General features: G+C 67.6%; 49 protein-coding genes and 2 riboswitches (2 of these 51 cut by a window edge). Of the genes, 12 read left to right on the top strand and 37 right to left on the bottom strand.

Translation table 11 applies throughout. The features are described from left to right. The 6 genes from J2X98_RS00970 to dusB all read right to left on the bottom strand — a co-directional run. Positions 1–720: the 5' portion of an NADH-ubiquinone oxidoreductase-F iron-sulfur binding region domain-containing protein gene (locus J2X98_RS00970; RefSeq protein WP_307303515.1), read on the bottom strand. It extends 612 nt beyond the left edge of the window; 720 of the gene's 1,332 nt are visible here — the first part of the coding sequence; its start codon is at positions 718–720; the stop codon falls past the left edge of the window. Continuing rightward, positions 717–1,274 carry a ferric reductase-like transmembrane domain-containing protein gene (locus J2X98_RS00965; RefSeq protein WP_307303513.1) on the bottom strand — a complete coding sequence of 186 codons (558 nt, stop codon included), beginning with the start codon at positions 1,272–1,274 and terminating at the stop codon, positions 717–719. The genes J2X98_RS00970 and J2X98_RS00965 overlap by 4 nt, the downstream gene beginning before the upstream one ends. Beyond that, positions 1,267–2,367, bottom strand: a complete 1,101-nt coding sequence (locus tag J2X98_RS00960) for an FAD:protein FMN transferase (protein WP_307303511.1) — start codon at positions 2,365–2,367, stop codon at positions 1,267–1,269. The genes J2X98_RS00965 and J2X98_RS00960 overlap by 8 nt, the downstream gene beginning before the upstream one ends. A gap of 1 nt (position 2,368) precedes the next feature. Then, on the bottom strand, positions 2,369–2,683 hold the full coding sequence (locus J2X98_RS00955; protein WP_307303509.1) for a hypothetical protein: 315 nt from the start codon (positions 2,681–2,683) through the stop codon (positions 2,369–2,371). A 116-nt stretch (positions 2,684–2,799) separates the two neighbouring features. Then, positions 2,800–4,119, bottom strand: coding sequence for a deoxyguanosinetriphosphate triphosphohydrolase (locus tag J2X98_RS00950; protein ID WP_307303507.1), 1,320 nt, complete (start codon positions 4,117–4,119; stop codon positions 2,800–2,802). Next, positions 4,112–5,290 carry a tRNA dihydrouridine synthase DusB gene (gene dusB, locus J2X98_RS00945; protein ID WP_141940708.1) on the bottom strand — a complete coding sequence of 393 codons (1,179 nt, stop codon included), beginning with the start codon at positions 5,288–5,290 and terminating at the stop codon, positions 4,112–4,114. Before dusB ends, J2X98_RS00950 begins: the two co-directional genes overlap by 8 nt. 128 nt (positions 5,291–5,418) lie before the next feature. Between dusB and J2X98_RS00940 the strand changes: the two genes are divergently transcribed. Then, positions 5,419–6,639, top strand: a complete 1,221-nt coding sequence (locus J2X98_RS00940) for a globin domain-containing protein (protein ID WP_307303503.1) — start codon at positions 5,419–5,421, stop codon at positions 6,637–6,639. A gap of 24 nt (positions 6,640–6,663) precedes the next feature. On the opposite strand, the gene J2X98_RS00935 is transcribed toward J2X98_RS00940, so the two are convergent. Then, positions 6,664–8,109, bottom strand: a complete 1,446-nt coding sequence (locus J2X98_RS00935) for a YibE/F family protein (protein ID WP_307303502.1) — start codon at positions 8,107–8,109, stop codon at positions 6,664–6,666. A 141-nt stretch (positions 8,110–8,250) separates the two neighbouring features. Between J2X98_RS00935 and J2X98_RS00930 the strand changes: the two genes are divergently transcribed. Next, complete coding sequence (locus tag J2X98_RS00930) at positions 8,251–9,033, top strand: alpha/beta hydrolase (protein ID WP_141946198.1); 783 nt, start codon at positions 8,251–8,253, stop codon at positions 9,031–9,033. 11 nt (positions 9,034–9,044) lie between these two features. Then, on the top strand, positions 9,045–9,869 hold the full coding sequence (locus J2X98_RS00925; protein WP_307303497.1) for a lysophospholipid acyltransferase family protein: 825 nt from the start codon (positions 9,045–9,047) through the stop codon (positions 9,867–9,869). 88 nt (positions 9,870–9,957) lie between these two features. Here the strand turns inward: J2X98_RS00925 and J2X98_RS00920 are convergent, their stop codons facing one another. The 3 genes from J2X98_RS00920 to J2X98_RS00910 all read right to left on the bottom strand — a co-directional run bounded on the left by J2X98_RS00920 (position 9,958) and on the right by J2X98_RS00910 (position 13,504). After that, a complete protein-coding gene (locus tag J2X98_RS00920) occupies positions 9,958–11,001 on the bottom strand; it encodes a GNAT family N-acetyltransferase (protein ID WP_141940704.1) in 1,044 nt (347 codons plus the stop codon). Positions 11,002–11,003: 2 nt separating this feature from the next. Then, positions 11,004–12,389: a glycine--tRNA ligase gene (locus tag J2X98_RS00915; protein ID WP_307303495.1), complete on the bottom strand. Its 1,386-nt coding sequence runs from the start codon at positions 12,387–12,389 to the stop codon at positions 11,004–11,006. A gap of 128 nt (positions 12,390–12,517) precedes the next feature. Next, positions 12,518–13,504, bottom strand: a complete 987-nt coding sequence (locus J2X98_RS00910) for a DMT family transporter (protein ID WP_307303492.1) — start codon at positions 13,502–13,504, stop codon at positions 12,518–12,520. Between the two features lie 32 nt (positions 13,505–13,536). On the opposite strand from J2X98_RS00910, the gene J2X98_RS00905 reads away from it, so the two are divergent. After that, positions 13,537–13,770, top strand: coding sequence for an RNA-binding S4 domain-containing protein (locus tag J2X98_RS00905; protein WP_141940701.1), 234 nt, complete (start codon positions 13,537–13,539; stop codon positions 13,768–13,770). 50 nt (positions 13,771–13,820) lie between these two features. Here the strand turns inward: J2X98_RS00905 and J2X98_RS00900 are convergent, their stop codons facing one another. Continuing rightward, positions 13,821–14,471, bottom strand: coding sequence for an alpha/beta hydrolase (locus J2X98_RS00900; protein WP_141940700.1), 651 nt, complete (start codon positions 14,469–14,471; stop codon positions 13,821–13,823). A gap of 78 nt (positions 14,472–14,549) precedes the next feature. On the opposite strand from J2X98_RS00900, the gene J2X98_RS00895 reads away from it, so the two are divergent. Both J2X98_RS00895 and J2X98_RS00890 read left to right on the top strand, forming a co-directional pair. Beyond that, positions 14,550–15,419 (top strand): SGNH/GDSL hydrolase family protein, encoded by an 870-nt coding sequence (locus J2X98_RS00895; RefSeq protein ID WP_307303489.1) that lies wholly within the window; start codon positions 14,550–14,552, stop codon positions 15,417–15,419. Between the two features lie 49 nt (positions 15,420–15,468). Beyond that, positions 15,469–16,065, top strand: coding sequence for a hypothetical protein (locus J2X98_RS00890; RefSeq protein ID WP_307303488.1), 597 nt, complete (start codon positions 15,469–15,471; stop codon positions 16,063–16,065). Between the two features lie 84 nt (positions 16,066–16,149). Here the strand turns inward: J2X98_RS00890 and J2X98_RS00885 are convergent, their stop codons facing one another. After that, positions 16,150–17,634, bottom strand: coding sequence for a CoA-acylating methylmalonate-semialdehyde dehydrogenase (locus J2X98_RS00885; protein ID WP_141940697.1), 1,485 nt, complete (start codon positions 17,632–17,634; stop codon positions 16,150–16,152). Positions 17,635–17,666: 32 nt separating this feature from the next. Further along, entirely contained in the window at positions 17,667–18,641 is a 975-nt protein-coding gene (mmsB, locus tag J2X98_RS00880; RefSeq protein WP_373460811.1) for a 3-hydroxyisobutyrate dehydrogenase, read from the bottom strand. A gap of 58 nt (positions 18,642–18,699) precedes the next feature. On the opposite strand from mmsB, the gene J2X98_RS00875 reads away from it, so the two are divergent. Then, positions 18,700–19,632, top strand: coding sequence for a LysR family transcriptional regulator (locus J2X98_RS00875; protein WP_307303486.1), 933 nt, complete (start codon positions 18,700–18,702; stop codon positions 19,630–19,632). Positions 19,633–19,660: 28 nt separating this feature from the next. On the opposite strand, the gene J2X98_RS00870 is transcribed toward J2X98_RS00875, so the two are convergent. From J2X98_RS00870 to J2X98_RS00855, 4 genes are all read right to left on the bottom strand, one after another. Continuing rightward, positions 19,661–20,797 carry a zinc-dependent alcohol dehydrogenase family protein gene (locus J2X98_RS00870; protein ID WP_307303484.1) on the bottom strand — a complete coding sequence of 379 codons (1,137 nt, stop codon included), beginning with the start codon at positions 20,795–20,797 and terminating at the stop codon, positions 19,661–19,663. An 8-nt stretch (positions 20,798–20,805) separates the two neighbouring features. Beyond that, positions 20,806–22,188, bottom strand: a complete 1,383-nt coding sequence (locus J2X98_RS00865; RefSeq protein ID WP_307303482.1) for an MFS transporter — start codon at positions 22,186–22,188, stop codon at positions 20,806–20,808. Positions 22,189–22,401: 213 nt separating this feature from the next. Further along, positions 22,402–23,517: a homoserine O-acetyltransferase MetX gene (metX, locus tag J2X98_RS00860; RefSeq protein ID WP_307303481.1), complete on the bottom strand. Its 1,116-nt coding sequence runs from the start codon at positions 23,515–23,517 to the stop codon at positions 22,402–22,404. Positions 23,518–23,529: 12 nt separating this feature from the next. After that, a riboswitch (SAM riboswitch) is annotated at positions 23,530–23,645 on the bottom strand. A gap of 150 nt (positions 23,646–23,795) precedes the next feature. Beyond that, complete coding sequence (locus tag J2X98_RS00855; protein ID WP_141940691.1) at positions 23,796–25,130, bottom strand: bifunctional o-acetylhomoserine/o-acetylserine sulfhydrylase; 1,335 nt, start codon at positions 25,128–25,130, stop codon at positions 23,796–23,798. Between the two features lie 25 nt (positions 25,131–25,155). Next, positions 25,156–25,270, bottom strand: a riboswitch (SAM riboswitch). A gap of 161 nt (positions 25,271–25,431) precedes the next feature. Between J2X98_RS00855 and J2X98_RS00850 the strand changes: the two genes are divergently transcribed. Continuing rightward, entirely contained in the window at positions 25,432–26,070 is a 639-nt protein-coding gene (locus J2X98_RS00850; RefSeq protein WP_141940690.1) for a VOC family protein, read from the top strand. A 371-nt stretch (positions 26,071–26,441) separates the two neighbouring features. Continuing rightward, complete coding sequence (locus tag J2X98_RS00845) at positions 26,442–28,058, top strand: HNH endonuclease signature motif containing protein (protein WP_307303478.1); 1,617 nt, start codon at positions 26,442–26,444, stop codon at positions 28,056–28,058. A 42-nt stretch (positions 28,059–28,100) separates the two neighbouring features. Here J2X98_RS00845 and J2X98_RS00840 read toward each other — a convergent pair whose 3' ends face one another. The 6 genes from J2X98_RS00840 to tdh form a co-directional block, all read right to left on the bottom strand. Further along, entirely contained in the window at positions 28,101–28,877 is a 777-nt protein-coding gene (locus tag J2X98_RS00840) for a CPBP family intramembrane glutamic endopeptidase (protein ID WP_141940688.1), read from the bottom strand. 94 nt (positions 28,878–28,971) lie between these two features. Continuing rightward, complete coding sequence (locus J2X98_RS00835; protein WP_307303476.1) at positions 28,972–29,760, bottom strand: DeoR/GlpR family DNA-binding transcription regulator; 789 nt, start codon at positions 29,758–29,760, stop codon at positions 28,972–28,974. Positions 29,761–29,859: 99 nt separating this feature from the next. Continuing rightward, positions 29,860–31,071 (bottom strand): imidazolonepropionase, encoded by a 1,212-nt coding sequence (hutI, locus tag J2X98_RS00830; protein WP_307303474.1) that lies wholly within the window; start codon positions 31,069–31,071, stop codon positions 29,860–29,862. A gap of 11 nt (positions 31,072–31,082) precedes the next feature. Beyond that, the gene (locus tag J2X98_RS00825) at positions 31,083–32,198 is read right to left on the bottom strand and encodes an NAD(P)/FAD-dependent oxidoreductase (protein WP_307303472.1); all 1,116 of its coding nucleotides are present in this window, start codon (positions 32,196–32,198) and stop codon (positions 31,083–31,085) included. A gap of 57 nt (positions 32,199–32,255) precedes the next feature. Next, on the bottom strand, positions 32,256–33,455 hold the full coding sequence (locus tag J2X98_RS00820) for a glycine C-acetyltransferase (RefSeq protein WP_307303470.1): 1,200 nt from the start codon (positions 33,453–33,455) through the stop codon (positions 32,256–32,258). Positions 33,456–33,476: 21 nt separating this feature from the next. Then, entirely contained in the window at positions 33,477–34,523 is a 1,047-nt protein-coding gene (gene tdh / locus J2X98_RS00815; protein WP_141940683.1) for an L-threonine 3-dehydrogenase, read from the bottom strand. A gap of 132 nt (positions 34,524–34,655) precedes the next feature. Between tdh and J2X98_RS00810 the strand changes: the two genes are divergently transcribed. Continuing rightward, the gene (locus J2X98_RS00810) at positions 34,656–35,567 is read left to right on the top strand and encodes a LysR family transcriptional regulator (RefSeq protein WP_141940682.1); all 912 of its coding nucleotides are present in this window, start codon (positions 34,656–34,658) and stop codon (positions 35,565–35,567) included. A 39-nt stretch (positions 35,568–35,606) separates the two neighbouring features. Here the strand turns inward: J2X98_RS00810 and J2X98_RS00805 are convergent, their stop codons facing one another. From J2X98_RS00805 to J2X98_RS00785, 5 genes are all read right to left on the bottom strand, one after another. Next, positions 35,607–36,299, bottom strand: a complete 693-nt coding sequence (locus tag J2X98_RS00805) for a DUF5666 domain-containing protein (protein ID WP_307303704.1) — start codon at positions 36,297–36,299, stop codon at positions 35,607–35,609. A gap of 228 nt (positions 36,300–36,527) precedes the next feature. After that, complete coding sequence (gatB, locus tag J2X98_RS00800) at positions 36,528–38,036, bottom strand: Asp-tRNA(Asn)/Glu-tRNA(Gln) amidotransferase subunit GatB (protein ID WP_307303467.1); 1,509 nt, start codon at positions 38,034–38,036, stop codon at positions 36,528–36,530. After that, positions 38,036–39,598: an Asp-tRNA(Asn)/Glu-tRNA(Gln) amidotransferase subunit GatA gene (gene gatA, locus J2X98_RS00795; protein ID WP_307303465.1), complete on the bottom strand. Its 1,563-nt coding sequence runs from the start codon at positions 39,596–39,598 to the stop codon at positions 38,036–38,038. The genes gatB and gatA overlap by 1 nt, the downstream gene beginning before the upstream one ends. A 2-nt stretch (positions 39,599–39,600) precedes the next feature. Then, positions 39,601–39,897 (bottom strand): Asp-tRNA(Asn)/Glu-tRNA(Gln) amidotransferase subunit GatC, encoded by a 297-nt coding sequence (gene gatC, locus J2X98_RS00790; protein WP_141940678.1) that lies wholly within the window; start codon positions 39,895–39,897, stop codon positions 39,601–39,603. Between the two features lie 147 nt (positions 39,898–40,044). Then, a complete protein-coding gene (locus J2X98_RS00785; RefSeq protein ID WP_141940677.1) occupies positions 40,045–41,532 on the bottom strand; it encodes a CitMHS family transporter in 1,488 nt (495 codons plus the stop codon). A 204-nt stretch (positions 41,533–41,736) separates the two neighbouring features. Here J2X98_RS00785 and J2X98_RS00780 point away from each other — a divergent pair, with 204 nt between their 5' ends. After that, complete coding sequence (locus J2X98_RS00780; RefSeq protein ID WP_307303463.1) at positions 41,737–43,506, top strand: sensor histidine kinase; 1,770 nt, start codon at positions 41,737–41,739, stop codon at positions 43,504–43,506. Then, positions 43,499–44,161 carry a response regulator gene (locus J2X98_RS00775; RefSeq protein WP_307303461.1) on the top strand — a complete coding sequence of 221 codons (663 nt, stop codon included), beginning with the start codon at positions 43,499–43,501 and terminating at the stop codon, positions 44,159–44,161. Before J2X98_RS00780 ends, J2X98_RS00775 begins: the two co-directional genes overlap by 8 nt. A gap of 19 nt (positions 44,162–44,180) precedes the next feature. Here the strand turns inward: J2X98_RS00775 and J2X98_RS00770 are convergent, their stop codons facing one another. From J2X98_RS00770 to J2X98_RS00730, 9 genes are all read right to left on the bottom strand, one after another. Continuing rightward, positions 44,181–44,561 carry a RidA family protein gene (locus J2X98_RS00770; protein WP_141940674.1) on the bottom strand — a complete coding sequence of 127 codons (381 nt, stop codon included), beginning with the start codon at positions 44,559–44,561 and terminating at the stop codon, positions 44,181–44,183. 47 nt (positions 44,562–44,608) lie between these two features. Further along, a complete protein-coding gene (locus tag J2X98_RS00765) occupies positions 44,609–45,112 on the bottom strand; it encodes a GNAT family N-acetyltransferase (protein WP_307303457.1) in 504 nt (167 codons plus the stop codon). Between the two features lie 131 nt (positions 45,113–45,243). After that, positions 45,244–46,053: an inositol monophosphatase family protein gene (locus J2X98_RS00760; RefSeq protein WP_307303456.1), complete on the bottom strand. Its 810-nt coding sequence runs from the start codon at positions 46,051–46,053 to the stop codon at positions 45,244–45,246. Further along, positions 46,050–48,335 (bottom strand): NAD-dependent DNA ligase LigA, encoded by a 2,286-nt coding sequence (ligA, locus tag J2X98_RS00755; RefSeq protein WP_307303702.1) that lies wholly within the window; start codon positions 48,333–48,335, stop codon positions 46,050–46,052. Before ligA ends, J2X98_RS00760 begins: the two co-directional genes overlap by 4 nt. 133 nt (positions 48,336–48,468) lie before the next feature. Further along, a complete protein-coding gene (locus J2X98_RS00750) occupies positions 48,469–49,077 on the bottom strand; it encodes a hypothetical protein (RefSeq protein ID WP_307303454.1) in 609 nt (202 codons plus the stop codon). Between the two features lie 122 nt (positions 49,078–49,199). After that, positions 49,200–53,645 (bottom strand): FtsK/SpoIIIE domain-containing protein, encoded by a 4,446-nt coding sequence (locus tag J2X98_RS00745; protein WP_307303452.1) that lies wholly within the window; start codon positions 53,643–53,645, stop codon positions 49,200–49,202. Next, complete coding sequence (locus tag J2X98_RS00740) at positions 53,642–54,346, bottom strand: hypothetical protein (RefSeq protein WP_141940668.1); 705 nt, start codon at positions 54,344–54,346, stop codon at positions 53,642–53,644. The genes J2X98_RS00745 and J2X98_RS00740 overlap by 4 nt, the downstream gene beginning before the upstream one ends. An 85-nt stretch (positions 54,347–54,431) precedes the next feature. Beyond that, complete coding sequence (locus tag J2X98_RS00735) at positions 54,432–56,216, bottom strand: serine/threonine protein kinase (RefSeq protein WP_307303449.1); 1,785 nt, start codon at positions 56,214–56,216, stop codon at positions 54,432–54,434. Beyond that, on the bottom strand, positions 56,213–57,201 hold the final stretch of the coding sequence (locus J2X98_RS00730) for an FHA domain-containing protein (RefSeq protein ID WP_307303447.1). 1,003 nt of this gene lie beyond the right edge of the window; only the last 989 of its 1,992 coding nucleotides appear in the window; its start codon lies off the right edge, out of view; it ends in the stop codon at positions 56,213–56,215. The genes J2X98_RS00735 and J2X98_RS00730 overlap by 4 nt, the downstream gene beginning before the upstream one ends.

The following is a 57,201-nucleotide window of genomic DNA, read 5'->3' as shown; positions in this document are numbered from 1 at the left end:
CAGGGCAACCTGGGCGAGGGTTTCGACATTGACCACCAGCGTGGGACGGCCGTGGAGGCCCGACTCGCTGAGGCGGCGGCGCTGGTCCGTTGGCACCGCGGCACCGTTGCCGATCATATTGACGACGGCGGACGACTCGCCCGAGATAAAGGTTTCCGGGGACTGCACCACACGCACCCGCTTGCCGCCGGGACGCTCAGCCAGGGCCTGCTGTACGGGCGGAAGGGTGACGGCCGGTGCGTAGACGTAGAGTCCGGCGCCGCCAAGGGCGCCGCCCAGGGCAAACAGCCCGTCGAGCACCAGGTGGGGTGCATGGGCCAGCAGCGTCCGGTCCTTGAAGCTGAGCGGCTCACCCTCGGCACCGTTGGCGATCACCACGGGCCGGGCAGTGAACACGCCCTTCTTGCCGGTACCGGCAGCGGCCGTGGCTTTTCGCCAGGTTTCAAACGCCGCACCCCCACGGCCGGTCAATCCGGATGCTCCGAGCGCGTCCAGCAAGCCGGGCCCTCCGGCCTGCGGCTCCCAGGGGCCGAAAGCCTCCAGGTGCCGCGCCCAATCCGCCTCCGGGCCTGCAGCCAGCAGGCGCGGCTCCTGGCGTGGACTGGCGTGTTGGGGCGCCTGCAGGGGCGCCGTGGGGACGGTGCCGTTGAAATCATCCCGGTAAGCGTCCTGGTAGCCGTCACGGGGTGCGGACGGGCGGGTGTCACGGGCTTGGCTCACGGGAGGTTTCCTTGCCTGGCTTGGGACGTTTCGAGGAAGGACGGGCTCAGCCGCCACAGCAGGGCCGCTGCAACGGCCACCGCGGACGCAGCAGCGAGCAGGAGGAACCACCCGCTGGAGACGTCGGTACCGTTGCCGAGTGCGTGGGCCATGGCCACAGGCCAGACACCATAGCTGAGCCAGTGGACCGCCTTGAAGGTGCGCTGCCCGATCCGGTGGCGCAGCAGCCCCGTCACTACAACAGCCAGGACCAGGTCCAGGGCCACCGTCCCCAGCCCCTGCCAGAACGGCTGGAAGGAGCCCAGGAACGGCACCACGATGTCCACCGGGTTCAGCTTGGCATAGGAGTCAAGAAGCAGGGATCCCACGTGCAGCCCGAGGAAGACAGTGGCGAGCAGGGCGATGTTCCGGTGCAGGAGGCTGATGGAGAAGCGCGGAAGCACCAGCATGGGCCGGCCGGATCGGTTAAGGATCCCCAGCAGTACCGACGCGGTGAACAGTGCCAGGGAAACGAATCCGCTGACCCTGCCGAAAGCCCACAGTGCCTCATCCATGGCGTGCACCTTCGCTGACGCTTGCTTTTCCAAAGTGACGGGAGTTTTGATCTGCCTGCGTGCTGTCCCCCGTGCTTTCGATTCCGGCAGGGAGGTAGTTGTCGGCAGGCCAGCCGCCAGTGGCGGCCACCCTGCCCCGGCTGTCCACGAGCCGCGCCGGGATCCCTTCGGCCCGGAACCATTCGAGGGCCGCGAAGCCCCGTACTATGGCCGCGGTGCTGAAGGCATTTGCCTCCAGGCATGAGGGGGCCGCCACGGTCACCGAACGCCACACAGGGTCGGCAGGAAGGCCAAAGCGGGGATCAAGGATGTGGTGTACCTGGGCTCCCTGGTGCGTCCACCGGCGCTTTTGCGTACTCGACGTGGCCAGGGCGAAACCGGGGGCAAGCGAAACGTGCTGGGCGGGGTCGGAGGGCAGGTCCTGGACCAGGATCTGCCAGGGGCCGGGTTCGCCGTCCTGCTTGGGTCCCGCTCCTGCACTGGCCAGGTCGCCGCCCAGGCTCACCAGCACCCCGCAGCCCAGCTGTCGGTGCACTTCAGCCGCAGCGAGGTCCGCTGCAACGGCCTTGGCCGATGCGCCGAGGTCGAGGCGCAGGTCCGCGGGAAGGGTCAAGGTGCCGGCGTCGAGGTGCAGGCGGGACCAGCCCGGCGCACGCGGTGCGGGCACTGCCGGCGTGGAGGGCGCGGGCGGCACCGGAATGCTCCTCATTCCCGGGTGCCCCGTGGTTTCCGCATGGGCCCCCTTCCGGGGCCCATGGCCGAGGGCGGCCAGCTCGGCACCGAGGGTGGGGTCAGCATCCCCGCCGGTCAGGTGTGCGGCGTCGAGGGCGCGCTCGAGGAGATGCTGGAACATCGGGCTGACGTTGACGCCCGATGGCATCAGGGGCTGGAGCCTTACCAGTTCCGAGTCGTCCCGGAACCGGCTGCAGGCGCGGTCCACGGCGGCGACGACGTCGCGGACGATTTCCTCCGCGGCACCGAGGATACCGGGTTCCGTCACCGTCACCGAGGCCTCGAGCCCCCACACCGTCCATCCCGCCTGTGCGACGTCCCGCGGGGTGGCTGGGCCCGCGGCGGTCCCTGAACCTCCCACGTCAGGACCCCGAAGACCTGCCGTGGACGGTGCCGCCCTTGCTTGGCTGGACGGGGCTGGTGTTGCCGTAGCTCCTGGACCGGCGCGCGCCGTTGTCCTGCCGGGTCCCGTAGTCGTCATCATCGGAGCGGGCAGGGCCGGATTTGGGCGCCGTGCCCTGGGTGGTACTGTCCGCGGCGGGGGTTGTCCTGGCGATCACGGAAGGTGTGGCAGCGTACACGGCAGCTGCGGCCACACCGGCAGCCGCGAAGCTGCCGACACCAACGGCCGCCGTAATTCCGGTGGCAAGGCGCTTGCCCCTGCTGCGAGTATTCATGACCTGCTCCCGTTCCTGGCGGCCCTTCTTTCCTCCCATCGTGCACCTGCTTCCTGTGTAGATGCTTTAAGGAAGCTGTTGATCGGGAGGGTGCCCGGGAATGAGCTGCGGCCGGCCTACCAGAGCGAGGGCAGGCTGCCCACCAGGCGCTCGTACATGGCCAGGGCCGACCCGTCCGTGAGCGATGCCACCTGGTCGATGACCACGCGAAGGCGCGCACCGTCGTCGTCCGCCGCCCGCCAGTCCGCAGCGAACATCGGTTCCAGGTGCCGGTCCCCCGTGGCGCTGAGGGCGGTGACCAGGGCGTGGAGCACCTCGCGCTGGCGCTCGTAGATGGGCTGCCGGTGTTCGGTGGTCATGACGAAGGTGGTGGCCAGGCCCTTCATCACGGCGATTTCCATGACGGTCTCGTCGGGGACCATGAGTTCGGCGTTGTAGCGGGTGAGGTTTTCCGGCCCGTAGACGGCGCGGGTGGTCTCCAGCGCGCTCTGGCAGAACCGGCCGATCAGCTGGCTGGTCATGTTCTTCAGCGCCGCCATGGATCTGCGGCTGCCGTCCGCCTCGCGCACCCATACGTCCGTGGCCTCCAGCCGCGCCAGGGCGGCGTCGATGGCGGCGGGGTCATTGTGCGGCAGGTACCACTGTTTGGCGTAGCCCACCACGCGGGCGCGGTGGTCCGGGTTGTCCATCCAGCGCAGCTGGAAGTGGCCGGCGACGATCGCATCCTCCACGTCGTGCACCGAGTAGGAGATGTCGTCCGCCAGGTCCATCACCTGCGCTTCCAGGCACGTGCGGCGCTCCGGGGCACCTTCCCGGATCCAGTTGAAGATGGGCAGGTCGTCCTCATAGGCGCCAAATTTGCTGGTCCGCTGCCCGTGGATGACGGGCGCTTCCAGGGCTGACCAGGGATATTTCGACGCCGCGTCAAGGCTTGCGCGGGTGAGGTTCAGGCCGGCGGGGTGGCCGTCCGCCGTGAGTACCTTCGGCTCGAGCCGCGTGAGCAGGCGGAGGGTCTGGGCATTGCCTTCGAAGCCGCCAATGGCGTGCGCCACCTCGTTCAGGGCCGATTCGCCGTTGTGGCCGAAGGGCGGGTGGCCGAGGTCGTGGCTGAGGCAGGCCGTGTCCACCACATCCGGATCGCAGCCCAGGGCCCGGCCCAGTTCGCGGCCCACCTGGGCCACCTCAAGGCTGTGCGTGAGGCGGGTGCGGACAAAGTCGTCCGTGTCCGGTGCCACCACCTGCGTTTTGGCGCCCAGCCGGCGCAGGGCCGAGGAGTGCAGCACGCGGGCCCGGTCCCGTTCGAAGTCGGAGCGGTAGGTACTCTTGGGTGGCTCCTCCACCCAGCGGGCGGAGTCGTGGGTGTCGTAGCCGGGCAGCGCCAGGCCCGCGGTGGGGGTCCCGGTTCCGGAGGGCGTTGGCACGCGTGTTTCAGCCACCGGAAACGTCCAGTTCGGCAGCCGCGATGTCCCGGGACTGGTCATCGTTCAGTGCCCGGGAGTCCAGCCAGTCCTTGGGCAGCGCCGGCCTCTTGGGCGAGCCGGCACGGCCCCGGGGGCCCTCGGCGTCAACGCCCGGGTAGGGCGAGTCCAGGTCCAGCTCGGCAAGGGTGTCCCGGAGGACCTCAAGGCTGGTCACCAGGGCAAGCCTGGTGCGCAGTTCGCCGCCCACCACGTAGCCCTTGAAGTACCAGGCGATGTGCTTGCGGATCTCGCGCAGCGCCTTGCCTTCGTCGCCGAAGGTCTCCACCATGAGTTCCGCGTGGCGGTAGACGCCCTCAGCCACCTGTCGCAGGTTGGGCCGGTGCCTGACGTCGCTGCCTTCGAACGCGGCCTGCAGGTCGCCGAAGAGCCACGGCCGTCCCTGGCAGCCGCGGCCCACCACCACGCCGTCCACGCCGGTTTCGCGGACCATCCGGACGGCGTCCTCGGCGGACCAGATGTCGCCGTTGCCCAGCACGGGGATGTCCGGGAGCGCTTCGCGGAGCCTCGCGATGGCGGACCAGTCGGCCTTGCCCGAGTAGAACTGGGCGGCGGTGCGGCCGTGGAGGGCGACGGCTGCAACACCGGCGTCGCGGGCGATGCGGCCGGCGTCGAGGTACGTCAGGTGGTCATCGTCGATGCCCTTGCGCATCTTGATGGTCAGCGGGATGTTGCCTTTGGACGCCTCCCTGACGGCGGTCTGAACGATCGCGGTGAAGAGGTCGATCTTCCAGGGCAGGGCGGACCCGCCGCCGCGCCGGGTCACCTTGGGGACGGGGCAGCCGAAGTTGAGGTCGATGTGGTCGGCCCGGTCTTCCTCCACGAGCATCCGCACCGCGGCGCCGACGGTGCCCGGATCCACGCCGTACAGCTGCACGGAGCGGACCTTTTCGTCGTCGTCGTGGGAAATGATGCGGAGGGATTCGGGCGTCCGTTCCACCAGCGCGCGGGAGGTGACCATCTCCGCCACGTACATGCCGCCGCCGTATTCACGGCAGAGCCTGCGGAAGGCGGAGTTGGTGATGCCCGCCATGGGAGCCAGGATCACGGGGGTGTCCACCGTGATGGGTCCCAGCTTCAGGGGCGGGAGTTCCAGCTTGGGGGCGGGAGGAGTTGCTGCAACAGTCACCTGTCCATTGTTGCAAAGCCGGGCAAATCGGCTCCCTGCGAGTGCCAAAGGGCCTGTTCCGGGGTTTCCGGCGGTGCTGGCGTGGCGCGGGACTGCACACCAGCCAGGACCTTGAAGGAGACATGCCCATGCTGTCCGACACTTCGTATCCGGTAATCCAGGCGACCCTCCCCGTCGTCGGTGAAAACATCCAGGAAATTGCCTCCCGTTTCTACACGCACATGTTCCAGGAACATCCCGAACTGCTCAATGGCCTGTTCAACCGCGGCAACCAGGCCGACGGCCGGCAGCAGCAGGCCCTGGCCGGTTCAGTCGCCGCGTTTGCCGGCTTCCTGGTCAACGATCCCACCCACCTCCCCGACCACCTGCTGTCCCGGATTGCGCACAAGCACGTGTCCCTGGGTCTCAGTCCCGAGCAGTACCAGGTGGTGCACGACAACCTGATGTGGGCCATCGTCGATGTGCTCGGCGATGCGGTGACCCCGGAGGTGGCGGCTGCATGGGACGAGGTCTACTGGCTCATGGCCAATATGCTCATCAACAAGGAACGCGGGCTGTACGACGCCGTACGGCTCAGTCCCGAAACCGTATGGCGCACCTGGCGGGTGGCCGAGAAGATCCAGGAAACGGACGAGGTGGTGAGTTTCGTGGTGGAACGCACCGACGAGCGGGATGTAAAGCCCTCGCTTCCGGGACAGTACGTGACCCTCAAAATGCAGATGCCCGACGGCGTCGTGCAGCCACGCCAGTACAGCCTCACGCAGGCGGACGACGGGCAGCACCGGCGGTTCGCCGTCAAGCGCGTCCGGGCGGAGGGCACACCGGACGGCGAGATGTCCAACCTGTTGCACGACCACGTCAACGTGGGCGATGAGGTGACGCTGTCCGCCCCCTTCGGCGACGTTGTCCTTGAGTACACCGACCGGCCCGTGGTGCTGGCAAGTGCAGGCATCGGGATCACTCCGATGGCCGGCATGCTGTACCACCTGGTGAAGTCCGGCTCTCAGCGGAAGGTCATGTTCCTGCACGCCGACGACTCCCCCGCCTCGTTCGCGCTGCGGAACCAGGTGGCTGCGGACCTGTCCGCGCTGCAGGACGGGTCCATCGACACCTGGTTCCTCAACCCGGACGGCACGGGATCGGCTGCGGCCGGAGGTGGCGGAAACGTGCATTCCGGATTCATGAACATCCACGACGTGGTTCTGCCCTCCGACGCCGAGTATTACCTGTGCGGACCAGTGCCCTTCATGCAGGCCGTCCGCACCGCCCTCGTCGGCGCGGGCGTACGGCCCAAAGACATTCAGTACGAGGTCTTCGGCCCGGATCTCTGGCTCGCGGACTACCAGTAGGTTGCCGGCCGTACCGGACGCGGGTCAGGCGCGGTCGGCGCGTCGGCCCCGCCTGGTGGCGGGCTGCTCGTCAAGGGGTTCGACGGCGGTGCGCCGGCTGCGTTCCTCAAGGGCCGCTGCGGCGAGCGCCCCGGTGTCCGCCACGTCCCCGGCGTGGACGTGGCCGCCGTCGTGCGTCACGCTCCCGGTATGGCCGTCCGCTTCCTTGATGCCCGTCGCCTTGACCACCAGCACGGAGATCAGGGTGGTGACCGGGATGGCGAGTACCAGCCCAATGGAACCTACGAGCGTCCGGATGACTTCCTCGGACAGTTCAGCGCTGGTGAGCGTGTCCATCAGGGGCCGGTCGTAGAGCATGACGATGATCAGGATGGGCAGCGAGGCGCCGGCGTAGGCGAACGCGATGGTGTACACGGTGGAGGCGATATGGTCGCGGCCGATTCGCATGGCGGAGGTGAAGAGCTTCCGGGCGCTGCTGGCGGGGGCGAGTTCGTAGAGCTCCCACACGGCCGATGATTGGGTGATGGTCACGTCGTTGAGGACGCCCAGGCCCGAGATGATGAGTCCGCAGAGAATTACCCCGGAAATGGAGATGTGAGACGACGTGTTGACCAGGGTGGCGGCATCGTGGCTGCCCACGCCGGCCAGGTTTGCCGCGTCCGTTGCCCACGCAGCGAGCAGGGCGGTGATGGAGAGTCCAAAGATGGTGCCCAGCAGCGCCGTGGACGTCCGCGCCGAGAACCCGTGGGCGAAATACAGCACACCGATCATGATCACGGTGGACCCCACCAGGGCCAGCAACAGGGGCGGCTTGCCCTCCACCAGCCCCGGGAGCAGGAACGAGGCCAGCACGAAGTACGCGCCCACCAGCCCGATCAGTGCGCGGAGCCCGCGCCACCTGGCGACGGCGATGACCACCACGGCGTATAGCACCGCGAGCAGCACAATCGGCAGGGTGCGGACGAAATCCACGAAGACGTACGCCGGCGAGCCCTGGGAACCGGTGGCACCCTGGACGTTCGAGAGGTTGAGGTAGCGGATCTGGTCCCCGGGCTTCACGCCGTGAGAGGAGGCCACGTCCGGGTTGATCACCACCTTCACCGGGCTTCCGCCCTTGTCCGGGTCCGTGTAGGCGAAGGTACAGCCCGATCCCTGGCCCGGCGGCTGCTGCGTGGATCCCTGCTGGGTGGGGCCTTGCTGACCGGGACTTTGCTGGCCGGCGCCCTGGTCACTGGTGCCCTGCTGGCCGGAACTTTGCTGGCCGGCGCCCTCGATGCAGCTTCCGGTCACCACGCTCTGGATGGTGCCCGTGTCGAAGGTGACTCCTGGGGCTGTGGAGTAAGGGTTGGCCAGGGAAATCCCTTCCTTGCTTCCCGACGGCCACAGCGCGGCCATGCCGGCCAGGGTCAGCAGTGCGAGCGGAATGAGCACGGCGGCCAGGATGCGGTTCGCTTTCCTGCGGGCAGCCATCGCTTGCGGCGTCGGCTCCGAATGATCCAGGGAAGCGTGGGAGTGACCGGCGCCCATCAGGAGTACAACCTCATGCGTTGAACTCTACGTGGGGCGCCATAGGGTTTATAAATGGACCATTGGGATGGGGAGGAACCAGGCATGGACAACCGTGGCGGGTATGGGGCCGGCAACAGCGAAACATCGGACAGTGGCGTGGTGCGGGCCGGGACGGCATCCACGGTTCCTGCCCACCGCCCCGTGCTGAGTGTCCTCGAAGCATCCGGTGAGACCAGGGGCGTGGTCCTGGTCCTGCACGGCGGAAGGCCGCACAGCCACGACCCGGTTGAGGCCCGGCACCTCAGTCCGGCAAGGATGGTCCCGTTCGCCCGGCACCTGCACCGCGCCGGCGGGAAACAGGGGCTGGCGGTATGGTCCCTGCGCAACAGCGTGCGTGGCTGGAACGGGCCCGACATGTCCCCCCTCCAGGACGCACGGTGGGCGTTGCGGCAGATAGCCGAACGCCACCCCGACGTTCCGGTTTTCCTGCTGGGGCACTCCATGGGAGGCCTGACCGCCGTGTGCGCCGCCGACCACCCGCAGGTGCATGCCGTGGTGGCCCTTGCGCCCTGGCTGGACCCGCAGACTCCTGCCGAAAGGGTCGCCGGGAGGAAGGTCCTGATCATCCATGGCACCACGGACCAGATGACCAGTCCCACCCAGTCCCTGGCCTTTGCCCGCCGGGCGTCTGCCGACGCCGCCAGCATGCAGTACGTGGCCCTCAGCGGCGCGGGGCACTTCATGCTCCGCAAAATCCGCATCTGGCAGACCCTTGCCACCGGGTTCGTCATCAAGTCCTTCGCCGAAAGCACGGGCGCCGCCGTCCGGCCGTCCGCTGCCTTCACGCAGCTGCTGCCGGATGCCTCAGTCCAGGTCACCCTCTAGGGCGCTCCACGATGCCCTGGCGTCCCCCACCCAACGACCGCTTCTACCGGCTGATCGTCCGCACCGGACAGTTCCTCCGCTGGGCCCTGCGGCTGGACATCCGTGCCACGGGCCTGGAGCACCTGCCCCCAAGCGGATCCACCAGCGGCCCGTCCCGCCAGATGTCGCCAGGCAGCGGCGCGGTCTTTGCCGTCACCCACTTCGGCTACCTGGACTTTGCAGTGGTTGAGCTGCTCCTGTGGCGGCAGTCCCGTGCCCAGTTGCGCTTCCTGGTCCACCAGGGTGCGGCGGACCACTGGCTTGCAGGTCCCGCCATCAGCGCCAGCGGCCATGTGGTGGTGGGGTATGCGGACCGTTCCGACGCCTACGACTCCGCCGTGGCCAAACTGCGGGCCGGCGAGTACCTGGCGGTGTTCCCGGAAGCCGGCGTCAGCCGGAGCTTTACGGTCCGGGAATGCAGGACCGGCGCGGTCCGGATGGCCGCGGAAGCGGGCGTCCCGGTCATCCCGGTGTCCGTCTGGGGCGCCCACCGGATCATGACCCGAGGGCACGGTTTCTCGCTGGGGCGCGGCTGGCGGGCGCCTGTCCGCGTCCAGATTGACGGGCCGATGATGTTTGCCCCGGACGTCGATGCAGAGGGGGCCACGGAAGGACTGCGCAGCATTCTGCAGTCAGGAATCGACCGCTGCATCGCGGATTTTCCGCTGCAGCCCCGGCCCGGGGCATGGTGGATGCCTGCGCACCTCGGCGGCGCCGCTCCCACCGATGCCGAGCGGCAACTGCTGGACGCGGCGGACGCAGCCGCCGGCCGCCGTCGTGGTCCGCGCACGAGATAGCCCGAACGTCACCCGCTTTAAACCAGCCGGCGCCGCGTGCGTTCCGTCCGGAGCAGCACGCGGCGCCGCGGCTCTGGGCGGAGTGATCCTAGTCCGAGACCACCAGGGTTTCCGTGCCCGCCAGCCGTGCCATGCCGCTTTCCAGGAGGGGCTCGACGGCGGCCCGCAGCGCGGTCATGGAATCGTCGAGTTCCAGCATGACGGGGTGCTGGTACGCGATCAGGGAGAGGATGTCGCGGACGGCCGCGGCGGCGTCGTCAGCGTCAAGCGCAGGCTCGTGGCCCACGAAGACATCCGTGGGGGTTTCAGGCCCGGCGCTCTCCGGACCCTGGGTGTGGGGTGCGGCGTCCGGATCTGCCGGCGGAGCGTAGCTGACGGCGAACGCACGGATGCGCCCCTTCTTGCCCGGCGCCACGCCCTGGCCAAACGCGGACCCTGGCTGGGCACGGAGCACGATGGCGCCATGGGCTCCGGTGAGTTCGTCCAGGAACAGCTTCTGCACCTGGCCCACGGACAACACCCCGGGAGAGTCCCAGCCATGGATCGAGGTGTAGTAGCGGCCCACCACGTCGGTCAGCTCCACGGAGCCGGTGGCCAGGTCCATGACCACGTCCGAGCCGGCGTTTTCGCCGCTGACCGGCCGTCCGCCGTAGTCCTTGTCCGGGAACACCGGAAGCCGCAGGGCGCCGGGCTCCACTACCACCAGGCGGGACCGCTGGATGGGCGTGAGACCGAAGGCTTCGGCGAACGCGGCACCGGCGGTGTCCGGCTCCACTTTGGCGCGGAGCTTCGTCACGCCCGACGGCGCGTTTTCCGCTTCGCGGCGCAGCATGGTCAGCAGGCTGGCCCCGATCCCGGTGCGGCGGTGGTCCTTGGCGACTTCGATGTAGGCCCAGAGGCGGTCCGGGTGCAGGGACGCTTCATAGACGACGCCGGCCGCGACCGGAATGCTGACGCCGTCGACGACGTCTTCGGCCACGATGCAGCGGCGCCACGGGTTGCCGTCCCGTCCGTTGGAGGAGACGGCCAGGGCACCGCGGAACTGTCCGGCCTGCGCGGTGTCCGGGTCGCCCCAGATTTCCAGGAGCGCCAGGTCGTCTCCGTCACGCCATTCGCGGTATTCGATGGCCATGCTCAGGCGCCGATCAGCCGTGTCGCCAGGTAGCCCTCCACCTTGTCCAGGGAGACGCGTTCCTGGCTCATGGTGTCCCGCTCGCGGATGGTGACGGCCTGGTCCTCGAGCGTGTCGAAGTCCACCGTGATGCAGAACGGGGTGCCAATCTCGTCCTGGCGGCGGTAGCGGCGGCCAATGGCGCCGGCATCGTCGAAATCGATGTTCCAGTTCTTCCGGAGCTGCGCGCCCAGGGCCTTGGCCTTCGGGGACAGGTCCTCGTTGCGGCTCAGCGGCAGCACTGCGGCCTTGACCGGGGCCAGGCGCGGGTCCAGCTTCAGCACGGTGCGCACGTCCACGCCGCCCTTGGCGTTGGGGGCCTCGTCCTCGGTGTAGGCGTCCACCAAGAACGCCATGAAGGAACGGGTCAGGCCGGCCGCGGGCTCGATCACGTACGGAATGTAGCGCTCGTTGGTGGCCTGGTTGAAGTAGCTCAGGTCCGTGCCGGATGCCTTGGCATGCGTGGAGAGGTCAAAGTCGGTGCGGTTGGCGATGCCTTCCAGCTCACCCCACTCGGAGCCCTGGAAACCGAAGCGGTATTCGATGTCCGTGGTGCCCTTGGAGTAGTGGCTCAGTTTCTCCTTGGGGTGCTCGAAGAAGCGGAGGTTCTCCTCGCGGATGCCCAGGCCCGTGTACCAGGCCATGCGCTCGTTCATCCAGTACTTGTGCCACTCTTCATCCGTGCCGGGCTCCACGAAGAACTCCATCTCCATCTGCTCGAACTCACGGGTTCGGAAGATGAAGTTGCCGGGGGTGATCTCGTTGCGGAAGGACTTGCCGATCTGGCCGATGCCGAACGGGGGCTTCTTCCGGGAGGTAGTGAGCACGTTGTTGAAGTTCACGAAGATGCCCTGCGCGGTTTCGGGGCGCAGGTAGTGCAGGCCTTCCTCGCTGGCCACCGGTCCCAGGTAGGTCTTGAGCAGGCCGGAGAACTCCTGCGGCTCGGTCCACTGGCCGCGGGTGCCGCAGTTGGCGCAGACGATGTCCTTCAGGCCGTTCTCCGCAGGGCGGCCCTTCTTCTCCTCGTACTCTTCCTCGAGGTGGTCCGCGCGGTAGCGCTTGTGGCAGGACAGGCACTCCACCAGGGGGTCGGAGAAGACCTCCACGTGGCCGGAGGCTTCCCATACCTGGCGGGGCAGGATGACGGAGGAGTCCAGGCCCACTACGTCCTCGCGGCCGCGGACCATGGACTGCCACCACTGGCGCTTGATGTTTTCCTTCAGCTCGGCGCCCAGGGGGCCGTAGTCCCAGGCAGACCGCGAGCCTCCGTAGATCTCACCGGCCTGGAATACGAAGCCCCTCCGCTTGGAGAGGGAAATGACCTGGTCGAGGACGGATTTTGCTGCCATGGGATAACTCCAATTTCTACAGGGCCGCTGGGTGCGGTCCGCGGGTTGTCGGGCCCCGGCTGCCGAGTGCCGAGGCACAGTGGGCAACGCGACGGGGCGGATGAAGGAAGACGTGGAAAGCTCGAGTCCTAGCGTACCGGCCGCTGCCTCCGCAGCGCTCCCCGCGGCCAGGGCAGGGTTGCCAGGATGATGGCGGCGAGGGTCAGCAGGGTCCCCAGCACGGTGGCCGGAGCGACGACGGTCCCGGGGGTGGGCAGCGCCAGGTCCAGGGCCAGCGAGCCCAGCAGCTGGCCCGCGATCATGCCCAGCCCGGTGACCAGCACGCCGAGGCTGCGGACCAGGAGGGCGCCCAAACCAATGAAGACGCAGCCCATGGGACCGCCCAGGTAGTACCACCACTCCCCCGGCAGCGGGTTGGCCGGGCCGGCTACCGCCAGCTTCACGGCCAGCGCAGTCCACAGCACGATGCAGCCGGCCACGAAGTTGACCAGCGTGGCGGCGATCGGGGTGCCGTAGTGCATGGTGGCGGTGCCGTTCATGGCCTGCTGGAAACTCATGAGGAAGCCCGCCGCCACCGGCAGCAGGATAGGCAGCAGCAGTCCTGCCGCGTCCCCTGAGGCTCCGCCGCCGAACCGGGGTGACACTGCCCAGGCAACCGCGGCGATGGTGAGGATGCAGCCGATGATCCGGATGCCGGTCACGGATTTCTTCCCGGCCGGCCCGATCCCCATCCGATCCACCAGCAGGCCGCTCACTGTCTGCCCCGTGACGGTGGCGACGGTGAAAAGTGCCACGCCGAGGATGCCCACCGTGAAGGACTGGGCAAACACGAACAGCGCACCGATGGCGCCGGCCACCACGTAGATGCGGGGAAAAGCGCGGTTCCGGACAGCCGGAAGGATGGCGGCCAGGCGGGCCCGGCCCCGCGGCAGCGCCAGCGAGATCACGATCATGACCAGCAGGCCTGTGCTGAAACTCACGGCCGCCGCGGCGATTCCATCGTTGAGCCGGGCCCCCAACGCCCCGTTGATGCGGCCCTGGACGGGGATGGCGAGGCCGGAACCCACGGCCAGGGGCAGGCCTGCAAGTACCGGCAGGCGTGGAGGGGAGGTCATTGGATCAAGCTTAGTTCAGGCATTATTGCTCTATGAGCAACCCCATTGACGACGTCCCCATCCGCGACAGCATGATCCGGCTGGGCCAGCTGCTGAAGCTCGCCAACTTGGTGGAGGACGGCGTGGAGGCGGCGGAGCTCATCAGGAACGGTCTGGTCAAGGTCAACGGCGAAATCGACGACCGCCGCGGCCGCCAGCTGCATAACGGGGACACCGTCACCGTTAACGGCCAGACCGTCCGGGTCGTGGCCCCCACGGCTGACTAGCCGCGGCTGCCGGCGTTCCGCCGTCAAACCTCCGTGCCGCCGTCGTACTCCTACTTGTTCAGCACCTCGTGGGTGAGGAACTCCCCCACGTGTCCGATCTCCTGCTGGTTGATGCCGTGCCACATGCCGGTGTAGAGCACTTTGGTGAGCTTGACGTGCCTGCGCACCCAGCCCATGGTGAACTCGATCTTGTCCTGGGTGATCACCGGATCCTGCTGGTCCCGGCCCCAGAACATGGGCACCGTGCCGTCCAGTTCGTCGTCCCTGAAGGTAGGGTCGCCGGCGGCGTCCACCACGAAACCTGAAAGTCCGACGACGGCGGCGAAGTCCGTGGGCCGCTGGCGGAGGAGCGTGGTGGCCATGGCCATGCCCATGGAGAAACCGAGCAGGGTCACCGACGGGTGGCCCACGCGGATGGTGTCGATCCAGTCGAGCACATAGGCGGACGCTTTCTTGACCCGGTCCAAGGAGTATTCGATGGAGGCCGTGAGCGGGAACCAGGTGAAGCCGGGGCCCATGGCGATGGGCGCCCGGAGCGAAGCGACGGCGAAGTCCCCGGGCAGCAGGTCAGCCAGGCTGAGCAGGTCCTGCTCGTTGGCACCGTAGCCGTGGAGCAGTACCAGCAGCGGCTTTCCAGCGCGCTGGTCTTCCGGATGGGACCACAGGACAACGGGGGCAGGAAATACTTCGGCGTCAGTCATGGTTTCCATTCATACCAGTTACTTGGAGGTAACAACCTACGTTGGCGTAGGCAGCGAGGCGGAAGGCAGGATAGGACCGTGACTGACGCAAGTGGCATCCAGACCCCGTCCGCGCACCCCGGTTCCCATCCCTGGAGCCGGTATGTGGCGATGGGCGATTCCTTTACCGAGGGCATCGGCGATCCGGAACCCTCAAGCCCCGGCGGCCACCGCGGCTGGGCGGACAGGGTGGCCGAGGAATTGGGCCGCACCAAGCCGGACTTCGCGTACGCCAACCTTGCCGTGCGTGGCCGGCTGCTGCAGCAGATCGTGGACCAGCAGTTGGCCCCTGCGCTGGAGCTGAAGCCGGACCTGGTGACCCTGTCCGCCGGCGGCAACGACCTGATCCGTCCCGGCGGTGATCCCGATGCGCTGGCCGAGAAACTCGATTCCGTGGTCCAGATCCTCTCCATGGGCGGCGCCACGGTGGTCCTGTTCAACGGCCCCGATACCGGTTCATCCGTGCTCAGCAGGATCCGGAGCAAGGTGGCCATTTACAACGAAAACCTCCGCACCGTAGCCGCCCGGCACGACGCCGTCATCGCGGACATGTGGTCCCTCCGGCAGTTGAGCGATCCGCAGATGTGGGACCAGGACAGGCTGCACTTCTCACCGCTGGGCCACCACACCATCGCGGCCATGGTCCTGGACGCGCTCAACGTGGATCACTCGCTGGAGCCCCTGCAGCCCAAGCCGCTGCCGCCCCGGACCTGGCGCGAGGCCCGCTCCGGCGACCTGGTCTGGGCACGGGAATACTTCGTGCCGTGGGTGCTGCGGCGGCTGCGCCACCAGTCGTCCGGGGACGGTATCACGGCAAAGCGGCCGACGCCGGGACCCGTCTTTGGTCCGGGCGTCCCGTTGGGCTCCGGGGAGGGTCCGCTGGGAACGTCGGAGCCCAGCCGCCGGTAAGGCCTCCCGGGGTTACGCTGGAAGGACAACACACGAGAGGCGCGCCAGCGTGAGCAGCTTGTTTTTCTGGATCATCATCCTGTCCTTCGTCGTCCCCATGGCAATGCGGGCCTACCGCCGCTCCGTGGCGCGCCGGGACCGGGACCAGGGCTTCCCCGGCCAGTTCCCCGGACCGGGCCAGTACCCGGGGCAGAACCAGCTCCCGGGCCCGGATCAGTACCCGGGCTATGGCTCGTTCCCTGGCTCGGCCGGGCCCCAGAGCCGCCAGCCGCGGGACGGCTACACCCAGCAGGACTACTTCTCCGGCGGCTTCCGCCAGCCACCTTTCGAGGGTCAGCCGCCTTATGGCGCGCAGCAGCCATATGGCGGGCAGCAGCTGCCGCCGCAGCAGTACGGGCAGCCTCCGATGCCGGATCCCCGTTATGGCCCCCCGCAGGAACCGCCGTTCCAGCAGCAGCCATTCCCGCAGCAGGGGTTCCAGCAGGAGGGACGCGGCCAGGCTTCCGGACCTGCCACTCCGCCACCACCCTCCGCTCCCCAGGGGTTCCGCGCCCGGAAGATGGCGGAACTGGACCAGCAGTACTCCAACGGTGAACTGTCCATGGAGGAGTACATGAAGCGCCGCGGCGACATCATGAACGGCTAGGCGCGGCCGATAAACACAGCAGGCCGGGGACCCGTGGTTGGTCCCCGGCCTGCTGTGCTTAATCTGCTTGTTGGATTGGCCTGCCTAGTCGACCTGGGGGAAGCCCAGGTCGATCACGGAGGTGGACGGGTCCGGCCAGCGCGTGGTCACCACTTTGCCCCTGGTGTAGAACCGGATGCTGTCGGGCCCGTACATGTGGGTGTCGCCGAACAGTGAGTTCTTCCAGCCGCCGAACGAGAAGGTGCCCACCGGAACCGGGATGGGCACGTTCACGCCCACCATGCCGGCTTCGACGTCGAACTCGAACTGCCTGGCCGCCCCGCCGTCGCGGGTGAAGATGGCTGTGCCGTTGCCGAACTCGTTGTCATTGACCAGCCGGACCGCATCGCTGTAGGTATCGACACGGACCACGGAGAGGACGGGCCCGAAGATCTCGTCGTCGTACACCTTCATGCCGGGCTTAACGTGGTCCACCAGGCTGACGCCAATGAAGAACCCGTTGGAGTCGAACTGCTGGGAGCGGCCGTCCACCACCAAGGTGGCACCCTCGGCTTCCGCGCCGGCGACGTAGGATGCCACGCGGTCCCGGTGCTCGGCAGTAATCAGCGGGCCCATCTGGGAGGCGGGATCGGTTCCGGGGCCAATCGCCAGGTCCGCCATGCGGGTGGAGATCGCCTTGACCAGGTCATCGGCGATGTTGCCCACGGCCACCAGGACGCTGACGGCCATGCAGCGCTCGCCGGCAGATCCGTAGGCGGCGGAAACCGCCGCGTCGGCGGCCATGTCCAGGTCGGCGTCGGGAAGGACCACCATGTGGTTCTTGGCCCCGCCCAGGGCCTGGACCCGCTTGCCGTGCTCTGCTGCCCGCTTGTAGATGGACTGGGCCACCGGGGTGGAGCCTACAAAGCTCACCGCCTTGACGTCAGGGTGCTCCAGCAGGACATCGACGGTCTCCTTGTCACCCTGGACGACATTCAGGACGCCCGGCGGCAGCCCTGCTTCGGTGAAGGCCTCGGCGATGAAGACCGCAGCCGATGGGTCCTTCTCGCTGGGCTTGAGCAACACTGTGTTGCCGCAGGCGAGCGCACTGCCGATCATCCAGAGCGGCACCATGGCCGGGAAGTTGAAGGGCGTGATGCAGGCAACGACGCCTACCGGCTGGCGGACGGAATGGACATCGATGCCGCTGGAGACCTGCTCGGAACGCTCCCCCTTGAGCATGTGGGACAGGCCGGTGGCGAAGTCGATGTTTTCCAGGCCGCGGGCGATTTCGCCCTCTGCGTCGGAGAGGACCTTCCCGTGCTCGCTGGTGAGGACGGCGGCGAGTTCGGACTTGCGCTGGTTGAGGATTTCGCGGACCTTGAAGAAGATGGTGGTGCGCTTGGCCAGGCTGGTGGCCCGCCACGCCGGCAGCGCGGCGCGCGCGGCGGCAATGGCTTCCTCGGTCCTGGCTGCCGAGGCAAGCACTACCTGCTTTTCCTGTTCTCCGGTGGCCGGATTGAAGACCGGACCGAATCGCTCGGCGTCGGTGACGCGGGTGCCGTTGATGTAATGCGGAATGGTTTCCAAGGGAGTCTCTTTCCTGCGTTCTTTGCGTGGGGCTAGTTGGCCGTCGGTGCCTGGCTGGTCGGCTGCTGGAGAGAACCGTCCACGAGCTTGATGATCATCGAGCAGTCCTTGCCGGCGTCTCCCGCGTCGATCAGCCGCTGGAACAGCTGCTGGACGTGCTTGCCGATCTCCAGCGGCGTGCCCGTGTCTTCGGCGGCGCTGATGGCAAGGCCGATGTCCTTGTTCGCGAGCTCCGTAGTGAAGGTGGGCGCAAAGTCGTTGTTGGAGGCCGCAGTGGGGACCACGCCCGGCACCGGGTACCAGGTGCGCAGCGCCCACGAATCGCCTGAGGACACGGAGGCGATGTTCCAGAAGACCTGCTTGTCCAGGCCCAGCCGTTCGGCGAGCACTGCGCCTTCGGCAGTGGACGCGAGGTTGATGAAGAGCATGAGGTTGTTGCAGATCTTGGCCGCCTGGCCCGTGGTGGGACCGCCGGTGGGAATGATGTTGGCGGCCATGGGACCGATGTAGCCCGTGGCGTCCGCAACGGCGCCTTCTTCACCGCCCACCATGAAAGTCAGCGTTCCTGCTTCAGCACCGCTCATGCCGCCGGACACCGGGGCGTCCACGAAGCGGAAGCCGGCGGCAGCTGCGGCGTCGTGCAATTCCTGGGCGGTGGCGACGTCAATGGTGGACGAGTCGATGAGGAGGGTGCGGGTGTCCGCGTGGGCCAGCACTCCGTCCTCGCCGAGATAGACGGCGCGGGCGTGCTCACCCTTGGGGAGCATGGTGAACACGGCGTCTGCACCGTCAACTGCTTCGGCGATGCTGGCGGCCCGCTTGACGCCGCGGGCGGCGGCGGCGTCAAGGGCTGCGGGGTTGAGGTCGAAACCGCGCACATCATGCCCGGCCTTGGCCAGGTTCACCGACATGTGGCCGCCCATGTTGCCCAGGCCAATCCAACCGATGGTTGCCATGTTTAAGCTCCTTTGCTTTCTTCCGGCATCGCAGCCGGATCTCTGTGTCAAGCATCACACCCTGCTAGAGTGCAATCAAGGGGAAAAATTACAGACGATCTGTGCATCAATGCACATCAACGAAAGGTCCTGTGTGGACTCATCAAGGTTGCCGAGCCCCGACGATCTGCTGATCCTGCTGACCGTTGCCCGCCTGGGGCGGTTCAATGCCGTGGCCGAAACACTGGGGACCACCCACACCACCATTTCCCGCCGGATTTTGGCCTTGGACAAGCAGCTGGGCGGCCGGACCCTTGAGCGGAGCCCGCACGGCTGGGAGCTGACGCAGCTGGGAGCGGCCGCGGTGGAGGCCGCGGAGGCCATCGAGGACACCCTCGGCGCGCTTTCCGGCCTGATCAGCCAGGACCAAAGCACCCTTGCCGGGCTGGTCCGCGTCGCCACCACGGACGGGGTGGGGGCAGTGTTCGTCACGCCGTCCCTGGTGCGGCTCCAGCAGCAGAACCCGCAGCTGAACATTGAGATGCTCAGCGCAACCAGGAAAGTCAGCCAGAACCGGTCCGGCGTGGACCTGGAGATCGTGGTGGGCAGGGCGGACGTCACCACCGCGCAGACCATCTTCCTTAGCAACTATTACCTGCGCCTCTACGCCAGCCGCTGCTATGCCGCGCGCCACGGCCTGCCGGCGACGCTCGACGATGTAGGACAGCACGGCTTTGTCTCGTACGTCGAGTCCGCCCTCCAGGTGGAGGAACTGGGGCCGCGGTGGTCGTCCCAGCTGCCGTTGCCGAGGACCAGCTTCCAGGCCACCAGCGTGTTCGCCCAGGTGGAAGCCGTGCGGCAGGGTGCGGGCATCGGGCTGCTGCCAAACTTCATGGTGGGCGACCGGGAGGATTTCGTACCCGTGCTGGCCGGCGACTTTGAACGCCAGCTGCCCATCTGGGCCGTGGCACGGCCGGAGTCGCTCCGGTCCGCCCGGGTGCAGGCCGTGATTGCGGCACTGAAGGAGGAAGTGAAGGAGCGGGCGGGGCTGCTGGCAGGCTGAGGCAGGCCCCAGACCCGCACTCGGGGCGTCAGGCCTGGAAGAGCCGCCGCACCACCTGCCCGGAGGCGAGCGCATCCAGGCCCTCGTTGATCTCGCTCAGCGGCCGGGTGTCAGTGTGCAGCAGCTCAACCGGCAGCCTGCCCTCCCGCCAGTACGCGAGGTACTTCGGAATGTCCCGGCCGGGGACGGCATCGCCCATATAGGAGCCCAGCAGCCGCTTGCCCGCTCCGGCGAACTGCAGGGCCGGTACCGTCAGCTCGGCCGAGGGGTGGGGCAGGCCCACCGATACCACCGCGCCGCCCCGGGTTACCCGCTCCAGGCACGAGGCGATCACCGCGGCCGAGCCCACCGCTTCAATGGCAACATCCACTCCATCGCCGGCCGCTTCCGCGATCAACCGGTCCGCATCCCCAGGCGTACCCACAGCCGTGGCACCGGCGTCCAGGGCAAGCTGGTGTTTGCCCTTGTTGGGGTCGATGGCGATCACGCCCGTGGCACCGGCAAGGCGCGCGGCCATGACAGCGGACAGGCCCACGGCCCCGAGGCCGAAGACTGCCACGGACTGCCCGGGAGTGACTCCGGCAGTGTTGAAGACGGATCCCATTCCGGTGAGCACGGCGCAACCGAACATCGCGGCGACAGTGTCCGGGACGTCGTCGTCTATTACCACCACTGATTCCCGCGCAACCACTGCGTAATCGGCGAAGGCCGAGACACCGAGGTGGTGGTTGATGCGCTCCCCCGACGGCGTCCGCAGCAGGGCGGGACCGTGCAGCAGGTCGCCCGAGCCATTGACCTCCGCTGCCCGGTGGCACAGCGCGGGGCGGCCGGACCGGCATGCCCGGCACCGGCCGCAGCTCGGCACGAAGACCAGTACCACGTGGTCACCCACGGACACGTCGGAGACGCCGTCCCCCACCTCCACAACGCGGCCCACGGCCTCGTGGCCCAGCGCCATGGGCAGCGGCCGGATCCTGGAGCCGTCCACTACCGAGAGGTCCGAGTGGCACAGGCTCGAGTAGGTAATGGCGACGCCCACTTCACCGGCCCGGGGCCTGGGCTGTTCCAGTTCCTGGACCTGCAACGGGCGGGACTCGGCATAACGCTGCGTTCCCGGGGCCCCGGCAGCGGGAGGGACGGTTGAGTAGAGGACGGCGGCTTTCATCGGTTCCCTTATTTCTTGGCGGCGGCCAGCAGGTCGGCTGTGCCCTTGGCGTCGGCGGCATCCACGTCGTGCAGCGAGATGCCGCGGGTTTCCTTCAGGAAGAAGACGGAGACGGCGGTGATGGCGCAGGCAATGAGCAGGTAGACGGCCACGGGGACGGATGACTTGTAGGTGCCCAGGAGCGAGGCGGCGATGATCGGAGCGAGCGAACCGGCCACGATCGAGGTCACCTGGTAGCCCAGGGAGACCCCCGAGTACCGCATCCGGGTGGGGAACATTTCCGCCATGATGGCAGGCTGTCCGGCGTACATGAAGGCGTGGAACACCAAACCGATCATGATGGAGGCCAGGATGATGAAGTCGTTCTTCGTGTCCATCATGGGGAAGGCGAAGAAGCCCCAGGTGGCGCCCATGACGGCTCCGGCCATGTAAACGGGTTTGCGGCCGAAGCGGTCCGACAGCTTGCCGACCATGGGCACGACGGCGAAGTGCACGGCGTGGGCAACGAGCAGCAGGAGGAGAATGCGCGTGGTGTCGGCCTGGACCACGGTCTTCAGGTAGGTGATGGAGAAGGTCACCACGAGGTAGTACAGGATGTTCTCCGCGAAGCGCAGGCCCATGGCGGTGAAGACGCCGCGGGGGTAGCGGCGGAAAACCTCGGCCACGCCGTAGCCTTTGTGGCCCGCATCCACCTCTTTGCGGGCCTCCAGGAAGATGGGGGCGTCGTTGACCTTGGTGCGGATGTAGTAGCCGATCAGGACAATCACTGCGGACAGCCAGAACGCCACGCGCCAGCCCCAGCCGAGGAATGCTTCCTGCGTCAGCGTGGAGGACAGCACGAACAGCACGGCCGTGGCCAGCAGGTTTCCCAGCGGCACGGCGGACTGCGGCCAGCTGGCCCAGAAGCCCCGTGACTTGCTGGGGCTGTGCTCCGCGACGAGGAGGACGGCGCCGCCCCATTCACCGCCGACGGCAAAGCCCTGGGCAAACCGGAGGACCACCAGCAGCGTGGGGGCCCAGTAGCCGATCTGCTGGAACGTGGGCAGGCAGCCCATGAGGAAGGTGGAGACGCCCACCAGGATGATGCTCAGCTGCAGCAGCTGCTTCCGTCCAAACTTGTCGCCAAAGTGGCCAAAGACGATGCCACCGATGGGACGGGCCACGAACCCGACGGCATAGGTGAGGAAGGCAGCGATGATGCCGTCCAGGTCGGTGCCGGCATTGGGGAAGAAAGCCTTCCCGAACACCAGCGTGGCCGCTGATGCGTAGAGGAAGAACTCGTACCACTCCACGACGGTTCCGGCCATGGAGGCCGCGACCACCTTCTTAAGGCCTGAGGCCTTGACATCGGTTTCCTCGGTGCGCCTTGCGGCGGGGCTTTCCGTACTCATGCGAACTCCTTCGGCGTCGTCGTCGACACCACGGGGACAGTCAATGGCCGCGGGCGTGGTGCACACATGTGATGCACGCCACGAAGGCCGGTCCCGATGAGTATGGTCTGCCTGCCGGCCAAGCTCAACGCCCATTAGTGCAGAATGCATCTGCAGGAATGCACAAGCAGCCGCCTTGCACGGCGGGACGCCGGGCGGGCCGGACTAGCGGGGCTAGACCAGGAAGCTGCTCCTCAGCTGGCCGCCCAGCTGTCCAATCTCGGTCAGGAACCCGTCATGCCCGATCGGAGCCTGGATGATATGGACGTCCACGTCGCCGGGCAGCGCCTGCGCCAGCTCGCGGGACTGCGACGGAAAGTAGAGCCGGTCGGAGTCGACGGCGGCCACGAAGAACCGCGCGGTGGACGTGGCCAGGGTCTCGGGCAGGGTTCCCCGGCCCCGGCAGATGTCGTGGCTCATGAGTGCCTCAGTCAGGGCGATGTAGCTGTTCGCGTCAAATCGCTTCACCAGCTTGTTGCCCTGGTGGTCCAGGTAGCTTTCAACCTGGTACCGGCCGCGGGCCGCCAGCACCTCCCCCCGGAAGGGAGACTCAGGCGCCTGGGGGGCCCGGCCGAAGCGGCCTTCAAGTTCGGTTGCGGACCGGTAGGTGATGTGGGCGATCCGGCGGGCCAGCGCCAGCCCTTCCTCCGGTGACGGTCCGCCGTAATAGTCGCCGCCGTTGAAGTGCGGGTCCTGCCTGATGGCCAGGGTCTGGGCCTGGGCAAAAGCAATCTGTTCCGCCGTGCTCGCGGCTCCTACGGCGATGACGGCGCACCGCTGCACCCGCTCCGGGTACGTCACGGCCCACTCCAGGGCGCGGGCGCCGCCCATGGATCCGCCCAGGACGGCAAACCAGCTGCTGATGCCCAGCTGGTCCGCCAGCCGGGCCTCCGCTACGGTGCTGTCGCGGAGCGTGACCAGGGGGAACCTGGAGCCCCAGGGCTTCCCGTCGGGCGCGGGCGACGACGGGCCGGTGGATCCGTAGCAGCCACCCACGATGTTGATGGAGACCACGAAGAACCGGTCAGTGTCCACCGGGGCGCCGGGGCCGGCCAGCTGTTCCCACCAGCCTTCTTCGTCGGTGTCGCCGCGGGTCACGTGCGTGCTGCCCGTCAGGGCATGCTCGATCAGGATGGCGTTGCTGCCGTCCTGGTTCAAGGTGCCCCAGGTTTCGTAGGCCAGCGTGACGTCCGGCAGGTACCCTCCGGCCTCAAGTTCCAGGCCGCCGATGGAGGCGTAACGGACGATTCCATGTTCGGGGGCTGTGGTTCGGGTGACGGTAACCGTCATGGCAAGACCTCTTCTACGCGCTTGCCCGCCGTCAATTGGCCGGCAGGCCAGGTCCTCACCCGGGGCACCCCACCGCGGAAGGAGGGTTGCCGGCCAGCAAGCCGGGGCTGTCACTGGCACTCATGACCTGGTTCGAGTGTACGAAACACCCCCCGCTCCAGGCCAAGAGTGTGACTGGTTGTGACTTCCCGGCTTGCTGCGCTCCCTGCCCATTCCGCCGGACTGGCCGCCCGGCGTCGTACGTGTGTTCCTAAGCGCCCGTTGCCTGGCGCTTGCTGCTAGGCGCCCTTGGCGGCGCGGAAGCCGGCTTCCAGATCAGCCAGGATGTCGTCGATGTGTTCGAGGCCGACGGAGAGCCGCACCAGCCCCGGAGTGACGCCGGCAACCACCTGCTGCTCCGGAGTGAGCTGGCTGTGGGTGGTCGACGCCGGGTGGATGACCAGGGAGCGCACGTCACCGATGTTGGCCACGTGGGAGTGCAGTTCCAGCGCGTCGACGAAGCGCTTGCCCGCCTCCGCGCCGCCGGCCAGGTTGAAGGAGACGACGGCGCCCGTCCCCTTGGGCCCGTACTTGCGGCCACGCTCATACCAAGGGCTGGACGGCAGCCCGGCGTAGGCGACCGATTCGACGTCGTCCCTTGCCTCCAGCCAGCGTGCCACCTCCGTGGCGTTGGCAACGTGGCGCTCCACCCGCAGGCTCAGCGTCTCCAAGCCCTGGGAAATCAGGAAGGCGTTGAAGGGCGAGACCGCCGACCCCAGGTCGCGGAGCAGTTGCACGCGGGCCTTGAGGATGTAGGAGAGGTTCGCTCCCAGCGCGCCGCCCTCGCCAAGGTCACGCGCGTAGACCAGGCCGTTGTACGTGGGGTCAGGAGTGTTAAAGCCGGGGAAGCGCTCCGGATCCTTGCTGAAATCGAACTTGCCGGAGTCGACGATGACGCCCGCAATGGCCGAACCATGGCCGCCCAGGTACTTGGTGGCCGAATGGATCACGATGTCGGCGCCCCACTCCAGAGGGCGGATCAGGTAGGGAGTGGACAGGGTGTTGTCCACGATCAGGGGAACGCCGGCCTCGTGGGCCACCTCGGAGATGCCTTCGAGGTCCAGGACATCCTGGCGCGGATTGGAGACCACCTCACCGAAGAAGAGCTTGGTGTTGGGCCGGACGGCGGCGCGCCACTGGTCCAGGTTGTCCGGATCCTCCACAAAGGTGACCGAAATACCGAACTTCTTCAGTGTGTGGGCGAACAGGTTGTAGGTTCCGCCGTAAAGGCTGGGGCTGGCCACGATGTGGTCGCCGGCCTCGGCGATGTTCAGCACCGCGAAAGTCTCTGCGGCCTGCCCGGAACTCAGCAGCAGCGCCGCGAGGCCTCCTTCGAGGCTGGCGATCCGCTGCTCCACGGCGTCCTGCGTGGGATTGCCGATCCGTGTGTAGATGGGCGCCAGCTCGGCCAGCGCGAAGCGGTTGGCTGCGCTCTCGGCGGTCGGGAACACGAAGGACGTGGTCTGGTAAATGGGCAGCGCACGCGCTCCCGTGGCGCTGTCCGCTTCCTGGCCGGCATGGATCTGGCGGGTTTCGAAGGACCATCCGTTGGACATCTCAGTCTCCTGTGACATGGGCCCGGAATGCTGGGAGCAGTACGGGCCGCGCTTGCTTCCGGCTCTTGCCGGACAGCCAGGTCTTCACCCGGGGCACCCCACCGCGGTTGGAGGGTTGCCGGCCAGCGAGCCGGGGCTTGGCGCTGGCGCTCATGACCTGAGCCCAGTGTAGGAAGAGTGCTGTCGCCGGGAACAGGATTGTGACGAACATGGTCTTACGGGCGTCCTGCTGCTTCGCCGCATGCCTGCCGCCGCCGGAAAAATGCCAGTAAGGGTACCCTTAGCTGAGAGCCCGATCACAAAGTGCCAAGATGTTCGCATGCGCATGGATCACGTCTCTTACGCCTGTGAACACGATGGCCTCGCGGCCACTACCGAACGTATTGCAACTGCCCTCGGCGTTGAGGCAGTGAAGGGCGGGGTACACCCCCGCTTCGGTACCCGGAATATGATCATCCCGCTCGCCGGGCACAAGTACCTCGAGGTTGTGGAGGTCCTGGACCACCCGGCATCCGACAAGGCACCGTTCGGACAGGCAGTGCGTGCCCGTTCCGCAGCCGGCGGCGGCTGGATGGGCTGGTGCGTCGAAGTGGACGACCTCGCCCCCTTCGAGGAACGTCTTGGCCGCTCCGCCGTCAACGGCAACCGCAAATTTCCTGACGGTCGTGAACTGGTCTGGAAGCAGATTGGCATCCTGGGCCTCATCGCCGACCCCCAGGTCCCCTACATGCTCAAGTGGGAGGGGGACCCGTCACTGCACCCGTCCAACGCCTACCCCAGCAACCTTAAGATGAGCTGCCTGACCATCGCCGGCTCAGCCTCGCGGGTGACCGAGTGGCTCGGCGAGCCGGTTGAGAAGCCCCTTGAGGATGTTGCAGTCGAGTGGGTGGCCCCGCACGGCACACCCGGCATCCTTTCGGTCACCTTCGAAACCGCCAACGGAGCCGTCACTATCTGACGCTTCCCGCCCCCCTCTCCCCTGCTTGTCCGGGAGACGGACCTGCCGGGCCGTGCCCGGCTCAGCTTCGGCCGCCATGAGGTAGTAACAACGGCGTCACTACCTCATGGCGGCCGAATTCCTTTAAGCGGCACCAGCTTGTCCACACCCGTGAGGGCCGCGTGTTCCGGTGCGCCGCACAAGTTCCTTTTCGCGCGGGACATTTGGGGTGCGGGAAGGATTGTCCGCATCGAGGATGTACGACGACGGCGTGCGGCCTTTTGTCGTGAGGCGCCTTTGGCAGCGGGCGGGCTTGGGCGGACCGGCTTTCCCCGCCTTCGCGCGGGGTGCTTGCAGGTCTGACTGTCAGTGGGTGGTTGGATGATGTGGGTATGGGAATCAGCGGTGGTTTTGGGGCGGTGTTGGAGGGTGTTCGTGCCTCTGTCGCTGCCCTTGATGCGCTGGTTCTTGAGGACCGGAATTTCGAACATTCTGCGCTGACGGCTGCGGCGGGAGATATTGACGTGCTGCAGCGCCGGTATGAGCTGTGCCTGGAAGGGTTGGAGGTTGTTGCCCGGTTGGAGGCGCAGCTGGCGGCGGTAAAGTCCGGGCAGGCTGCCCGTGCCGTCGAACTCCAGCAGGCCATGACTCCGCCGGATGCATGTGTGCAGGACCGCACCTATGCGGAGATGTCTGTCGTGGAGGAGATCGCGGGGGTCCTGACCATCAGCTCCGCCGCCGCGGGCGCGTTGGTGGACCAGTCCCGCCGGGTCTGTTCCCTGCCACCGGTGCTCGAGGCGCTGTCCGCCGGTGCCGTGTCCTGGCAGCACGCGAAGATCGTTGCCGACGAAACCGAGGGACTCACCCCCGAAGGCGCGCTGGAGCTGGTGGCGCATTTCCTCGACCCCGACGCCCCCAACCCCGCACGCGGCGCAGCACCGGGTGAGCTTGTCCCGTCCCGGTTCCGGGCGAAGGTGCGTTCCTGGCGGGAACGCCACCATCCCGACTCCATCGGGAAACGCCACGCCAAAGGTGTGGCGGACCGGCGGATGGAATACAGCCCCGACCGGGACGGCATGGCCTGGCTCTCGCTCTACCTCCCCGGCGACACCGCGTGCGCCATCTGGAACCGCACCACCGCCACCGCCCGCGGCCTCCAAGGACCCGACGAAACCCGCACCCTCACCCAACTCCGCCCCGACATCGCAGCATCCCTGCTGCTCGGTGCCGGAAACCCTGCCGGGCCCATCAAGACACCCACCCCCAAGGCCGACGTCCTGGTCACGGTTCCGGTGTTCTCCCTCCTCGGCAGCACCGACGAACCCGCAGAACTCGACGGCCTCGGCCCAATCCCGGCTTCCATGGCCCGCAAACTCGTCGCTGACGGGGCGCATTCGTTCTACCGGGTCCTGGTCGACCCCCGCGACGGGGCACCACTGGAAATCGGCCGCACCCGCTACCGGCTCCCCGAAACCATCAAACAATGGATCAGGATGCGCGACGCCAAATGCACCTTCCCCGGCTGCACCAACCACACCCCCGACAACGACACCGACCACCTGCAGGCCTGGGACCACGGCGGCACCACGAACGTCGGCAACCTGGCCCAACTCTGTCCCAAACACCACAGGCTCAAACACCACAGCACTTGGACACCGGATCCAGCCTGCGCGAAAGACTCACCCGGATGGACCTCACCCACCGGACGCCACTACCAACCCGAACACCCCGCCCCCGAACCACCACCCTGGCCGCCAGGAATCCTATCCGCGGAACACGCTGAAGCGGATGCGACACCTTTTCAGGACGACGACGTCCAGTGGCAACTGCTGCTTGCCGGGATGCCATCATGGCCCGACCCGCCACCTGAAGAACCGGCAGGCGACAGCATCCTCGATCCGGATGAACTTTGCCCCAGCGATCCGCTCTGGGATGAGTTTTACGAAAACCCGCGCACTTTGCCGCCCGACCCGCAAACCGACCGGGAGCTGCTGCTCCCGCTGAGGTGACCGCCAAGCCATCGCACCGCCAACGGACGCGGGTGCTTGTGGTTACCCCAGCCCCACAGCCTTGCCAAAGAGGCTAAACCCCACGAAGGCCACGATATCCAGCAAGGCGTGGGCGACGACCAGCGGCATGACCCTGCGGGTCCGGGTGTAGAGCCATGCGAAAACTACGCCCATGACCGCGTTGCCGATGAACGGTCCAAAGCCCTGGTACAGGTGGTAGCTGCCGCGCAGCACGGAGCTCACCGCGATGGCGAGCGGCATGCTCCAGCCGAATTTGCGGAAACGGTCCAGGAGGTAGCCCACAACAATGACTTCCTCGAGCACTGCGTGGCGAATGGCGGACAGTATGAGGACCGGAACCGTCCACCAATAGGCATCGAGGGCGCTGGGGATGATCGCGGTGGTGATTCCCAGTGCCCGCCCTGCCGCGTAGAGGCCCAGGGACGGGATGCCGATCAGCGCAGCCAGCCCCAGGCCCTGCAGCAGGTCCCGGCCCGGGCGTGCAAAGTTGAACCCCAGTTTCTGGAACGCAGAACGGGGGCCGGCCTCACCCGGCACCGTCTGGCGCTGGTCCGTCAGGAAGTACAGGACCAGCAGCACAGGCACCAGGGCAAAGATGATGTCCAGGAGCTGGTAGGTCAGGTCGAAATATTCACGGGTACTCTGGGAGCGGTTCAGGGTGGACGTACCCTCGGCCAGCGGGGCCCGGGTCATCTTGTCCAGCAGCTGCACCACTGAGTAGACGGCCGACTGGCCCAGGGACAGGCCCAGGACGATCCAGACTTCGAGTCGAAGGCGACGGCGGGAGGGAACCAGCATGTTCCCATCTTGCCTGCAGTTTCTGGATCCGGGCTGATGGAGGAGCCGTCGTCTCACACCGGTTACGCGGGAAGACCTCGATGCGCCGCCCGGATCAGGCGGGTGCCACGATCACTTCGGTGCCGTTGGCCTCAAAGGCCGCCTTGTCGCGGGCAGAAATGCCGGCGTCAGTGATGAGCCTCGTGAACTCGTAGCCATCCATGGTGGCAAAGGCCCGCACGCCCACTTTGGAGGAGTCTGCCAGGACGTAGGACACCCGGGCCCGGGATGCCAGCAGGGCGTTAACGGAGGCCTCACCCTCTCCCGTGTTGGTGGGTCCTACCTCGGGGTCGATCCCGTTGACCCCGATGAACGCGATGTCCAGCACCACCTTCTGCATGATGATGTCCGTGTAGGGGCCTACCAGCTCGTACGACCGCGGGTTGAGGATTCCACCCGTAACCATGACCTTGATGTTCGGCCGCACTGCCAGTTGTCCGGCGATATTGATCGCATTGGTGACCACGGTGAGCGTGGGCTGGTTGGAGGGCGCGTTCAGGTCCTCACGGGTGGCCAGGATTTGGGCCAGGGCGGTACTGGTGGTTCCCCCGCAGAGACCGATCACCGCTCCGGGCCGGATCAGCGCCGAGGCACACTGCGCGATCTGTTCCTTGGCCTCGGCGTGGTCGTCGCGGTTGTAGCGCCCGGGCAGGTCGTAAGCGAGGGCACCGGTAGTGGCGCCGCCGCGGGTGCGGGTCAGCAGGCGGCGCTTGGCCAGGCTGTCCAGGTCTCGGCGCGCCGTGGCTGGGGAAACGTTGAGGGTGCTGACGATTTCATCCACCTCCACCTTGCCGGTCTTGGCCAGCAGGTCAAGAATCGCAGTCAACCGGTCAGTGCGGGTCATCCCAAGGGGCCTTTCGATACTGCAGCCACCACTCCTGATGACGCTTCCTGATTATAACCGAAGGGAAACGATCAGGAACAATCAAAACGCGGCCTTTCGTCAGCGCTCCCGCACGCCGGCCCGCCACACAGCGTACGTCAACGGCATCCCGGGCCGGTAGGCGAGGTGCGTGGCGGACGGGGCATTCAGCAGGTGCAGGTCGGCCCGGTGTCCGACGGCGATGGACCCCACGGCGCGCTCCCCGTCGGCGTCCCTTCCGCGTTCCTTGTGCAACGCCAGGGCTCCGCCATAGGTGGCCGCGCGGACGGCCTCGTGCACGCTTAGGCGCATCTGCAGGACGGCGGTTGTCACGCAAAAAGCCATGGAACTGGTGTACGACGTGCCGGGGTTGCAGTTGGAGGCCAGTGCCACCTGCACCCCCGCGTCCAGGAGGTCGCGCGCGGGGGCCAGTGGCTGGCGGGTGGAAAGGTCGCAGGCGGGAAGGCAGGTGGCAACGGTGCCCCGCTCCCCGGTCCCCGTTGCCGGGTCCCATCCGGACCAGGACGCGGCCAGGGCCTTGACGTCCTGAACGGCAAGGTAGTTCACGTGGTCCACGCTGGCGGCGCCAAGCTCGACGGCGAGCTGCACGCCGGGACCTTCACCGAGCTGGTTGCCGTGTACCCGCAGGCCCATTCCCGCGTCGCGGCAAGCCGTCAGCACACGACGGGACTGCTCGGCCGTGAAGGCCCCCTCTTCGCAAAAGACGTCGGCCCACTGGACGTACGGGCGGACGGCGGCGAGCATGGGACCGCACACAAGGTCGGTGTATTCGTCAGGGTCCTGTCCCGCGGGAACCAGATGGGCCCCCAGGTAGGTCACCTGGTCCGCCACGGTGGAGGCAATGCGCGCGCTGCGTGCCTCATGCTCAATATCCAGGCCGTAGCCGGTTTTCGTTTCCAGGTAGGTGGTTCCCTGGGAGACGGCCTCGGCAACCCGTCCCATGGCGAGTCGGGTCAGGTCAAAATCCGAGGTGGCACGCGTCGCGTTCATGGTGACGGCAATGCCGCCCGCGGCGTAGGCTTCCCCAGCCATCCGGGCCTCAAATTCCGCGGTTCGGTCGCCCGCAAAGAGGAGGTGGCTGTGGGAGTCGACCCACCCGGGGAGCATTGCCCTGCCGCCGGCGTCCACCACCCGATCGGCGGCCGGCGCACTGGCCGCGACACCGATCCAGGAGATCCGCTCCCCCTCAATGACCACCGCCGCGTCCTTCAGGACCCGGCGCTCCAGGTCCTGGGTCATCAGCTCGGCAATGTTGGTGATCAGGGTGCTCATAGGACCATTCTTTAACGCCGGATGGACCATCGCGTGGCGGCGAGCGCCTGTGCTGTCCGGGATTCCGGACGGTCTGCGGTTGCGTCGGGGGAAGCCGTCGTCCCTGCCAGTATCTGCTCCGCGGCCAGCTCCGCCAGGGCTGACGACGTCTGGAAGCCATAACCGCCCTGGCCGGCCAGCCAATAGAAGCCGGGGGCTTCCGCGTCGAACCCGGCCACGGGGACGCCGTCGGCTGCTTCCGTGCGCAGGCCGGTCCAGGCGCGGCGGATCTCCCTGATCCCCAAGCTGGTCAACGAATTCAATCGCTCCACCAGGCGTTCAACGTCGCCGGGGCGGGGCCGGGCGTCCTCGGGGCCGCTGGCCACGTGCTCGGACGGCGAGATGAGCACGTCGTTGCCTTCGCGGCGGAAGTAGAACGTGTTGTCCGCTGCCGCCACCATGGGGCTTTGCCCAGGAAGGGGATGTTCGACGGCGGCAATCGCCGCGGTGCGCCGGTACGGCTGCAGCCCCAGCTTCTCCACGCCACTGATCACCGCGAGCTCGTCAGCCCAGGCACCAGCCGCGTTGACCAGCACCCCGGCACTGAACCCCTCGGCACCGGCCCCCACCTGCCAGCCCGTACCCACCCGCTGGGCCGAATGCACACGTGCCCCCGTGAAGATGTCGGCGCCGGCGGCGAGCGCCTGTTTACGGTGCTCACTGAGGAGCAGGGGCGCGTTGCAGCCGAAGGAGCCGGTATCCAGGCCTGCGGCTGCGAAGGTTCCCGGGACCAGCGCCGGACACAATTCGAGGGCCCGGTCCACCGTGATGGACTGCATGTGTCCGCTGGCTTCCGCGGCCACCTCGGATTCGGACCCGATCAGCATGAAGCTGCGCGGCGTCAGGACCGGTTCCGGCAGTTCCGCGTCGCGGGCCGAGAGCAGCTCCAGGGTGCGCATCGTGAGTTCCTGCACCGCGGGCGGCCCGTAGCTCGGGATCAGCTGGCGGGCCGAGCGGGAGGACGTGTGGTATGCCAGCTCCTGCTCCGCCTCCACCAAACCAACGCTGCAGCGGCCCGCGAGCGCGGACGCCAGGGACAGGCCGGCAATGCCGCCGCCCACAATCAGGACATCGTAGTGTGCTGCCATCCGATCATCCTGCCAGAGTTCGCGCTCTCCGGGACTCCCGCCTCGACTGAATCCGGGTCAGGCTGCTGCCGCCTCGGCACGGCTGGCGACGAAGGCACGGACGCACGCTTCGACGTCGTCCGCTGAATGGGCGGCGGACAGCTGTACCCGAATCCTCGCGGCACCGCGCGGGACCACCGGGAAGCTGAACGCGGTGACGAAAACGCCGTGCTGCAGCATCCCGTCGGCCACCTTGGCGGCCATGACGGCGTCGCCGAACATGACCGGGACGATAGCGTGTTCGCCGGGGAGCAGGTCGAAGCCTTCTTCCGTCATGCGGCGGCGGAACAGCGCGGCGTTTTCGAACAGCCGGCGACGCAGGTCACCGGAGTTTTCCACCAGGTCCAGCGCCTTGAGGGTGGCGGCCACGATGGCGGGCGCCAGCGAGTTGGAGAAGAGGTAGGGCCTGGCCTTCTGCCGCAGCATGGCGATGATCTCCCTGCGGCCGGACACATAGCCGCCCGACGCTCCGCCCAGGGCCTTGCCGAACGTGCCGGTGTAGATGTCCACGCGGTCCGAGACTCCTGCGTGTTCGGGCGTCCCCGCACCAGTGGCCCCCATGAAGCCCACCGCGTGGGAGTCGTCCACCATCACCATGGCGCCGTACTTGTCGGCGAGGTCGCAGATTTCCTTGAGCGGAGCCAGGTATCCGTCCATGGAGAACACGCCGTCGGTAACGATCAGTTTCCGGCGCGCGTCCTGCGCCTCCTGCAGGCGGCCCTCTAGCTCTGCCATGTCCCGGTTGGCGTACCGGTAGCGCTTGGCCTTGCACAGGCGGATGCCGTCAATGATGGAGGCGTGGTTGAGCGCGTCGGAAATCACTGCGTCGTCCGGGCCGAGCAGGGACTCAAAGACGCCGCCGTTGGCGTCGAAGCAGCTGGAGAACAGGATGGTGTCCTCGGTGCCCAGGAATTGGGAAACCCGGGCTTCGAGCTGCAGGTGCAGGTCCTGGGTGCCGCAGATGAAACGTACGCTGGCCATGCCGAAGCCGCGCTCGTCCATCGCGGCCTTCGCGGCGCTGATGATCTCAGGGTGGTCCGCCAAGCCCAGGTAGTTGTTGGCGCAGAAGTTCAGCACGTCGGCGCCCGGTCCGCCGATCCGGCCGGCGGTGATGTGGCTGGACTGGGGCGAGCTGATGCTGCGCTCCGTCTTGTAAAGCCCGGCCGTGCGGATTTCCTCCAGCTCGTCGTGGAGCTGGTCCTTGATGGAGGTGTACATGGGTTTCCTTACCGTCGCGTCTTACAGTCGGGTCCAGTCGAGGACTACTTTTCCGCCAACACCGCTGCGGGCAATCTCAAAGCCCTTCTCCCAGTCCGTGGCCGGCAGCGTGTCCGTCACCACAGCGGAAATTCCCGCGTGCAGCACGGGGTTGGAGGAGAGCATGGCGCTCATGGCGTACCAGGTTTCGTACATTTCGCGGCCGTAGATGCCCTTGAGCGTGAGCATATGGGTGACCACCTTGCCCCAGTCGATGGTGATCTCCTGGCTGGGCAGTCCCAGCATGGCGATCCGGCCGCCGTGGTTCATGTTGTCGATCATTTCAGGCAGGGCGGAGGGGTGGCCGGACATTTCCATTCCGACGTCGAAGCCTTCGCGCATGCCAAGCTCCCGCTGGGCGTCGCGGACGCGGGTGGTGGAGACATCGATGGCAAGGTCGGCACCGAGCTGCCGGGCCAGTTCCAGCCGGGGGCGGGAAACGTCCGTGATGGCGATCTTCCGCGCACCTGCGTGGCGTGCCACTGCGATGGCCATGAGGCCGATGGGACCCGCACCGGTGATCAGCACGTCCTCCCCCACGAGCGGAAAGCTCAGGGCCGTATGCGTAGCATTGCCGAAGGGGTCGAAGATTGCGCCCAGTTCGGGTGTGACTGATGGGTCATGGTGGACCCAGACGTTGGTTTCGGGGATGACCACATACTCGGCGAAGGCGCCGTCGCGCTGCACCCCCACACTGACCGTGTGGATGCACATCTGCCGGCGGCCCGCACGACAGTTCCGGCAGATCCCGCACACGATGTGGCCCTCGCCGGAAACCCGGTCGCCCACCTTGACGTCACGCACCTCCCAGCCGACTTCCACCACTTCGCCGTAGAACTCGTGCCCGGCGATGAGGGGGGCTTCGATCATCCCCTGCGCCCAGGCGTCCCAGGACTGGATGTGCAGATCAGTGCCGCAAATACCGGTGGTCATGACCCGGATTTTCACGTCCGCCGGGCCAGCCTGGGGTTCGGGGCGGTCTATGAGTTCGAAACCGGCCTGGGGGCCGGCCTTGTACAGGGCCTTCATTGGCATCCTTACTTCATGCAGCTATAACGGGGGGAACGGCGTCTCCTCCTCATTGAAGCCCCGCCGACGCTTTAGCACAACAGGATTCTTCTCAATCGACGATGTAGCAAAGCTAAGGGATAGACTGGGCTAGTGGAGGTTCATCAGCTTGAAATCCTGCGGGAACTCGGCGTCCTGGGAAGCGTGAAGGCGGTAGCCGACACCCTCATGGTGACGCCGTCGGCGGTCTCCCAGCAACTGGCACACCTGCAGCGCTCCGTGGACGTTCCACTGACGCGCAAGGAGGGCCGGAACCTGGTACTGACCGAGGCGGGCCAGGTACTTGCCGACGCGGGGGCCGCCGTCGTCAGCGCCATGGCCGAAGCCCGGGGTGCGTTGGGCACCTACCATGGCTCCCCTGCCGGCAGGGTGACGGTCAGCGGGTTCCACAGCGCGGGACAGGCCCTGTTTGCACCGCTGGCCCGGATGCTGGACCAGCCGGAGCACCCCCGGATCGAACTGTCCGACGAGGACGTCGCGCAGCAGGACTTCCCCGCCCTGACCGCACGGTACGACCTGGTCCTCGCGCACAGGATGGACCACAGCCCGCGCTGGCCCGCGGACCGCGTGGCCGTGATCCCGCTGGCCCACGAACCCCTGGACGTCGCCCTGCCCGCCAACCACCCCCTGGCCCGGAGGGACACGGTAACCGCGGACGATGTCGGCGCCGAGGCGTGGGTGACCAGCCACCCCGGGTACTCCCCCGCCGATGTCCTGTCCGCCATCGCTGCCGTCTCCAGCCGGGTCCCCAACATCATTCACCGCATCAACGACTATTCAACGGTCGCGGCCCTCGTGGGCGCCGGCGGAGTGGTGGGGCTGCTGCCAAGGTACACGGCAGGCCCGGTCCTCAACCCGGACATCGTGCTGCGTCCGCTGGAAGGCATCAGCACCCGCCGCAGGATCGACCTGCTGGCCAGGCCGGAAAACCTGAAGCGGAGGGCGGTGGTGATGGTCTGCGAGGCGTTGGAAGACATCATGGCAGGGCTGGTGCAGCAGGGCTGAACGCGGCGCCTGCGGGAGGCTGCGGGTCCTTGCCGGGCGCTACGAGTCCTCGGCATCCTGGCCGTTGCCCTTGCCCATCCTGTGTCCAAGGCCTTGACCGTGCCCCAAGCCCTGGTTGTGTCCCAGGCCGGGGGCGCCGCCGGCGCCCTTGACGATCCGATTGGCGGTTGCTTTGTCCCCGTCCTTGACGCCGGAGATGCGCACGGTGTCTCCAACCGCAATGTCGGCAATCGTTCCGCCTGCCGCCTTGGGCCGCTTGCCGTCGTCGCCCTTTGCACCCGGGGTGGGCGCTGCGCCCGGGCTGGCCGTTGCTCCCGGGCTGGCCGTTGCTCCCGGGCTGGCCGTTGCTCCCGAACCACCAGCGCCCGCGGCCGGAAGCCTGGTGATTCTTGTGTTGCCGTTGACGGTGTAGGTCTGGGAGAAGCCGTCCTCGCTCCTGACCGTAATGGCGGTGCCGCTCACAGACTCCACGGTCCCCTGCTGCTCCAGCTCGGTGGTGAAAGTGCCGTCCGGGTTCTTGACTACGGCCTCCCCATGGAGGGGCTGGGCGCGCTGGACTTTGCCGGGTTTGTTGTGTCCTGGAGCGTTGCCGGAGTTTCCCGGCGCCGATCGGGACGGAGCGGGTGACGCCGACGGTGTCGGTGCGGCCGTGACTGTGGCGGACCATGCCAGCGCGGCCCCGGTCCCGGTCAGTGCCAGGGCTACCGCGCACACAACCGCCACCCTGCGCATCCTCATTGGCTCCCGGACCGCCATGGCTGTCCCTCCCGCGCGCTCGTGCCGCAACTCCACGCCGTCGCACCGGCGCCTTGTGGGCTCAAGTGTAAGTCCGCCAGGAGCCCGCAGCCACGGGTACTTTTGGGGAGCGCCGCCTGAGTACTTAAAGCGAACCGGGCCGCAGTTATTGCCGTTATGAGGGCTCAAAACGGCATCTACTGCGGCCCAGTTGGGTAGGAAACGCTAGACCGTGACGCCCAGCTTCTCCAGGATGAGTTCCCGGACGCGGACGGCGTCGGCCTGGCCGCGGGTGGCCTTCATGACCGCGCCCACGATGGCGCCGATGGCCTGTACCTTGCCGCCGCGGATCCTGTCCGCCACGTCGGGCTGGGCTGCGAGGGCGGCATCGATGGCTTCCAGGAGGGGACCGTCGTCGGACACGACCGCCAGGCCGCGCTTTTCGACGATCTCTTCCGGGGTGCCCTCGCCGGCGAGTACGCCGTCCAGGACCTGGGAGGCCATCTTGTTGTTGATCTTGCCGGCTTCCACCATGCGGCTCAGCTCCACAACGGTGGCGGGGCTGACGCCCAGCTGGCCGGGGTCAACGTCGGCGGCCTTGGCGCGGCCCACGATCTCGCCCATCCACCACTTGCGGGCCACTGAAGCGGAGGCACCGGCGGCGATGGTTTCCTCGATCTCGTCCAGGACGCCGGCGTTCACCACGTCGCGGAACTCCAGGTCGGAGTAGCCCCAGTCCGCCTTGAGGCGCTTGCGGCGCTCAGCCGGAGGTTCAGGCAGGGTGGCGCGCAGTTCCTCGACCCATTCGCGGGACGCAACCACGGGGACCAGGTCCGGTTCCGGGAAGTAGCGGTAGTCGTCGGCGTCTGACTTGGGCCGGCCCGACGTTGTGGTGCGGGTGTCCTCGTGCCAGTGCCGGGTCTCCTGGACAACCGGGTTGCCGGAGTCCAGTACGGCTGCGTGGCGCTGGATCTCGTAGCGGACGGCGTGTTCGACGGCGCGCAGCGAGTTCACGTTCTTGGTTTCCGACCGGATGCCAAAACGTTCGCGGCCGTGCGGGCGGAGCGACACGTTGGCGTCGCAGCGGACGTTGCCGCGTTCCATGCGCGCGTCGGACACGCCCAGGTTCTTCACGATTTCCCGGATGGCGGCCACGTAGGCCTTGGCCAGTTCCGGGGCGCGGGAACCCGCGCCCTCGATGGGCTTGGTAACGATTTCCACCAGCGGAACGCCAGCGCGGTTGTAATCCACCAGGGAGAAGTCGGCGCCGTGGATGCGGCCCGTAGCCCCGCCCATGTGGGTCAGCTTGCCGGCGTCCTCCTCCATGTGTGCGCGTTCGATCTCCACGCGGAATACGGTGCCGTCTTCCAGCTCGATATCCAGGTAGCCGTCGTACGCGATGGGCTCGTCGTACTGGGAGGTCTGGAAGTTCTTGGGGGTGTCCGGGTAGAAGTAGTTCTTCCGTGCAAAGCGGCAGGATTCGGCGATCTTGCAGTTCAGCGCCAGGCCGATCTTGATGGAGGACTCCACGGCGGTCTTGTTCACCACGGGCAGGACACCGGGCATTCCCAGGTCCACCTCATTGACGTTCGTGTTGGGCTCGTCGCCAAAGACGTTGGGCGCGGAGGAGAACATCTTGGTCTTGGTGTTGAGCTCCACGTGGACCTCGAACCCCAGGACGGGATCGTACTTCTCCATGGCCTCATCGAAGCTCAGGATTTCGTCGGTGCTCATTATTTTGCCTCCTGGGTTTCGAGGGATTCAGCGGCAAGGTCGGGCGCCTGGGCCAGCAGCGGGCCGCCCCACTTGGCTTCGAGCAGCGATTCCAGGACCGCACCCACCCGGTACAGTCGGGCGTCCTCGCGGGCCGGGGCCAGCAACTGGATGCCGACTGGCAGCCCGTCCTCATCCGCGAGGCCGCCGGGCAGCGACAGGCCGGGCACGCCGGCGAGGTTGGCGGGGATGGTGGCGACGTCGTTCAGGTACATGGCCAGCGGATCGTCCAGTTTTTCGCCGAGCGGGAACGCCGTGGTGGGGGCGGTGGGCGAGATCAGGACGTCGGCCTGCGCGAAGGCGGCCTCGAAGTCCCGCTGGACCAGGGTGCGGACTTTCTGAGCGGAGCCGTAGTAGGCGTCGTAGTAGCCGGCGGACAGGGCGTAGGTGCCCAGGATGATGCGGCGCTTGACCTCGTCCCCGAAGCCGGCGGCGCGGGTGGCACCCATGACGCGTTCAATCGTCATGGGACCCTCTTCGGGGAGGACGCGCAGGCCGTACCGGACGCCGTCGAACTTGGCCAGGTTGGAGGAGGCCTCGGACGGCATGATCAGGTAATAGGCGCCCAGGGCGTACTGGAAGTTGGGGCAGGAGACCTCCACGATCTCCGCGCCCGCGTCCTTGAGCAGCGCCAGGGCATCATTGAAGCGGTTTTCGACGCCGGCCTGGTAGCCCTCGCCGTGCAGTTCCTTGATGATGCCAATGCGGAGCCCCTCAACGCTGCCGGTCTTCGCGGCGGCGACGAGGTCCGCCAGCGGGTCCGGCAGGGAGGTGGAATCGCGGGGGTCGTGGCCGCCGATGACCTGGTGCAGCAGGGCGGAGTCCAGGACGGTCCGGGTAACGGGGCCGATCTGGTCCAGTGAGGAGGCCATGGCGATGGCGCCGTAGCGGGAGACGCTGCCGTAAGTGGGCTTCACGCCCACGGTGCCGGTGACGGCGCCGGGCTGGCGGATGGAACCACCGGTGTCCGTGCCCAGGGCCAGGGGCGCTTCGAAGGCGGCAACGGCGGCAGCGGAACCGCCGCCGGAGCCGCCGGGGATCCGGTCCAGGTCCCAGGGGTTGCGGGTGGGGCCGTAGGCCGAGTGCTCCGTGGAGGAGCCCATGGCGAATTCGTCGAGGTTGGTCTTGCCCAGGATCGGCATCTTGGCCGCGCGCAGGCGCTCGACGACGGTGGCGTCGTACGGGCTGTGCCAGCCTTCGAGGATTTTCGATCCGGCGGTGGTGGGCTGGCCGATGGTGACAATAAGGTCCTTGACGGCGATGGGAACGCCGGCCAGGAAGTGCAGGGCTTCGGCTTCCGCTCCGCCGGCGGCGCGGATGGCATCGACTTCCGCAGCAACGGCGAGCGCTTCCTCGGCGTTGATGTGCAGGAAGGCATTGACCTTGCCGTCCACGGCGGCGATCCGGTCCAGGTAGGCCTGGGTTGCTTCGACGGCGGTGACCTCGCCGGCACGCAGTTTCTCGGCGAGCTGCGCTGCAGACAGGCGGATCAGGGTATCGGCGCTGATGTTCTGTTCAGTCATGGTTATGCCTCATCCAGGATGGCGGGGACCTTGAAACGGTTCTCATCGGAGTCCGGGGCGCCGGAGAGTGCCTGTTCCGCCGTGAAGGTGTGGCCCACGACGTCCTCGCGGAACACGTTGGTCAGCGGAATGGGGTGCGAGGTGGCGGGCACGTCGTCCCCCGCGGCCTCGCTGACGGACTTCACCGAATCGACGATGACGGCGAGCTCGCCGGCCATCCTGTCCAGCTCTTCGGCACTCATCTCGATGTGAGCGAGCCGCGCAAGATGCGCGACGTCGTCACGGTTGATCGCAGCCATGGATCTCCCCTGCAAAGTTCGAATTGTTTTCCGATCCAGTCTAGTGGGGAAACGCAGATGCCCGTCTGACATCCCCCAGCGGGCGTCAGACGGGCACCTTCGATACCCGCATCCTGCCGCGGGGACAGGAGCACGGGCAGCTACAGACTAACCGATACCAATGGCTCCGGTCAGCATGCCGACACCAAGCATTACCAGCGAAATGACGGCGGTGCGCCACAGGACCTTCTTGTGGTGGTCACCGAGGTCCACCTTCGCCAGCGACACCAGGAGCAGGATGGCCGGAACCAGCGGGCTCTGGAGGTGGAACGGCTGGCCGGTGATGGAGGCGCGGGCCATGTCCGCGGCGCCGACACCGTAGTGGGCGGCGGTCTCGCTGAGCACCGGCAGGACGCCGAAGTAGAAGGCGTCATTGCTCATGAAGAACGTCATGGGGATGCTGAGGACGCCGGTGAGGACGGCCATGAACGGACCCATGGAGGACGGGATGATCTGGACCAGCCAGGCGGACATTGCCCCGACCATGCCGGTGCCCTTGAGGACGCCGGTGAGCACTGCGGCCGCCATGACCATGCTGACCACGGCGACGATGGACGGTGCGTGGGCGATCAGCTGGGCGCCCTGGTCCTTGACCCTGGGGAAGTTGACCAGCAGGGCGATCGCGGCGCCAACCATGAAGACGAACGGCAGCGGAATGACATTGGCCACGAGGACCACCATGACCGCGACGGTCAGGGCGAGGTTGAACCAGAACAGCTTGGGGCGCAGGGTGCTGCGGTTGGGATCGAGGGCGGTGTCGGCGAGTCCGGTGCCGCTGTCCTCAGCAAGGGAGTCGGTATGCTCCAGCACGGCCACCGAGGTTCCTGCCGGGGAACGGTCGACGGCGGGGGCTGCTCCGCCAGGGTTGCCGCCCTTGCGTCCGGTGCCGGACGCCGTGCCGCCGGCGAGCGAACCACCGGTGGAGGTGCCGCCGTCGAACTCTGCTGCAGTGTCCGGGACGCCCCAGATTTCGGGAGCGGTGGCGCGGAGGCGGTTGCGTTCCTGCAGGCCCAGCAGCCAGGAGAAGGCGAAGACGACCACCAGGCCGGCGACGAGGGACGGGATCATGGGGACGAAGACGTCGTTGACGTCGATCTTGAGCGCGGTGGCGGCGCGGGCCGTGGGGCCGCCCCAGGGCAGGATGTTCATGGTGCCGTTGGCCAGGCCGGCCACGCAGGTGAGGACTACGGGGCTCATCTTCAGGCGCAGGTAGACGGGCAGCATGGCCGCGGTGGTGAGGATGAAGGTGGTGGATCCGTCGCCGTCCAGGGATACGGCGGCGGCCAGGATGGCAGTGCCCAGGACAACCTTGGCGGGGTCGTTGCCCAGCTTGCGGAGGATGAACTTCACCAGCGGGTCAAAGAGCCCGACGTCAATCATCAGGCCGAAGTAGATGATGGCGAACATCAGCAGGGCCGCGGTGGAGGTCATGGACTTCATGGAGTCCATCACCATGTCGCCGATACCCAGGCCGGCACCGGCGAAAAGACCAAAAACAGTAGGGACGATGATCAGCGCCAGCACTGGCGTCAACTTCTTCGTCATGATCAGCACCATGAAAACCGCGATCATGGCGAATCCAAGTATTACCAGCACAGCCGGCTCCTTCTTGTGAACAGCACCACAGCGTTGTGATGCGTGCTACAGACTGTAGGGTGGCGGGCGTCACGGCGGTGCCTTTGGCTTAATTGATTGGCATACTGCTTGTTGGGAGCATTTTGCTCATTGTGCTCACGCAGCTTTTTCGCGCTGGAGGCCGCCCGCCCGCTACCGTCACGCAGTACCCGTCAAGGAGGATGAATGCAGCGTTCCGTGCCCCGGCCGCCGCTGCGGTTTTCCACCCAGACGCTCCTGCTCCAGCTGGCCGTGGTTCTTCTGGTAGTGCTGCTCAGCGCCGCCGTCCATGCCTGGCTGACCTACGACCGGGTGGGCAGCGACGCCGAAAACCAGGCACTGACGCTGGCCCGCACCGTTGCTTCCGATCCCGAGGTCCGGGCGGACGTGCTGGCCATCAGTGAACAGCCCGGCACTCCCCCGCCCGCGGAGCTTCTGGCCGGCCCCCTGCAGGAGTCCGCCGAGGCAGCGCGGACCCGGACGGGCGCACTGTTCGTGGTGATCACCGACGAAACCGGCATCCGGCTGGCGCATCCCGACCCCCAGCGGCTCGGCGGGAAGGTCAGCACCGACCCGACCGAGGCGTTGTCCGGGCAGGAGATCACCACCCGGAACACCGGGACCCTGGGCCCTTCCGCGGGGGCAAAGGTTCCGGTGTACGCTCCGGGCACGGCGACGGTGGTGGGCGAGGTCAGCGTGGGCTATTCCATGGAGACCGTCGCCCAAAGCGTGGCGCGGGATATCGGGCCGGTGGCGCTGACGGCCGCCGGAGCCCTGCTGGCGGGGGTCCTGGGGTCCTTCCTGCTGCGCCGGCGCCTGCAGCGCCTCACCCTGGGCCTGGAGCCTGAGGAGATCAGCACGCTGGTCCACGACCAGGTTGCCGTACTGCAGGGCGTGGACGACGGCGTCATCGGCGTGAGTGCCGACGGGCGGATCAGCGTCTTCAACGCCGCAGCCCAGCGCCTGCTCGGATTGCCCGACCTGTCCGGTACTCCCTGGGAGGACGCTCCGGTGCCGGAGCAGCTGAAGTCGCTGACCCGGCCGGGGGCCGGTGCTGCCGGCGGCACCGTTATGGGAGCCGCCGCAGGTACCAGCAGTTCGGGCCAGGATGCCCTGGAATTGGTGGCCGGCGGCCGGGTCCTGGTGGCAAACGCGCGCAAGGCACTGCACCGCCGGGAGGACCTGGGCTGGGTCATCATGCTGCGCGACCGCACCGAACTGCAGCAGCTCACCCGGCAACTCGACGCAGTGGGCACCATGTCCACCGCCCTGCGGGCGCAGCGCCACGAGTTCGCCAACCAGCTGCACACGCTGGCCGGATTCCTGGGCATCGGGCAGCATCAGGAGGCACGCGACTACCTGGCCGGGTTGGCCGCCACGGGACCGCTGAAGTTTCCGGTGGACCAGGCCGAACTGCTCCAGGACCCGTACCTGCAGGCATTCGTGGGCGCCAAGGGCGTGGAGGCGGACGAACGCGGCGTTGCCCTGCGCATTGGGCCGGAGACGCTGGTCCGCGGCCAGGTGACCCAGGCCCAGGATGTGACCACCGTGCTGGGCAACCTGATCGACAACGCGGTGAACGCCGCCGTGGCGGGATCCTCCACCGAACGCTGGGTGGAGATTGAGGTGCTGGATGAGCCGGGCGACGACGGCGGCACGCTGCACGTGGTGGTCGCGGACTCGGGTGATGGGCTGGCGGACGGAACGGACGCGGAGCGCGTGTTCGCCGAAGGTTTCACCACCGCCACCGGGCCCGTTCGTGCCGGCGGCGGCCACGGATTCGGGCTGGCCCTGGCCCGCCAGCTGGCCCGCCGCCGCGGAGGCGACGTCAAAGTTCTCGAACGCGGAACCAGGGGCGGACCCGGCGCTGTATTCATGGCCACGTTGCCACACACAACGGCAGGAAGCCCTGCCGCCCACCAGCTGGGGGCAGCCGGAAAGGATGACAATGGCTGACGATTTTCGGGTCCTGATTGTGGACGACGACTTCCACGTGGCAAAGCTCCACGCCACCTACGTGGACTCGGTGGCCGGCTTCCTGGCCCTGGCGCCCGCCGGCAGCGCATCCCTGGCGCTGCAGGCCATCCACAGCCTGCGGCCGGACCTGGTGCTGCTTGACGTCTACCTTCCGGATGCCTCCGGACTGGACCTGCTCCAGCAGCTGGACGTGGACACAATCATCCTGAGCGCCGCCTCCGACGCCGCCTCAGTCCGGGCGGCGTTCCGCCGCGGCGCGCTGGGGTACCTGCTGAAGCCGTTCACCGCCGAGTCGCTGTCGCAGCAGCTGCGCTCCTACGCCCGCTACCGCCGCTTCCTGGCGCAGCCGGGGGCACTGGACCAGGACAGGGTGGAACGCGCCAAACGTGCGCTGATTCCGGGGGATGTCACGCCGTCGTCGAAACCCCGTTCGGCCACGGAAGCGGCGGTCCTGGAATCGCTGGTCAGCGGCGAGCAGTACTCGGCTGCCGAGGTGGCCTCACGCGTGGGTGTCTCCCGCGCCACCGCCCAGCGGTACCTGTCCTCCCTGGCCGACGACGGCGCGGTGGACATCCAGCTCCGCTACGGGACCACCGGCAGGCCGGAACACCGCTACGGCCTGCCGGCCCGGTAGGGCAGAAGAAACTTCCGCGTTATGCGCTCTTCTGGGCCACCAGTTCGATCTCGACGAGCATCTTCGGGTCCAGGAACGGGAGCACGTGGACCAGGGAGAGAGTGGGGCGGATCTCTCCGAACACCTCGCCGTGGGCGCGGCCGGCCTCTTCCCATTTGCTGATGTCCGTCAGGTACAGCTTGGACTGCACCACGTCCTCGTAGCCGAAGCCGGCGTCAGCCAGGACTTTGCCGAGTTTCTGCAGGATGTACTGGGTCTGGGTGTAGAAGTCATCCCCCACGATTCCGTCGTCACCGCTGGCCGCGGTAGCGGAGATGTAGAGGGTGTTGTCCACCTGGACGGCGCGGGAATAGCCGAGGGTCTGTTCCCAGACGGATCCGCTGCCGAAGGTATTGCGCATGGGTGGGCCTTTCAAAGCTGGAATGGGTCGCCACCACTGTAGGGCTGCTACAGGTCGCGCCGGTAAACCAGCAGTTTTGTGTCGGTTCCGGGGACCAGCCAGTCCCGTTCAGGGGCCCTGTGGAAGCCGGTCTTAAGGTAGAGCCCGTGCGCGCTTTCCCAGGCCTGGCCCGTGGTGAGGGCCACTGCACGGATGCCGGGAAGCGTCCTGGCATGGCTGACGATGGCGTCCACCATGGCTTTGCCGGCGCCGCTGCGCTGCACGGCAGGGTCCACCACCAGCATGCGGAATTCCAGTTCGTCAGGCAGGGCGATGTCCGCGTACGGTTCCCCCGCCAGTGCCAAGGTGACCGAGCCGACGATGGTTCCTTCCCGTTCGGCCACCCAGATGGTTGCCTGTTCGGCCCGCGCCGCAACGTCCATGATCTTGACCATGTACGGGTGCGAGGCGTCGTCGAAGTAGCCTGCGGACAGGTAGGAGTCCCCGGTGATACGGGCAATGGCGGGGAAGTCGGCTTCGACGGCGGGACGGATGGTTAGCTGCGGCTGCACCCGTCAATGGTAGTGGCAGCCGGTCCGTGGGCTGCGCGGAAAAGCGTTTTCCGTGATCGAACTATCAGATGGTGCGCAGCAACCGGGGCAGCCGCCTCCTTCCGGCGCCTGCGCCCGCAGTACCTCACCGGTTAGAGCGGAAACTTCCCGGACAACTCCAGGCTGGCAGCGCACGTCCACGCGTCAAGGCGCTCGTCGTCCGTGGGGCCGCCGTCGAGCGGGCTGGTCAGGCGGGGCCTGCGCACCCAGCAGCCGGCTTCCTCGGCGATCAGCGCCCCGGCCGAGAAGTCGTGTTCGTTGAGTCCCCGCTCGCCATAGGCATCGTGCGTTCCATCCGCCACCATGCACAGGTCGAGGGCTGCGGAACCCAGGCGGCGGACGTCGGCGAAGCCGTCCATGAGGGTGGCGAAAGCGGCAGCCTGCTCGCTGCGGACGCCGGGTTCGTAGCTGAACCCGGTGGCCAGGATCTGCCCGGCGCGGCCCGGTACCGGGCCGTCGAGCCTGGTGACAGTGCCGCGTTCCTCCAGCCACGCACCCTGGCCGCGGGCAGCGTAGTACACCCGCCCCAGGGCAGGGGCGTTGACGACGCCGGCCAGCCAGACGCCGTCGGCATCGGCAACAGCCACGGAGGTGGCGTAGTAGACGATGTTGCGGATGAAGTTGGTGGTGCCGTCCAGGGGGTCGATGGACCAGCGGTAACCGGTGGGGTCGGCGGCCCGGGTGGTTCCCTGTTCCTCGCCGGTGATGCTGTCGTCCGGGCGGGCAGTGGTGATGACGCGGCGCACGGCGTCTTCCGCGGCCAGGTCGAAGGCCGTGACCCAGTCCCCGGCGGCCCCCTTGTTGCTCGCGTCCAGGGCGTTGCCGTCCCGGCCGGAGAGGACGTTGGCGCCTGCCGCGGCCGCCTGTTTGGCCACCTCCAGGAGTTCAGCTGCGGACGTCATACGTTCTCCTCCACTGCGGCAGGTACAGCCGCTTTCTGGGTGCTGTCGGCATCGTCGCGCCAGGTTTCCGCTGCGTCGCCACCAGGTTCTGCACCGTCACCAGGTTCTTCGCCGGCTGCCGGGGCATCACCCAAGGCAGCCGGGCCGCCGTCGAGCAGTTGCCTGAACCCCTCCTCGTCCAGGACCCGGATCCCGAGCTGTTCTGCCTTGTCCAGCTTGCTGCCGGCGCTTTCGCCGGCCACCACGTAGCTGGTGTTCTTCGAAACGGAACCCGCCGCCTTGCCGCCCCGGAGCAGGATGGCTTCCTTTGCCTCGTCCCGGCTGAAGTTGGGCAGGGAGCCCGTGACCACCACGGTAAGGCCTTCCAGGGTGCGCGGCATGGACTCGTCCTGTTCGTCCTCCATGCGAACACCGGCGGCGGCCCAGCGGTCGATGATCTCCAGGTGCCAGTCCTCCGCGAACCATTCCTTCAGTGCGGCGGCGATGGTGGGACCTACCCCGTCCACATGGGCCAGTTCCTCCTCGGAGGCCGCGCGGATGCGGTCCATGGAGCCGAACGCCTGTGCCAGGGCACGCGACGCGCGCGGACCGACGTGCCGGATGGACAGGGCAACCAGGACGCGCCACAGGGGCTGGGTCTTGGCCTTTTCCAGTTCCTTGAAAAGCTTCTGGGTGGTGGCGGTGGGCTTCGACGGCGACTTGGCGGTGCCCTTGCTGAAGAAGTACGGCACCAGCCCGTACTCGCCTGTGGGAACGCCCTTTGACTTTTTCTCGCGCCGGATCCGGACATCGGCCAAATCCCCGGGAGTGAGGTCGAACAGCCGGGCTTCGGAGGTCAGCGGCGGCACCTCAGGCTCGGCGGGCTGGGTCAGGGCGATGGCCGCCTCCCAGCCCAGGGCCTCAATGTCGAAGGCGCCCCTGCCCGCTACATGGAACACGCGCTCGCGCAGCTGCGATGGGCAGGACCTGGCGTTAGGGCAGCGGACATCCACGTCCCCCTCCTTGGCAGGGGCCAGGGGCGTGCCGCAGGAGGGGCATTCGGTGGGCATCACAAAGTCGCGCACCGGCGGGTCCTGCTGGTCGCGGAGGTTCAGGACCGGTCCCACTATTTCCGGGATGACGTCCCCGGCCTTCCGCAGGATCACGATGTCGCCGATCTTGACGCCCTTGGCCTTGACGACGTCCTGGTTGTGGAGCGTGGCCATCTCCACTGTTGAACCGGCCACCTTGACCGGCTCCATGACTCCGTAGGGGGTGACGCGGCCGGTGCGGCCCACGTTGACCTGGATGTCCAGCAGCTTGGTGTGGACTTCCTCCGGCGGGTACTTGTAGGCCACGGCCCAGCGGGGAACACGCGTGGTGTTGCCCAGGGCACGCTGGGTACCGAAATCGTCCACCTTGATCACGATGCCGTCGATCTCATGGAGCAGCTTGTGGCGCTGGTCGCCGTACCGTTCGATGAAAGCCAGGACGTCGTCGCGGGTTTCCAGCACCTCGAAGTAAGGGCTGACCGGCAGGCCCCATTCCTTGAGCAGCCCGTACGTTTCGGACTGGCTCCCGGCCGCAAGTCCCTCCCGGGCGCCGATGCCGTGGACGAACATTTTCAGCGGCCGCTTGGCCGTTTCGGCAGGGTCCTTCTGGCGCAGCGACCCTGCTGCGGCGTTCCGGGGATTGGCCAGCGGCGCCTTGCCGGCTTCGATGAGTGCTTCATTGAACTCAGCGAAGGCCTTGGAGGGGATGAAGACCTCGCCGCGTACCTCCATCTCGGCCGGGAAGCCGTTGCCGCGCAGTTCCTGCGGGATTTCCTTGATGGTGAGCAGGTTGTGGGTGATGTCCTCGCCCGTGGTTCCGTCGCCGCGGGTGGCGGCACGCACCAGTTTGCCGTCGCGGTACAGGAGGTTGACCGCCAGGCCATCGATCTTGAGTTCGGTCAGCCATGCGGCTTTGACGCCGCCGTCACCGATCTTTTCGATGCTGGCCTCGGCCCGGTTGAGCCAGGCCTCAAGCTCGGCGAGCGAGAAGACGTCCTCCAGGCTGTACATCCGCTGCAGGTGCTCTACCGGCGCGAACGCGGCCGATACCTCGCCGCCCACTTCCTGGGTTGGGGAATCGTTGGCCACCAGTTCGGGGTGCAGCGCCTCGATCTCCTCCAGGCGGCGGAAGAGCGTGTCGAACTCGGCGTCCGACACCAGGGGCGCGTCCTCCTGGTAGTACGCGAACCGGTACTTCCGCACCAGGTCCGCAAGGTTCTCGTATTCCTCGCGGATGGCTTCGGTGGGGATCGCTTCGGGCTCGTGCGGCGCCGTGCTCCGGCCGGCGGTCTGTTCTGCGTGTCCTGGTCCTGTGCTCACAAACCTATCTTGCCCTACAGCCCCGACACTGATGTGGCCGGGTGGGGCGGAAGGTGCGCGCAGCTCAGTGCGACCGGAGCCGGTTCCGGTAGCGGGTGAACCAGGCGAAGGAGCCGGCTGAAAGAGCCACCAGCAGCGTTCCCAAGGCGATGGGGAGGAACTCCGGCCCGTCGGAACCCTGGCCGCGTGCGGGAACGGCGGCAGCCATCGGAGCGGCCGCGGCGGACCGCGTGACGGGACTGTTCCAGTCCTGGCCACTGGACGGTCCGGTGGGCGGCCGGTACCCCGCGGCGGCTGAGGCGGTGGCAGGGGCCACGTCACCTGCCGGCGTGGCGGGCAGCGCCGGATCGGGTGGTGCAGCATCCTGGGGCCCGGCGTCTCCCTGCGGAGGCTGGGGCGGGGCCGGCTGGACCGGTACCCCGGCCGTAGGTGCCGGCTGGGAGGTTGGCGGCGCGGGGTCCCTGGTCTTCCGCGGCCGCCCGGGTTGGGCAGTGTCCGGGCTGCCAGCCAGGACGGGCAGGCAGAGAATGCCGCAGGTTGAGGTCGGGGCCACCGAGGGCTCGGCAGTGGCGGCGCGTGCGGGGGAAGTCGGAAAGAAGCCAAAGGCCAGGGCCAGGACAGCTGCTGATGCCGTCGTCGAAACAGCGTGGCGGGCCGGTGCGGACGGGGTCATTGCTACCTTTCGATGCGCGCAGTCCCCCCACCACGGCTTTCTGGTGTCCCCGGTAGTCTTCTACAGCTCCCTGCGGGGCCGCAAATCCGCAGCAGCGGCGCCCCCGCAGTCATCGGACCTGTTCAGTCCCGGTTTTCGGGCGGCAGCGCCACCTGGATTTTCCGGGCTTTACCGCGTCCCACCACGTAGCCGCGGCCCGGAATGAACTCGGGACTGACGCGGCCCAGGGAGGTGTTGAGCAGGCTGTCGCCCTCAATATCCCCCGGGTTGAGCAGCAGCCCGCGCCGGCCGGATTTGAACGGCTGGGCAAGCTGCCAGGCACTGGACCAGGTGGAGGATTCAGACTCGCCCACCACCCACTGGTCCGCTTTGAGCGACGCCGTCACCAGCTGGGCCATGCCTGATTCGGCGATGGTGTCGGTGAACTCGGTGAGGCCTTCAATGAAGATGGCCACGGTTCCCGGGTTTCCGGTGGAATGCTCCACCAGGTCCTCCACCACCTCGGCGAGGTCATCCGGCCCCACCACGGCGCGGTTCCAGATGGGAAGTGACGCGACGGCGGACCGGCGGGATCCCACGTAGATCAGCTCGGTGGCGGGGTTGGACCGGCGCAGGGCGTATGCCAGGGTAACCAGGGCTACGGTGCGCCCTGCACCCGGCGGCCCGGCAAGCAGCAGCGGGCCCCGTGCCATGATCTCGGCGGCCTGGAGCGACTCGTCGTCCACGCCTATGACCGGCAGGTCCGGGCTGCCGGCGGGCAGTACGTCCAGGTCCACCTGCTCCGGCAGCCGCTCGATGCCCGGTGCGGTCTCCAGCCCCTGCCGCATCATGGCTTCGCTGAGCTTGTGGACTTCGCGGGCCTGCAGGGCAAGGTTGGAGTTGCCGCCCAGGACCGCCAGCTGCACTTCGAGCCCGTCCAGCAGCCCGCGGCCCGGGGGCGAATTGGCGGTGAGGACGTCCCTGGGCACGTCCATGGAGATGTAATCGTCCTCGTTGGAGAGCCGCAGCACCAGCCTGCGCTGGATGGAGGCGAGCAGGGAGGCGGGGACGGCGTTGGGCCGGTCGCCCGTGACCACGAGGTGGATGCCGAGGGTCCGGCCGTCGGTGGCCAGCTGGAGGAAGATGTCCCAGAGGCCGGAGAGCTTGCTGTGCTCGTAGGCCTCGCGGAAGGCGGACATGCCGTCCACCAGGACGAAGATCCGTTTTTCGTCCGGCCGGTTGGCCAGCTTCCGGTACTCGACGATGGTGGAGGCGCGGACCTCCGCGAACTGCGCTGACCGCCGCTCGGCAATGTCCCGCAGGAGGCGCAGGAGCCTGCCCACGCGTTCCACGTCGTCGCCGTTGATGATCTCTCCCACGTGCGGAAGCTCCTCGAGCATCCGCAGCCCTGCGGAACCGCAGTCGATGCCATACACGTGGACGGGCCCGCCCCGGGGAGTGACCGCGGCGGCAATGGCGATACCGCGCAGGGCCGCCGACTTGCCCGAGCCGCCGGTGCCATAGATGGCCATGTTGCCGTCCCGGTCGGGCTCGTAGAACACGGTGGGCTGGTCCTGGTGGACGGGATCGTCGGCAACGCCCAGCAGCAGCTGTTCGTCGGTGCGCGGGTTGGGCAGCTTCGAGAAGTCGTAGGTCTTGGCCAGTTCGTCCAGCCACGGCCTGCGTGGCGGCTGGATGGCAAGGCGCTCCGCGGCGTGCACGATCGTTGAGGTCATCCGGGCAATGTCGTTGGGCCCGGCCGGCTCCTGCGCGACAGGCTTGTCCGGGGCCGGAGCTTCCCAGCTGGGACCGGAGCCGAAGGCCATCTCCACGATGTCGATCTGGGGACGCTGCGGTTTGTCGGTGGTCCATCCGCCGGCGTAGCCGGTCTGGAACCCCTGGATGCGGCCTGGGCCGGTCTTGGCGGCGCCGCGGCCTGGTATGGCGGGGTCGAAGTAGGCGGCGTCGGGCACGCCCAGGATGTCCGTGGCGTCGTCCTCGTCGGCCATGCGGAGCGCCACGCGCAAGTTGGTGTTGGCCCGGAGGTTGTCCTTGATGACGCCTGCCGGCCGTTGGGTGGCCAGGATGAGGTGCAGGCCCAGGGACCGGCCGCGGGCGGCCACGTCCACCACCCCGTCCACGAACTCGGGGACGTCGTTGGCCAGCGCGGCGAACTCGTCCACGATGATGATCAGGTACGGCGGTGCGTCGGGGTCCGCCTCCCGCTGCAGGGCCAGCAGGTCCTTGGCCTTCTTGCGGTTCAGCAGCTGTTCCCGGTAGTGCAGCTCGGCCCGGAGGGATGCCAGGGCCCGGCGCACCAGGTGCGGGGACAGGTCCGTGACCAGCCCCACGGTGTGCGGAAGATTGATGCAGTCGGCGAACGCGGCGCCGCCTTTGTAGTCCACGAACAGGAAACTGACGCGGTCCGGGCTGTAGGCGGCGGCCATGCCCATGACCCAGGACTGCAGGAACTCGGACTTGCCGGCCCCGGTGGTTCCGCCCACCAGCGCGTGCGGTCCTTCATTCTTCAGATCCAGGTAGAGCGGTTCAATGCCCTTGGACCCCACCAGGGCCCGGAGCGTGCCGTTGTCCTTGCGGTTGGCCACGGCGCTGGCACGAACCGAATTGTTCTCCGTCCAGCGCTCGGCCACGGCCTCCGGGTTGTCCAGGAAATCCTTGCCGATCAAGGTTGCGTAGGAAACGGCACGCGGCAGGTCGGAATCGTCGTTGACGGGCTTGCCCACATCAACCACGGGGGCCAGCATCCGTGCCAGCTGCGCAGCCAGTTCCGCGTCCACGCTTTCGCAGCTGACGGGGTAGGTGTGGCGGCCCAGCCGAACCTGGCCGGTAGTGGTGCCGTGGTCGCCGTCCACCATCATGAAGTCGCGGCAGGCTGCGGGGAGCGCCTGGATGTCCGTGGCCACCCACAGCACATGGACACCTGAGTCCGGACCCCGTTCTGCCAGCCGGGTGAGGCGGCCACGGTCCACTGGGGCGTCGTCTTCCACAATGACCAGCACGGACGGCAGGACCGGTTCCTCAAGCTCATGCTTGACGGGGTCGATGCCGGGGCGCAGGTCGGGCGCGGTCCGTTTGGCCGCTGCCTCGCGGACATCGACCAGGTCTTCGAGGCGGGCCAGCAGGGAGGAACCGCCGGCCGAACCGGCGGCCAAGTGGTCCCCGCCCAGGGGGCTGTAGCCCGAACCCACGTGCGGAAGCCACTGCAGCCAGTTCCAGCGGGCCCGGGACTGGGCGGACGTGATGGCAGTCAGGACCACCTCGGCCGGAGAATGCAGGCCCACCAGCTGCAGCACCATACCGCGGGCGACGTCGTCCACCAGGCCGCGTGCGCCGGCGATGCCCAGGGCGCCCGAGGTGCGCAGCTGGGAGACCACGGGAACGCCCTCGATCTCGCTGAACTGCTTGATGCAGTCCTGGATTTCGCGGGCGTACTGGACCTCGGTGTCGTTGCTGGAGGGTTCTTCCAGCGGAATGCGGGACGGCGCGGTGCCGAGCCCGAAGCGCAGGCCCAGGAACGAGGAGTGCTCCGGCCGGTGCGTCCAGAGCAGCGGCCCCAGCTTGTAGATGGCATCCACGGTGTCGCTGACGGACGGCGCTTCCTGGAGCCGGACGGCCCGTTCCACCTGCTGCAGTTCGGTGAGGTCCTGCCGGAACGCGGCCATCGAGGCCCGGAACTGCTTGAGCTGCTCCTTCTGCTGCTTCCGGGTCCGCATCCGGGTGTCCATGTAGTGGCCCACGATGAACAGGGGCATCATCAGCATGAACACCATGGAGAGCACGTTCTGCGTCACCGCGAAGATCACGGCGCCCATCATGAGCGGTGCCACCAGCATGATGTATGGGAAGGGCTGGTCCTCCGGACGCTTGGGCCCGGCAGGCAGTACCCGCTTGGGTACGTCGAAGCGCGGCACCACGCGAGGGGAGCGGTTGAAGTCCACGAGGGGCGACGTCGGCGCTGCCGCGTGGTTGTGTCCCAGCGGCACCACGGTGACGGTGGTGTCCCCCAGGGTCACCGTGTCGGAGGAGTTGAGGGTGGCGCGGGTGACGGGCAGGCCGTCCATCAGGAGGCCGTTGGCGGAGTTGGTGTCAACGATTTCGATGCTTTCGCCCACCGTGATGCGGGCGTGCCGCTTGGAGGTGAGCGGATCCGCCAGGCGGATGTCCACGTTCCGGTCCCGGCCGATATAGCTGGTGCCGGTGGGCAGCGGGAATTCGCGTCCGACGTCGGGCCCGGACAGTACCCGCAGGGTTGCCGCGGCGGGTCCCCGGCTGGCCCCGGCCTCGTGGAACTGCCCGCTCACCTGGGCCAGCGATACTACCGACCCCGGCCTCAGCCCTGATTCGAGGAGGTTGTCCTCCCGGGCCAGGACGTTGCCGCTGATCCCGGCGCCCACGAAGGCTTCGTCGATGCGCAGGGAGAGGTTGTCCGGCGCAGGGGTGCCCTTGCGGGCCGGGTCCGCCGCCCAGAGGACGGTGGCGATATCGGCAACTGTGGCCATGCCGTCCACCGTGACGGCCAGGTCCTTGGCCTCGGCGGGCTCGCGGCGGAGTGTCAGCCGGATCCTCATCCTTCGTCCACGCCCCTCATCTTCTCGAGCAGGTACAGGTCATCGGGTGTCACCAGGTGGGTCGTGACAGCATGCTCCACCAGCCGCGCCCGCCGGTTGGTGGCGAGCTTGCCACCGCCGCCGCGAAGTCCCACCACTCCCACGCGGTCCAGCTTGTCGCAGACGTTGTCGAGCTTTCGGTTGAACCGGGTCAGCGCCCACCCCAGCGTTTTGGCCGCGGCCGCGGAGGACGGGATGGTGCTGAAGCCCGTGCCCTCGCGCCGGAGCACCGGCTCGGCGAGCGCCACGATCAGTGCCTTCTGGGCATCCGTGAAGACCACCGGACCGATGGTGGTGTCCCCGCTGCTGGTCCCTTCCCGGGCTTCCTGCCGGAAAGAGGGTGTCTTCACGTGCACGGCGAACTCATACGTCGTGGGCCCTGCAGTGAAGATGACATTGGTGTGGCTGAACACCAGCGGGATCCGGGCGCCGGGCGACAGCCAGGCCTGCATGCCGCCGGAGGCGTCGGCCACGGTGGCGGAGAGCATGCTCCCCACGTTGCTGAGCCACCAGATGCCGTCGTAGCGTGCCACCTGCAGGAACTGCCGGTGCAGGTATGGGTTGTCGTCCACTTCAAGGTCGCCTTCGCGGCCGATATTGAAGATGTCCTCGTCCGAGGGCTCATACCATTCGCCGCAGAAATCTATCGCTAGATCCCCCATGATCCATGCCTCCTCAAGGCAGAACTGTTCCGGTGTGGCCGGAGTGCTGGTGTTGTGCTGTTGACTGGTGCCCCTGCAGGGGAAATCACTTGCCCACGCATGCGATGGAGCCTGATTCCATGGGTGAAAAGGCGCCGTCGGTGCGCACGATCATCACTTGGATGCAGGTCTGCCCGGAGGGATTGGGCCGGAGCCGTACGGACGGCTGCGTGATGGCCTGGAATCCCCCGTCACCGCCCCCGATGGTATACACCTTCCACTTGTAGGTGTCCCCGTCCTTGGGCTGCGGGTTGGTCCAGGTGAAAGTCGCCTCCCCGTCACCTGCGATGGTGCCCTTGAGGCCTTCCACATCGGGGACAGTGCCGTTGTCCAATGCGTCCGCGGGCGGTTTGCTGACCTGCTGGGTGGGCACCGGCTTGGGTGTGCCGGGGGCGGCGTTGGCCACCACGATGCCCACCACGGCCGCCAGGGCCAGGAGGGTGCCGCCGGTAATGGCGAGCCAAAGGTTGCGCTTGCTGTGGTCCGCTTCCGGCTCCGCCTTGGGTTCGTCCACTTTCACGGCGCGCTGGACTGTTGCGTCGGCCGTGTAGCCGGTGTCCTGCTCAGGTCCCCCTGCCAACGTGGCCGGGCCTCCTGCCAGCGGGGCGCCGTAGTTGACGGCCCCTTCGCTGCCGCGCAGGACTGTGGACTGGGCCCACTCCCCCTGCCCGCCGCCGTCGGCCGTGCCCTGTGCGTCCGAAGTACCGGCGGGGCCGGCGGGGATGTGCGGGACCGCCGGGGCAGGCCGCCATTGGCTGGGGGCAGCAGGGGTGAAGGACGACGGCGGGAGGGCGCCATCCCTGCGTCCGGTCGCGTCGGTCCCCGCAAAGGCTGCGTTGGGACGGGTTCTCGCGGGGAAAGTGGGCGCGCTGCCGGTCCGCTCCGGATCAATGGCAGCGATGCTGCGGACGCGCGTTTCCTCGGTGCTGTCGTCCGGGTGGTTTTCCTCCTGCTGGGGCTCCTCCAGGACCTCAAAGGGTGTCACCGAGAGGTTGAGTTCTGCCTGGATGCGCTGCAGGGCAAGGGCGAAGGCGTGGGCGGACGAGTACCGTGACTGCGGCGCCTTGGCCATGGCGGTTGCCAGGGCCAGTTCCAGGGATTCAGGCACGTCCGCCCGGCCCAGCCGGGGCAGGGCCGTGTTGCTGATCCGGTTGATCAGTTCCCGCTGCGAGTTGTCCGCTCCCGGCATCACAAAGGGCGATCGGCCCGCCAGCAGGGTGTACAGGGTGGCACCCAGGGCCCAAACATCCACCATGACCCCGTCCACCGCGCCGTCCCGGAACTGCTCCGGCGGGGACCAGGGGATGGACATGCCGGAGTCGTCATCGCTGTCGCCGGCAAGGGTGCCGGAGATGCCGAAGTCCGTAAGAGCGGGCCGGTTGTAGTCGGTCACCAGGATGTTGGCGGGCTTGATGTCCCGGTGCGCGATGCCGGCGCGGTGGGCGGTTTCGACGGCGGACGCCACCTGGATGCCGACGGCCAGCACCTCGTCCACGCTGAAGCGCTGCCGACGGTACCGCACGTCCAGGCTGGGCCGGGAGCAGTACTCCATCGCCAGGTAGGAGTGCCCGTCGTCCGTTACTTCCGCTTCAAAAATGGTCACGATGTACGGGTGCGAGGACAGCTGGGCCATGAGGTTGGCCTCGGACTCGAACCGCCGCCGGGCGCCCTCAGTCTTCAGGTCCGAGAGCAGCACCTTGACGGCGACTTTCCGGCGCGGCCTGTCCTGTTCGTAGAGGTAGACGTCGGAAAAGCCGCCGGAGCCCAGCAGGCTGATGTAGGTGAACCCGGGGATCCGGGGCGGCGGGGCAACGGGCCGTTTGGAACTCAAGGAATCTCCTCAAAACGCAGTGAGATGTCGTCGCCCAGTTCCGCGATGTCGCCGTCGAGCAGGATGGCCATCTCGTTCTGGGCCAGGCGGCGCGGGGGCTGCCCTTCGCGGACCAGGACTGTGCCGTTGGTGGCTTTGAGGTCGCAGAGCATCACGTGCCAGCCCTCAAGCCGCACCTCCACATGTGACCGCGAAATGTCCCCACCGGGGCTTGCCACCTGCACCAGGCGCGGCATCACCCCGCCCTGCACGCGGGACACGGACGGCTGCCTGCCGATGACCATCGACTGGTCGAGGTCCAGCAATTCACCCGTGGACAGCCGCATCCGCCCCAGCCGGGGGCGTGCCACTTGTACGGCATCCGGGAGCAGTGCGGCACCGCAGGCGCTGCACTGTGCATGGGTGGGCGGGTTGGCGTGGCCCCGCGAACAGACGCGTGCCAGCACCAGCGGGGCGCCCGAGGCATCCGGACGGCCGGCCGGCGGGGTGGCTGATGCACCGGAACCAGCCCCCGGGAGGCTGTTCTTCATGACCGTCTGGCCGTCGTGATCGGGGTCGAAGCTTGCCCCGGGTTCGGCCGGAGGTGCCTCCTGGGCGGGGCCGCCGAGGCCGCCGTCGGCCGGAACAGGAGCGTCGGCTGCCGGGGCCGGTGGAGTTCCGGGGGCCGGCGGCGGGGCCGGTGCGGAAGCGGACGCTGCCGGCGTGGATCCTCCGGTACGCCAGGGCACGGAATCAATGAGGCCCGTGGAAGCCGGACGGGGCCGGGCGGGTGCATCCGCGGCGGAAGCGGTGCCGGCTGCGGCGGACTGGCCGGTGCCTCCGTACACTGCACCCTCCGCTGCGGTCGCAGGCTCTTCCGGGGCAGCGTCCTGCGCCGTTTCGATCGCGGCTCGCTGTTCAGTGGCAGGCAGGGCAGGCTGCTGTCGGGCCGGGACACGGCCGGAATCGGGGTCCGGTTCCTCGCGTACCGCCGCGTCTTCGATGT

The organism is Pseudarthrobacter enclensis, assembly GCF_030811655.1.
Lineage (GTDB): Bacteria > Actinomycetota > Actinomycetes > Actinomycetales > Micrococcaceae > Arthrobacter > Arthrobacter enclensis_A.
This window is presented reverse-complemented; position numbering and strand designations above follow the sequence as displayed.

What these genes read in the sequence shown, in the direction of transcription:
- J2X98_RS00855 (WP_141940691.1), bottom strand. Translation starts at nt 25,130, where the DNA reads ATGTCACAGGAGACTGAGATGTCCAACGGATGGTCCTTCGAAACCCGC.
- J2X98_RS00770 (WP_141940674.1), bottom strand. Translation starts at nt 44,561, where the DNA reads ATGCGCAATACCTTCGGCAGCGGATCCGTCTGGGAACAGACCCTCGGC.
- gatA (WP_307303465.1), bottom strand. Translation starts at nt 39,598, where the DNA reads ATGACTGAACAGAACATCAGCGCCGATACCCTGATCCGCCTGTCTGCA.
- J2X98_RS00935 (WP_307303502.1), bottom strand. Translation starts at nt 8,109, where the DNA reads ATGGCTGCCCGCAGGAAAGCGAACCGCATCCTGGCCGCCGTGCTCATT.
- J2X98_RS00760 (WP_307303456.1), bottom strand. Translation starts at nt 46,053, where the DNA reads ATGACGTCCGCAGCTGAACTCCTGGAGGTGGCCAAACAGGCGGCCGCG.
- J2X98_RS00915 (WP_307303495.1), bottom strand. Translation starts at nt 12,389, where the DNA reads ATGGCAGCAAAATCCGTCCTCGACCAGGTCATTTCCCTCTCCAAGCGG.
- J2X98_RS00840 (WP_141940688.1), bottom strand. Translation starts at nt 28,877, where the DNA reads ATGCTGGTTCCCTCCCGCCGTCGCCTTCGACTCGAAGTCTGGATCGTC.
- J2X98_RS00820 (WP_307303470.1), bottom strand. Translation starts at nt 33,455, where the DNA reads ATGTACACCTCCATCAAGGACCAGCTCCACGACGAGCTGGAGGAAATC.
- J2X98_RS00875 (WP_307303486.1), top strand. Translation starts at nt 18,700, where the DNA reads ATGCACATCAACGAAAGGTCCTGTGTGGACTCATCAAGGTTGCCGAGC.
- J2X98_RS00805 (WP_307303704.1), bottom strand. Translation starts at nt 36,299, where the DNA reads ATGCGCAGGGTGGCGGTTGTGTGCGCGGTAGCCCTGGCACTGACCGGG.
- J2X98_RS00865 (WP_307303482.1), bottom strand. Translation starts at nt 22,188, where the DNA reads ATGAGTACGGAAAGCCCCGCCGCAAGGCGCACCGAGGAAACCGATGTC.
- J2X98_RS00900 (WP_141940700.1), bottom strand. Translation starts at nt 14,471, where the DNA reads ATGACTGACGCCGAAGTATTTCCTGCCCCCGTTGTCCTGTGGTCCCAT.
- J2X98_RS00870 (WP_307303484.1), bottom strand. Translation starts at nt 20,797, where the DNA reads ATGAAAGCCGCCGTCCTCTACTCAACCGTCCCTCCCGCTGCCGGGGCC.
- tdh (WP_141940683.1), bottom strand. Translation starts at nt 34,523, where the DNA reads ATGAAGGCCCTGTACAAGGCCGGCCCCCAGGCCGGTTTCGAACTCATA.
- J2X98_RS00740 (WP_141940668.1), bottom strand. Translation starts at nt 54,346, where the DNA reads ATGGGGGATCTAGCGATAGATTTCTGCGGCGAATGGTATGAGCCCTCG.
- J2X98_RS00850 (WP_141940690.1), top strand. Translation starts at nt 25,432, where the DNA reads ATGCGCATGGATCACGTCTCTTACGCCTGTGAACACGATGGCCTCGCG.
- gatB (WP_307303467.1), bottom strand. Translation starts at nt 38,036, where the DNA reads ATGAGCACCGACGAAATCCTGAGCTTCGATGAGGCCATGGAGAAGTAC.
- J2X98_RS00925 (WP_307303497.1), top strand. Translation starts at nt 9,045, where the DNA reads ATGCCCTGGCGTCCCCCACCCAACGACCGCTTCTACCGGCTGATCGTC.
- J2X98_RS00920 (WP_141940704.1), bottom strand. Translation starts at nt 11,001, where the DNA reads ATGGCCATCGAATACCGCGAATGGCGTGACGGAGACGACCTGGCGCTC.
- J2X98_RS00775 (WP_307303461.1), top strand. Translation starts at nt 43,499, where the DNA reads ATGGCTGACGATTTTCGGGTCCTGATTGTGGACGACGACTTCCACGTG.
- J2X98_RS00930 (WP_141946198.1), top strand. Translation starts at nt 8,251, where the DNA reads ATGGACAACCGTGGCGGGTATGGGGCCGGCAACAGCGAAACATCGGAC.
- J2X98_RS00905 (WP_141940701.1), top strand. Translation starts at nt 13,537, where the DNA reads ATGAGCAACCCCATTGACGACGTCCCCATCCGCGACAGCATGATCCGG.
- J2X98_RS00745 (WP_307303452.1), bottom strand. Translation starts at nt 53,645, where the DNA reads ATGAGGATCCGGCTGACACTCCGCCGCGAGCCCGCCGAGGCCAAGGAC.
- J2X98_RS00845 (WP_307303478.1), top strand. Translation starts at nt 26,442, where the DNA reads ATGGGAATCAGCGGTGGTTTTGGGGCGGTGTTGGAGGGTGTTCGTGCC.
- J2X98_RS00965 (WP_307303513.1), bottom strand. Translation starts at nt 1,274, where the DNA reads ATGGATGAGGCACTGTGGGCTTTCGGCAGGGTCAGCGGATTCGTTTCC.
- hutI (WP_307303474.1), bottom strand. Translation starts at nt 31,071, where the DNA reads ATGAGCACCCTGATCACCAACATTGCCGAGCTGATGACCCAGGACCTG.
- gatC (WP_141940678.1), bottom strand. Translation starts at nt 39,897, where the DNA reads ATGGCTGCGATCAACCGTGACGACGTCGCGCATCTTGCGCGGCTCGCT.
- J2X98_RS00910 (WP_307303492.1), bottom strand. Translation starts at nt 13,504, where the DNA reads ATGACCTCCCCTCCACGCCTGCCGGTACTTGCAGGCCTGCCCCTGGCC.
- J2X98_RS00825 (WP_307303472.1), bottom strand. Translation starts at nt 32,198, where the DNA reads ATGGCAGCACACTACGATGTCCTGATTGTGGGCGGCGGCATTGCCGGC.
- J2X98_RS00955 (WP_307303509.1), bottom strand. Translation starts at nt 2,683, where the DNA reads ATGAATACTCGCAGCAGGGGCAAGCGCCTTGCCACCGGAATTACGGCG.
- J2X98_RS00780 (WP_307303463.1), top strand. Translation starts at nt 41,737, where the DNA reads ATGCAGCGTTCCGTGCCCCGGCCGCCGCTGCGGTTTTCCACCCAGACG.
- J2X98_RS00750 (WP_307303454.1), bottom strand. Translation starts at nt 49,077, where the DNA reads ATGACCCCGTCCGCACCGGCCCGCCACGCTGTTTCGACGACGGCATCA.
- J2X98_RS00835 (WP_307303476.1), bottom strand. Translation starts at nt 29,760, where the DNA reads ATGACCCGCACTGACCGGTTGACTGCGATTCTTGACCTGCTGGCCAAG.
- metX (WP_307303481.1), bottom strand. Translation starts at nt 23,517, where the DNA reads ATGACGGTTACCGTCACCCGAACCACAGCCCCCGAACATGGAATCGTC.
- J2X98_RS00940 (WP_307303503.1), top strand. Translation starts at nt 5,419, where the DNA reads ATGCTGTCCGACACTTCGTATCCGGTAATCCAGGCGACCCTCCCCGTC.